The following is a 57,671-nucleotide window of genomic DNA, read 5'->3' on the forward strand; positions in this document are numbered from 1 at the left end:
ATAAAAGTATATTTTTACATAGATTTATTTTTATTTATAACATAGAGTTTAAAATTAAACATTAATGAAAACTATTCAAGAAGCAGTTGAGATTACAATTCGTAAAACTCCCTTTATAGAGGAGGCGTTGCATGAGAAATTGATTAATGTATCTTCATTGGCGAGATTAATATTGCCAGAGGTTTCACAACTTTTAAAGAAAGAAGTAAAAGTAGGAGCTGTAATGATGGCAATTAATCGTCTATCTCCTGTAAATGAATTAAGAGTGCGTAAGAATATAAAACGTTTAGCTCTTAATTTAGGAGATGTAATTGTTCGGTCGGATTTATGTGATTATACATTTAGAAATACCCCATCTTTATTAAAAGAAATCGCAAAACTTCTAAGTAAATCAGCCGATAGTAATGATTATTTTTTAACCGTTTCTCAAGGTATTTTTGAAACTAATATTGTAATTAGTAAAAATTTACAACCCTTTATTGAAGATATATTTAAGAAGGAAACTTTAATAAATAATGTAAATGATTTAGCTTCTATTACCATAAAACTTCCTAAAGAAAACTTAGAACAATCAGGGGTTTATTACTTTATTTTAAAACAATTTGCTTGGGCAAATATTGCCGTTCAAGAAGTTATTTCTACAACACATGAAATGACCATTGTTGTAAAAGAAAGAGATGTAAATGAAACCTTTGCCATATTAATGGATTTAAAACTGAACTAACTTATTAAACTATTTACATGGAAAAAAAAGATCCGTATGCTTCTTTACGAATAAAGGAGTTTAATATTTTTCTTTTGGTTCGTTTTTTATTGGTTTTTGCTTGGTCTATGCAGTTTGTGATTATAGAGTGGGAGATATATGCAATGACAAATAGCAAATTAAGTTTAGGTATTATTGGCGCCTGTGAATTTGTTCCAGCCTTTTCAATGGCCTTGTTTGCAGGACATATTGTTGATCAAAAAGAAAAAAGAAATCTTTTGGCTTTGTGTATTGCTTTATTCTCGTTGATTAGTTTTGGATTGTACTTTTTAACAACTCCAGAATTTGTTGAAGGTTGGAGTTCTAATACCGTACTGTACTCTATCTATGCATTAGTATTTTTTGGAGGTTTTTTACGCTCGTTTTTTGGTCCAACTATATTTTCATTAATAGCGCTTATCGTTCCTAAAAAACTATATCCAAATGCAGCTACTTGGAGTAGTAGCACTTGGCAAGTAGCTACTGTTTTAGGTCCGGCTTTTGCTGGATTTACAATTGCTTTTTACGGAGTGCCATTTTCTTTGAATATTGTTTTTTCACTAGTCGTAACTTCTCTATTATTTGTTTTCTTGATAAAGAAAAAGCCAATAATGAATCATAAAAAAGGAGAACCAATAGGAAAAAGTTTAAAAGAAGGAATTTCCTTTGTATTCAAAACCAAAGCAATTTTGGGAGCTCTTACTCTTGATATGATTTCGGTACTGTTTGGAGGAGCAATTGCCTTATTACCCGTTTTTGCTCAAGATATATTGGAAGTAGGAGCGGAAGGTTTTGGTGTATTAAGAGCAGCACCAGCTGTAGGAGCCTTTTTAACTATGTTAATAACAGCTTATATACCTATCAGTAAAAATGCAGGAATAAAGCTTTTAGCGGCCATTTTTGGATTTGGAATATGTATTATAGTCTTTGGTTTATCTACTATATTTTGGGTATCTCTGGTTGCTTTATTCTTTAGCGGAGTAACGGATGGTGTTTCTATGGTAATACGACAAACAATTTTACAGTTAAAAACGCCTGATCATATGAGAGGTAGAGTTGCTTCAGTGAATTCTATGTTTGTAGGATCTTCTAATGAATTAGGAGCTCTAGAAAGTGGAGTTACGGCCAAATTGATGGGAACTGTTACTGCAGTAGTTTTTGGAGGAACGATGACTTTAATTACGGTTGCGTCTACTGCGATATTAAATCCAACGCTACGAAAACTTGATCTAACTAAGGATATGGAAGAGCACGAAAAGCTTGAATAAAATTTAAATTATATAAAAAAGGAAGCTCATGAGCCTCCTTTTTTTTGTTTAATAATAATGAATACAATATAGTTGTTTAAACAAATTAGATTTTTTGAGAAAAAAGACTAAAAAGGGTATTTTTGTTATAATGAAGAAAGTCCCTCTATTAATTTTATTGATTTATGTAAATGTTTTTGCTCAAACAGGTCCTGGAGGAGTTGGAACGAATGATGGTAGCTCAGACTTAATTATGTGGTACCGAACAGACAATGGAGTTAATAACTCTGGAACAAACGTTACAGGTTGGACCAATTCTGCAGGATATACAGCGCATGACATGTCTCAAAATGGAAATGCTCCTCAATTAATTACTGGTTCATTAAATGGTTATGATGAAATTCAGTTTAATAGGACAGGGATATTACGAACAGGCTTAAACCTAACCACCAGTAACTTTGTTACAAATCAAGCATCTTCATTTATATATGCAAAAGCAAATTCGATAACTTCTTCATGGCCATATTCTACATTACCACATCAACGTCAACGATTTTCATGTCATATTCCATGGTCTGATAGTACAGTTTATTTTGATATAGGACAATGCTGTACTACCAATGCAAGAATTCAAGTAGGAGGGTTATCTAATTTAACCAATTATTCTTTATGGTCTTATGACGCGAACCCTTCTACAGGGAAGCAACTCTATAGAAATGGAACTCTATTGCAGAATAGAGCAAATACCAGAGTATATACTAGTCATGCCTCACACAGATTTGGGTTAGGAGATAATTTCAATGGCAATATGACAGAGGTAATTATTTTTAGATCGAAAGTGAATACTGCTCAAAGAATTATAATTGATAATTATTTAACCGCAAAGTATAATCAGTCTTTAGCATCTATTGATTTTTATGACGAAGATACTTCAGGAGGAAATTTTGATCATAAAGTTGCAGGAATAGGTCAGGCATCCGATGGATCTAACCACACCAATTCTCAAGGAACAGGAATAATTAGTATTAACTCTCCTTCAAATTTAAGTAATAATGAATATCTTTTTTGGGGTGAAGATTTGATAAATGCGAACTATGATTTTTCTGCAGTAGGTGCGCCAAGTAAAAGATATCGTTTAGATACGAAGTGGAGAGTTAGTGAAACGGGTGATGTAGGTACTGTTAATTTTTCAGTAAATGCATCAGATATAGATTTAACAGGTGCACCAACAGGAATTCTTAAGTTGGTAAGAAGTACAGTTTCTAACTTCAGTACAGTTTCAGAAGAGTATGACTTAACACTTGCTGGAGGTGTATATTCTGCAACAATTTCTTTTAATGATAATGATTATTTCACACTTGAAGTTGTGCCAACATCTGACTTACATCTGACTAAAACGGTAAATTCAGCAATTCCGAAAGTAGGAGAAGGAATAGTTTTTACATTAACAATTATGAATGATGGTCCACAAGAAGCAACAAATGTTGTGGTAAGAGACCTATTGCCTTCAGCATTAACTTATGATATCGGAAACTCAGTAATTAGTACAGGAACTTACGATTCAGTAAGTGGAGATTGGAGCATACCAAGTATTCCGAATGGAGCATCAAGAAGTATTCAAATAGCAGCAACAATTAATAGTGCAGGAATTATTACAAATACTGCTGAAGTAATAAGTTTAGATCAAGAGGACCCTGATGCTACATCGAATAATCAAAACTAAAAAAGACATAAAAAAAAGGAAGCTGAAAAGCTTCCTTTTTTATTTGATATTATTTTTAAAACTACGACATATCGTAATAAGTAATTTTTGTTATAGTATTTGAAGCGTCAAAATCGATATTAATAAATAAATCGCAGTCTTCACAAGGAGAGTATAAGATACTCTTAGCACCATTTCTAGCTGTACTAACCTTAACCTCACCTAATTTACTGATATTATCTCCAACAGCAACAGTAACACCTTTTATGGCAAAAGTATTTTTATTGGTACTTATTTCAAAAGACTCTATATATGCCTTTTTCTTGTTTAATGTTGAAAAATCAAGTTTAAAACCGTCATATCTAAATTGATAATAACTATTATTAACCGTTACATTGTAAGATGCAGGAGCTCCAAAAAAAGCTTCAACTTTATCTTTTTTTCCGTAGGTCTTTTTTAAATCAGAAAGTGTGGTACTATTTATTTTAATATTGTCAATATCTGATGCAGATACAACGTTTACTGTTTGACCTTTTGCAACCAAACACACAAATGTGAATACCAGTACTAATAATTTTTGTTTCATAATTGGGGAAAACATTTAATGGTTAACGAACTATTATTAGGGATAGTTTTTGGAAGTGCAAATATATAATTCTTTTTTTAGCTGAAAATCATAATTTATTGTTAAGCAAAATTAATAGCAATAGCTATTTTATCATTTAATTTTTGCAATTGGTTTTGAGTAGTGGTATCATCCCAATTAAAATAGTTTTTAAACTCCGTTAAAGTAAAGTTTTTAAATAGATCAACACTTGGTTTATCAAAGAATAAGCGACCAGTTCTACGCATAAAAAAGTCGGTAGGGGTGCAGGTCATTTCGTGCTGGATTGTAAACCAAATTTCAGCTTTTAACAAACGTTGATCAATATTTTCAATTGTAGTAAACTCATCAAATTTATCAAGAATTACGTCCGTTTGTTTTCCATAGTTATGCACAAGATAATTGGCATCTTGTTTAGTCAAACCATCAACTTTAATTCGTTTAGCAACTTGTTTTGTATACAGTTTTACTGATTTGTAATTTTGAAAAGGACCACCAGTTAATATTATATCTTCTGTTTGTATTGGTTCAAATTCGGTTTCAAAACGCCTTTTCATTTTTTTAGCTATAATATCAACAATTCGTTCAGCCATTTTTCTATAGCCAGTTAACTTACCACCGGCAATAGAAATCAGTTTGGTGTCAGAAACAAAAATTTCATCTTTACGAGACAACTCAGAGGCAGATTTACCTTCTTCATGAATTAAAGGTCTTAAACCTGCCCAAGAAGACTCAATATCTTCGAGAGTAAGGTGAATCTCAGGAAACATATTGTTTACCGCTTCTATTAAATACAAAGCATCTACAATACTGGTCTCAACCTTATCTTTGTTTTCTTGATAATTAGTATCGGTAGTACCAAAATAAGTAACTTTTCCTCTCGGAATAGCAAACATCATTCTACCATCTGGAATATCAAAATATACAGATTGTTTTACTGGTAATTTTTCATGAGGAACAACTAAATGTACTCCTTTAGTTAAGTGTAAACGTTTGCCTATTTTAGAATTATTTATTTGACGTAATTCATCTACCCATGGTCCTGCAGCATTTACAACGTATTTAGCCTTTATGTCAAACTGCTTACCGTTAAATGTATCTGTAACAGAAGCTCCTACTACACGTTTATCTTCATAAATAAATTCAGTAGCTTCTGTATAGTTAATAATTTGTGCATCATATTGACTAGCCGTTTTTAAAATTTCAATGGTTAAACGTGCATCATCAGTACGATATTCGGCATAAAACCCTGCTCCATTTAATATACTTTCTGGTAATAGCGGTTCTTTTTCTAAAGCCTCTTGTTTATCTAGCATTTTGCGTTTGTCATCACCTTCTACAGATGCTAATACATCGTATACTTTTAAACCAATTGAAGTTAACCAAGAACCATAAGTTCCTCCTTCAATAAGTGGTAAAATCATTTTTTCAGGGATCACTAAATGAGGAGCTAGTTTATGAACAATAGCTCTTTCTGTACCTACTTCTTTTACTAACCAAAAATCAAACTGTTTCAAGTATCGTAAACCTCCATGAATAAGTTTTGTAGATTTACTAGAAGTACCAGATGCGAAGTCATTTTTTTCAATTAGAGCTACTTTCATACCTCTTGAGGCAGCATCAAGGGCAATACCAGCACCTGTAATTCCTCCTCCAATGATTAAAACATCAAATTCAGTATTTTGTAATTCTTGTTGAATATTTGTTCGATTAAAAAATGAAAAGTTGTTCATAGAAGTCTTTTTACCAAACAAAAATAACAATAAAAAAGAGTTGATTTTAAAGAAAAAAGAGCCGAAAAATTAATTCGACTCTTTTTCCCCGCAATAAAACAAATCGTTTATTGATTTATTTTAGGCCAGTTTATATCTGCTTGTTTTTGTAAATCTTCGGCACCTTCTTTTAACCAAAGGTCTAATGTGTTGGTTCCCCATGCATTATAAAACAAATACAACTTATTGTCTCTTATTTCGAAAGTCTTAGGATTTATAGCAACTTTTTCACCAGTTTTACCAATTGCATATGCACAGTACCCACCATATTGTGGAATATAACTTGTTGGGCTTTTTTTGAATTTTTCTAAATTTTTCCTTGAAGAAAACCTAAACTTAACGCCATCATAGATTGTAGAAAAATCTTTCTTTCCTTTTTTGGCTTCATTATCAAAATAAGACACAACGTCGTAACCATTAGCAATGGCTCCTTTTTTAACATTGTATTGTTGTGAAAATGCTATTGTAGAGAACAACAACATTAAAAAAGTAACAATTTTCTTCATATACTTTCGAGTTATTTTTTAAGCTTTAAAGTTTCCCAGTTTTTATCACCTTTATGTTGTCTTTTTTTAACATCTCCTTCTTGCCAATCACTTAATTTACTACCAATCCAAGAGCTATAAAAAAGATATAATTTTCCATCTCTTATTTCAAAAACTTCTGGATCTATGTACATTTTCTTATTCTTTTCAGCAATTGCATAAGCACAATACCCACCATATTGTGGAATGTATTTAGCAGGGTCTTCATTAAAAGCGTTTAAATTCTCTTCTGAAGAAAATTTAAATTTAGCCCCATCATAGGTAGTTTGGAACTTCTTTTTCCCTTCTAAAGGAGCGTCATTATTAAAATAGGATACCAAATCATAACCTTCAGCAACATAACCTTTTTTGGTATTATAATCTGTGTGTTGAGCAAAGATTAGCGATGAGGTAAAAAACAATAAAAAAGTGAAAATGTTCTTCATAAGTAAATAGTTTCCAATGTTGTCGCTTCTTAAAAGGCAAACTTACAAATACTAAAAAAATGTTCAATTTTATAGAAATGAAAACTTTAGTACTGTTGCAATAAAGACCAGGGTTTTTGGATTTTACCATTTCTCACAGGAAGAATCTCTCCAAACTGTAAAAAAACAGCTTCGCTTTGATGTGGTCTTAAAAAAATAAAATCATCCACTCCTAATACTGAGTTTTTATGAAGATTAACTAAGGTTTGATTGGTGGAAGCACCAAATAGATTATTTTGTTTAATTCCTTTGGGATAGTAATAATCAGCTTTCCAAAAACCGCCATATATAAAGGCTGATTTTTTGTTTAATAGAAACTTCACTTTTTCTAAACCTGGAATACGTGTATTTATATAAGATTTTAAAATAGGGGTTGCAATAAAGCTAGCAGGGAAATAGTCTTTTAATGTTGGAATATCAAAGTTAGATGGTTTTACAAAACAAGAACCAATAGCAATATCATTAATTGGAGATGATTGAACCTTGTGTAAGTCGAAAGTTGGACTACCAGCACCGTTAAAAGTTAGTTCTTTCTCCCATAAAATTGGAAACTCATTTGATAATAAATTTTTACAGTCTTTATAAAAACTGTTTGCTAATTGAAATGCTTTTTTTTGCGATCTTATTATTCTTGGTAGTTTAACTACATGTGGATCATATCCCATAAAACCTGAAAAACTTATATAATCCAAGTTTTTTTCAATTAAGAGGAATGCTTTTTTTAATTCTTTTAGTGAAGAAAAACCTCCTCGATGCAATCCAACATTTAGTTCAATATTTAAACGAAGTTTTTTACCAAGCTTTTTAGCTAATGAAATGTATTCATTAATACGTTTTTCAGTATCTACTAGCCATTGAATTTGAATGTATGGATTAAAACCGTTTGTTAACTTAGGTAAGTTTTGATAAAAATAATCAGCTGTTTTAATAGGCATTGGTTTTCCTAATAAAACATCATTTTTAGAAGATAAATGAGTCGCTAAATTGGTTAAGAAAGGTTGATGAAAAACCATCAAATTGGTAGTCTTTGTGTTTTTTAGAAGATAGTTTACGAGTTCCAAAGAAGGAAGAGATTTGACAACAATTCGAAGACTTGATGATTCTTTTAAGTTGTTTATTGTATGCGCAATATTCTTATCTAAAATATCTAAATCTACCAATAAACAAGGAATAGCTCTCTGATAGTTCTTTAACTCTTTATTTAAGCTGTTAAAATAAGTTTTCATTTTAAAAATATTAAAGACCCAATAAAGTTTTAAGGTACGTATTTACAAAGATATTTTCCGGATCATGCTCTTTTCTAAGTAACATAAAAGTATCAAACTTAGGATACATGACATGAATATCATCAGCAGAAACAGTGTTCATTTTTCCCCAATGTGGTCTACCATTATAAGCCCTAAAAACCTCTTCAAGAGCCTTAAAATAAGCTGTACTATCTTTTTTATTATAGACATGACAAGCAATATATGCCGAATCTCTGCCATAGGCTGGACTCATGTAAATATCATCTCCTTTCACCCATCTGTTTTCTATTGGAAAGTGAATGTTGAATTTTTTAGAGTTGACTATTTTTTTGACATCTTTAAAAACATCTTTATATGTTTCGGCAGGAATATTGTATTCCATTTCATGAAATTTAACCAAACGTTGCGTAGCGTAAACTTTATGACTATGATATACTTTTTTTACATTGGTAATGCTTGCAGCAGTAATATTGGCAACAGTTTTGTTTTGAGAAGGGAATAATTTAGCGTACTCACAAAAAACCTTAAAAACATAATTTTCTAAAACATATTCTGTCCAGTAATTAAAAAAATTCACTTTATCAGGTTCAGAGTCTTCTACAATATTTGAGGTCTTTGTCCAAGCAGTGTTTGTATAAGGAATCCAATAGAATTCAAAGTTCCTGTTTTCTGCATTTCTTTGATCTAAAGTAGCTAATACTTGATCTAAGTTTTCTTTTTTGTTTTGAAGCTTTAATTTATACGTAGGAACGCATTGAAGTGTAACTTCTGTAATTATACCAAAAGCTCCTAAAGAAACTTGAGCTGCTTTAAATAACGCTACATTTTTTGTTGGAGAACAAGTGATAACTTCACCTTTACCATTAATAAGTTTTAAACCTATAACCTGATTACTTATTGATTTTAATTGAACGCCGGTACCATGTGTTCCTGTACTAATTGCACCTGCTATAGATTGTACATTAATGTCTCCTAAATTTTCCATAGCCAGACCTTCCTCGAACAACAATTCTCCCAATAACGATAGTTTTGTCCCTGCTTTTACAGTAGCAATATTTTTTTCTTTATCAATATGAATTTTACCTTGATACTTATCTAAACTGATCAAAACATGCTCTGTACTACAAAGAGCGGTAAAAGAATGTCCGGAACCAATAACTCTGATTTTTTTATGATTGTTTACAGCTTGTAAAACGAGTTGTTGAATTTCTTTTTCCGTTGAAGGCATTGCTACTTTTGAAGGATTCCACAAGATATTTTCGGCCCAGTTTTTCATGATAAGTTAATTTTGTTTTGTTAGTAAATGCAAATAAGGTAGCACTACCTCATCATATTTTTGAAGTAAAAACTGCTTACCGTTGTTTTCCAAGGTAGAATGATGAATGGCTATTCCTTCAATAATGGCAAGTAGTTGTTGAGAAATTACAGATATAGAAAGATGATTTGTAATTTCGTTTTGCTCAATTGCTTTTTCTATAATGTCATAAATTTCTTGATTAAGCTTTAAAAGAGTATGACTAACATGTTCTCTAATTTTAGGATCTTCTTCACTTTCCAATTGAAATTGAAAATATCTTCTAATGGGAAAAGTATTCTGTTCATCTGAAGACTCAATAAAGTCAATAAGATCAACAAAAAACAAGAACCTATTTTTAACACGATCGAATAAGTTTAAGTGTTTATCCTCAACAATAAAATTGTCATATAACTTGAAAAAGAATTCATCTAATGTTGCTAGATAAATTTCATATTTACTCTTAAAGTGATGGTAAATAGCTCCTTTAGAGAGTGTTGAAGCATTTATAATATCAGCTAAACTTGTCTTTTTATATCCCTTGTGCAAGAATAGTTTAAAAGCAGCGTATACAATTTTTTCTCTACCGTTTTTTGCCATTATAAAGAGATGGTTTTCTCAAATATAATAAAAAAAACAAAAACAGACCATTTGGTTTGTTTTACAAAACCATTAAGTTACAACCTCTTATATCTGAATTATCAAACCTACCAATAATTTCAAAACTACTATTTGAATGCACTTTACCGAGATCTTGAGTAGCAATAAAAGAACAGGAGTTGTAGTTGGCTAAATCAATAACGTTTATACCTCCAGATGTTCCATTAGATTTTATGGTTAAAGGGTCTTCTGTATCTCGAGTTAATATGCGCATCCAAGGAGGGCAGTTAAATATACCATTTCCTTTAGAGTATCCCTGACTTAATAACTCTGTCATACCATATTCTGAATGAATTTGCTGTACACCAAACCCTTGACATAATAACGAATGAAGCTCTTCACGAATTAATTCTTTCCTTCTTCCTTTCATTCCTCCAGTTTCCATAACAATGGTATTCTGCAAATTGAACTTATATTTTTCAATTAAGTCCAACAAGGCAAAAGAAACTCCTATGAGCAATACTTTTTGATGTTGAGTATCTAAAACCTTTAATTTATTTGCTAATTCATCAATGTTACTTAGGTAGAAACCACTTTCTTCATGTTTCGATTTTTTAATTAAATCATCTACCATATAAACTAAAGAAGAACCTTTTCTTTCAAGGTAATTAGGAAGTAATGCTAAAACTACATAGTCTTCAATATTTCCATAAAAATGTTCAAAGCCTTTTAAATAACTTTGCTCATACCAATGTAAATCGGTTACATAATGTTTACTGGTAATACTGCCAGTGGTTCCTGAGCTAGAAAAAACCTCCTGAATATCATCTTTAGAGGCAATAACTTCTTTTGTTTTAAAAAACTGAATAGGTAAAAAAGGGATTTCTTGTATCGACTTCACATCCGAAGGATGAATGTATAGTAAGTCGCAAAATGACCTGTACACTCTATTATACTTGAATTGATGATTAAAAATTTCAAGTGAAATACGCGTAAAATCGTTTGTATCTTTTATGTTAAAAACTTGTTCTCTCATTTTTTTTGCAAAAATAATAGTATTTGACGCAACCTTTTCAATTTTTATGTATCTATAGTATAGATAAAGGTTTTAAACTAGCATAAAAGTAATATGAATAAAGCTACTTACATACTGAAAGCCGTATTAGTTTTAACTATTTGCTTTATATCTTGTGAGAAAAATAATGAAGTGGATATAGATCAAACTAATTTATTAATTGGAAGTTGGTCTGATGCAGTATATGATAATGAAACTATTGTTTTTAAAAGAGTAAAGGAATTACCACAGGAGGACTACGGAGTCTCTTTTAAAAATACGGGTTTGTTTATTGAAAGAAGTTCTGGCTTTTGTGGTACACCACCACTAGTGTTTTTTAATTCTGAGGGAAAATGGACATCTGCTAATGAAACGATATATGTCGAAGTAGAAAGTTTTGTTGGAAAATTTAATTGGAAAATTTTGAAATTAACTCAGAAAGAATTAATTGTTCAAAGAGAGCTAACAGAACAAGAAAAAGATCATAGAGATTTAATGAATCTTTTTGATGAAATTTTAAGTATTGCCAATAGTAAGGATTGTATAAATTCAGAAGATTGGAAAATAGTAGCCTATGGAGCGAAGCCTTGTGGTGGACCTCGAGGTTATTTAGCCTATCATATAGAAATTAAAGAAGGTGAGTTTTTACAAAAAATAGAGACTTATACAAATGAAGAAGAAAAGTATAATTTGAAGTGGGGTATAGTGTCTACTTGTGATGTAATCCCCCAACCAACATCAGTAGAATGTCAAAACAAAAAACCAGTGTTAAAATATTGAGAAGATAAAGTAAACCAAACATACAATAGCATTAGAGGAACTAATAAAAAGGTGTTGCCAACAAGAATTAAAGGCGCAAGCGGAGATGTATGAACTCTTTGCAAGGAAACTTTTTGCTCTGTGCTTAAAATATTCTAGAAATTATCAAGATGCAGAAGATACGCTTCAAGATAGTTTTTTAACGATCTTTAAAAAGATAGAACAGTATAATAACAAAGGATCTTTTGAAGGCTGGGTTAAAAGGATAACTATTAACACAGCTTTACAGAAATATAAAGAAAAGTCTCCTCTTCAACTTATAAAAGAAGAAGGGTTAGTAGAAGAGGAAGTTGATTTAAATGAAAGTTTGAATTTAGATGTTTTGTTGGAGTTAATACAAAAACTTCCAGACAGGTATAGATTGGTGTTCAATTTGTATGTTTTAGATAATTTTTCGCACAAAGAAATTGCGAAAATGCTAGACATTTCAGAAGGAACATCAAAATCTAACCTGTCTAGAGCAAAATTAATTCTAAAAGAACAGATAAAGATGTTTAAAAGTATAGAGATAGAGGCTTAAATGGATAAGAATCAAAACATAGAAAGATTCTTTCAAGAAAAGTTCAAAGACTTTGAGGCAAACCCTAACCCCGAGGTTTGGAAGGCTATTGAAGCTAAATTGAAGAAAAAAAAACGTAAAGTGATACCTATTTGGTGGTTTTCAGGAGGTATTGCTGCTACCATTGTTTTAGGGTTATTATTGTACCCTTTTTTAAACAATCAAGAGGATAAAAATGAGGCAGAATTTCCTGTTATAGTAGATACAAAAAAAGAAAAAGACACGAACAATTTTGATAAAGTTTTACCTAATAATGAGGAGAAAGAGCATCAAAAGATTGTTAATAGTGAATACATAAAAAAGAAATTGAAAGAAAAGCCTTTAGAAAAATCTGATAAGGAAAGTAAGAAGGTTTTAACCGCTAATCATGTTGTAAAAATTAGCAAAAAAAATGAGCATGGAAAAAACAACGATGTAACAAGTAAAGTTGTTGAAGGGTCTTTACAAGTTAATCATCATGTTGTGAAAGAAAAGAAAGAAACTGGCAAGCCTGAAAACAGCTTGCCAGTTAAAAAAAACACAGAAGAAAATGCTCTTGAAAAAATTGAGAAAAAAGAAATTCTCAAAAAGAAAAAAGATTTGATTGCTGAGGTAAACTCACAAGAAAAGGAAGAGAAGAAAGAGAAAAAAGATAAGTGGTCTGTAGCACCAGTTTTCGCAGTAATTAGTAATAATTCTTTTTCAAAGGTTTCCCCGCTAGATGAAAAATTAATTACATCGCCTACAAATGGAAGTAACAGCATTGCTTATGGAGTAAGATTAGCTTATCAATTAAGTAGTAAATGGGAAATTCAATCAGGTGTTCATATTCAAAAGTATAATTATACAAATACAGATGTTCCTATAACCACTAGTTTTGTTGGTCAATCCTTATCTACAGTTGATTATGCTAATAATGGTCTAAGTAGTTTTAGTTTTGGTACTGCTGGGGCTAGTTTTGGGATTAGTTCTACCGGTTTAGGGCCAATAAATGAAGATGCAACTCTAACCCATGAAGTAGGATATATTGAAATACCTTTAGAAATTAAATACACCTTTTTAAATACAGGAACATTTAGTTCAAAAATAGTTACAGGATTTAGTTCTTTGTTTTTAAATAGAAATGAAGTTTCCGTTTCTTCAGAGAGAATATCAGAAACATTTGGAAGTGTTAATAACTTAAACACTGTTGATTTTAGTGGTAATTTTGGTGTAGAGTTTGATTATAATATTACGAAAGAATTAAAGCTTAATTTAAATCCAATGTTTAAAGTACAATTAAATACTTTTTCATCTAACAATAGTGGATTTAGACCTTATAGCTTAGGATTGTATTCAGGGATTAAATACCAATTTTAAAATTTAGTCCCCCCGTGTATATAGCAGTGCCTTTTAATGAAGTTTTAAAGCTTTTTTAAAAGGCACATTTTTTTTTGCTATTTATAAATTTGAACATCTAAAGTTCCTTTATCATTCATAGAGGCCCTATACATACCGGCAGTATTAAATTCATAAACAATATTACCGTATTTGTCAATAGCAATAATACCTCCTGTACCACCTAATTTGGTAAGTTTATTATGAATAACATTATGAGTTGCTTCTTTAAGAGAAACTTGTTTATATTCCATCTGTGCAGAAATATCATGTGCTACTTGAGCTCTTATAAAATATTCTCCCCAACCAGTAGAAGAAACTCCACAAGTTTTATTATTTGCATAGGTACCAGAACCAATAATTGGAGAATCTCCTATTCTATTCCAACGTTTATTAGTCATACCTCCAGTAGACGTACCAGCCGTAATATTACCACTTTTATCTAATGCAACACATCCAACAGTTCCAAATTTACTATCCTTAATATCTACATCAAAAAATGCAGTTTTTTCATCATGGTCAAGCTTTGTTTCCTTTTTGCTTTTAATTTTTTGTAAAGATTGAAATCTTTTTTCTGTATAAAAATAACTAGGGTCAACAATTTCTAATCCTTGTTCGGTTGCAAAAGTTGAAGCACCATCACCAGAAAGAAGAACATGAGGAGAGTTTTCCATTACTTTTCGAGCCAAAGAAATAGGGTTTTTTACATTTTTTACTCCAGCCACTGCACCTGCATTTAAATCAATTCCCGTCATAATAGAGGCATCCAACTCATTGGTTTCATGATGCGTAAAAACTGCCCCTTTACCTGCATTAAATAAAGGAGAATTTTCTAAAACATGAATTGTTTTTTCAACAGCATCTAAACTAGATCCTCCTTCTTTTAAAATGTTGTATCCGATAGTAATTGCTTCTTTTAATTTAATTTTATAAGCTTCTTCTTTTTCGGGAGTCATATTTTTCTTTAAAATAGTTCCAGCTCCTCCATGAATTACAATAGCAAATTCATGAACCTGTTTTGGAGTTGATACCTCTTTTTTACTGCTGTTACAACTAAAAAGTAAGGGTAATATTAACACAAGGTATAATGTTTTTCTCATGACTGTTTTGTTTATTTTTAAACAATAAGCTTTACAATTGTTTAATTTATTAATTATAAATTTATTCGTAGTTTTGGACTTTAAATTTAAACAACTAAAATTACAATATAAAATGGCAGATTTTGGTATTAAAGAAGCTTTAGCTCAATTAGGCTTAAAAGAAATTAATAACGGAACTTCAACGGGTTCAGTAAACTTCTCTAATGGAGAAATTATTGAAAGTTACTCTCCAGTTGATGGTAAGTTAATAGGAAAGGTAGTAGCTAGTACTAGAGAAGATTATGATAAAGTGATGGAAGCAGCTACTTCTGCTTTTAAAACTTTTAGAGCTATGCCTGCTCCACAAAGAGGAGAAATCGTTCGTCAATTTGGAAACAAATTAAGAGAATTAAAAGAACCATTAGGTAAATTAGTTTCTTACGAAATGGGTAAATCTTACCAAGAAGGATTAGGTGAGGTTCAAGAAATGATTGATATCTGTGATTTTGCTGTTGGATTATCACGTCAGTTAAACGGACAAGTAATTCCATCAGAAAGACCAGGGCATGTAATGAGAGAGCAATGGCACCCGTTAGGTGTTGTTGGAATTATTTCAGCATTTAACTTCCCTGTTGCTGTATGGTCTTGGAATACAGCTTTAGCTTGGATTTGTGGTAATGTATGTGTTTGGAAAGGTTCAGAAAAAGCTCCTTTATGTTCAGTAGCATGTCAAAACATTATTGCTGAGGTATTAAAAGATAACAACTTACCAGAAGGTATTTCTTGTATTGTTAATGGAGATTATAAAGTAGGAGAGTACATTACAGAAGATACTCGTATTCCTTTAGTATCTGCTACAGGATCTACAAGAATGGGACGTATCGTTGGTGCTAAAGTGGCAGAGCGTTTTGGTAAATCATTATTAGAATTAGGAGGAAACAACGCAATCATTATTACACCCACTGCAGATTTAAAAGTAGTTGTTCCGGGTGCTGTATTTGGAGCAGTAGGAACTGCCGGACAACGTTGTACGTCTACACGTCGTTTAATTATTCATGAATCTGTTTATGATAAAGTAAGAGATGCTATTGTTGGTGCATACGGACAAATCAGAATCGGAAACCCATTAGATGAAAACAATCACGTTGGACCATTAATTGATAAAGATGCAGTAAATACTTACTTAGCAGCAATTGAAAAAGCAAAAGCTGAAGGAGGTAAAGTATTAGTTGAAGGAGGAGTTTTAGAAGGTGAAGGATATGAAAGCGGATGCTACGTTAAACCAGCAATTATAGAAGCAGAAAACCATTTTGAAATTGTTCAACATGAAACGTTTGCTCCAATTTTATATTTAATGAAATATTCAGGTGATGTAGAGAATGCAATTGAATTGCAAAATGGCGTTGCTCAAGGATTATCTTCTTCAATTATGACAAGCGAAATGAAAGAAGCAGAAAGATTCTTGTCGTTTGCCGGTTCAGATTGTGGTATTGCCAATGTAAATATTGGTACTTCAGGAGCTGAGATTGGTGGTGCTTTTGGTGGAGAGAAAGAAACTGGAGGTGGACGTGAGTCTGGTTCAGATTCTTGGAAAGTTTATATGAGAAGACAAACGAATACTGTAAACTATTCTGATGAGCTTCCTTTAGCTCAAGGAATTAAGTTTGACTTATAAAAAAGTATAAGTTTATAAAAGCAAAAGGGTTTCGAAATTTCGAAACCCTTTTTTAATTCAAATAAATATAAAAGAAGTTTATTTTTTGTTTAAAGCCTCCTTTATAATTGTATAAGCTTCATGTGCCTTTGACATTTTAGCATAATCTAAAGCAGTATATCCATTGTCTGATTTAACTTTTAATTTAGCTCCTTTTTCTATTAAAAGTTTTAAGATATCTACTCTATTATATCTTGCAGCAAACATTAAAGGTGTTAACCCTGTTGATTTGCGATTAATATTGGTTCCGTTTTCTATCATAGCTTTTACCGCCTCGAAATTTCCAGATCGAATAAGTTTACAAAATGTGCTTGGTTCTAGGAATTCGTACGAAGTCTTGTGGTTAGTTTCTGAAGATGTTGTTGCTGTCATGGTGCCAGTTGCTAAAACGATAGCAAACATGGCTAAAAATATTTTTTTCATATGGTAGAGTTTTAAAGTTTGTTCACCTATATAGACTTTACCTTTTAGCTAATGTTTCAAATTTTAACACACTTAACAAATATTTAATACTTGTTGTTAATACCCTCTTAAAAACAAAACTGATTTGTTAATTTTTATTTTTGATTATATTTTAATACTTTAACAATCAACTATTTAAATAACTAACAAATGAGTAAGAAATCAACTTATTTATTAGGTATTCTATTAACCATCCTTATCGGAAGCTTGTTGTATTGGTTTTTTTGTTGTAGCATTTGTTGTGAGAAACAAACATGCTCTTCAGATACGAATTCACAAGAAGTCGTAACAGATGATTTAGGAAAATCTAATACAAAAGAACCAACTTTTATTCCATTTCAAATTAAAGATGCAAATGGAGACTTTACTTTTTCATTAAATGAAAATTTTAATTTTGATAAATCGAATTTTCGTATTAAAGATTCAATATCCGAAGCCTTAAAAAAAGGAGTCTTAAAGATTAAAGAATACTTAGATATCAACGGAAATAAACGATTTAATATTACGGGATATTTTACCAGTAATGAAAAAAACAACTCTGCATTTCCTAATTTAGGATTGGCCCGTGCAAATTCTGTAAAGAATTATATGATTTCTCAAGGTGTTTCATCAAAACTTATCAATACTTATGGAGAACTTAAAGAGGATATGAATTCGAATGAAAATGGAGTTTTGTTAGGACCATTAAGCTACGAGATTTTTACAAGGACTGAAGCCTCGGTAGCAAATGACGAAGCTTTGAAAGAAGCTTGTGAAGCTATTAAAGAAAACCCATTAATGTTTTATTTTAAAACAGGAGAGTTTCACATTAACCTTACTCCAGAACAAAAACAAAAATTTGCAGAGATCTCTCGTTGTGTAGATAAATTTGGATTAAAAATTAGTGTAGTAGGACACACTGATAGTACAGGAAATGCTAATACAAATATGATATTAGGGCAAAACCGTGCAAATGAAGCAAAAAAAGATTTAATCAATTTTGGAATCTTAGAGGAAAATATAATAACCTCTTCTAAAGGACAAACAGCTCCTATTGCTGATAATACAACAGAAGAAGGGAGATCAAAAAACAGAAGAATTGTAGTAACTATTAACTAAAAAAACAAAGAATATAATTATGAACTTATTAGCAATGCACATACCATGTTGGTTAATTCCATTATTAGTAGGAGCTATTTGTGCTTTATTAGGGTATTTATTAGGAAGACTTTTAAGCAAAGGAAATGATAATAATGAGGTAGATGTATGGAAAAACAAAGTAGCACAACTAGAAGCTGATTTAGAGGCTTGTAATAAAAGTAAAGTAACCTTAGAAACGGATTTAAAAGCAGCGCAATCATCCAATGTAGCAATGGCCTCTTCTTTAGCAGGAGCAACGACTACTTTAATTCCTTTTGATGGAACTGCAGCAAAAGCTGTGTTTGGTAAAAAAATAAAAGAAAATGATTTGAAGATTGTAGAGGGAATCGGCCCTAAAATTGAAGGCTTGTTCCATAATTTTGATATTAAAACATGGAAAGCTTTAGGTGAAGCTACTGTAGAAAAATGTCAGGAAGTATTAAAAAGTGGAGGAGATCGTTATCGTATGCACAAACCAACTACTTGGCCTCAACAAGCCAAATTAGCCTATGAAGGTAAATGGAAAGAACTAAAAGATTGGCAAGATAAATTAGATGGTGGAAAGTAAAATCTGATATCTATAGTATTTTAAAACCTCGCAATAAGCGAGGTTTTGTTTTTAAACCTTTAAGCACTTTTATTGTCTAATAGATATGAAAGCAAAGCATTTACAACATTTATACAACAGAATTGGGTTTGGAATTACACCTTTAGAAATGAATAAGTATGTACACTTAAATAGGGAGGAAGTTGTAGCTGTTTTGTTTAAAGAATCAGAAAAAGTGAGCCCGTTGACTATTGATACGTCTTTTGTTACAAATCTTACAAGAGAAGATTTTAAAAACAAAAAGAAACGAAGAGAATTAATGAAGATCAGTAGGAAAAAAATCATGGAACTAAACAAAGCTTGGTTAGACAGATTATACAATCCAAGAGAGTTGTTAAGAGAAAAAATGACCCTTTTTTGGGCAAATCACTTTGTTTGTGAAGATAAAAATATATTGTTTGCTCAGCAGTATAACAATACACTAAGAGAATATGCATTGGGTGATTTTAGAAGCTTTGTAAAGGCTATTTCTAAAGAGCCAGCTATGATAAAATATTTAAACAATAAACAGAATAAAAAAAGAAGTCCGAATGAGAATTTCGCAAGAGAATTGATGGAACTCTTTACGCTAGGACAAGGAAATTACTCAGAAACAGATATTAAGGAAAGCGCAAGAGCTTTTACAGGGTATAACCATAGTTTTTTGGGTGAATTTAGAATGCGTAGAAGACAACATGATGAAGGAGAAAAAACGTTTTTAGGTCAAACAGGAAATTTTGATGGAGACGATGTTATTGATATAATTCTAGAACAAAAACAATGTGCTAGATTTATCTGTGAAAAAATCTATCGCTATTTTATAAATGAAAAATTAAATGCAGATTTTATTGATCAAATGGTTTCAGAGTTTTATCCTAAGTATAATATTAAAACTTTGATGCGATTTGTGTTAACATCTCCCTGGTTTTATAAAGAAGAACATATTGGAACCAAAATAAAATCACCAATAGAATTTTTAGTAGGAATGCACACTGTGGTTCCATTCACTATAGAAAATAACAAGCATAGTTTATTGATTCAAAAATTATTAGGACAAATCTTATTACGTCCACCGAATGTAGCAGGGTGGAAAGGAGGAAGAACATGGATTGATAGCAACACTATTGTGACTAGATTAAGACTCCCTTCGGTGCTTTTAAACAATGCTGAAATCACCTATTCTGATAAAGGAGGTTTAGAAGATACTATTAGAGACTTTAGTGAGAAAAAATTAAGAAGAAAAACATTTATAAAAGCTATACCTAATTGGCAATTGTTTGAGAATAATTATCCAACAAACTCTAATAAAGGTTTAATAGAAAAAGTTCTTGTTAGTTCTGTAAATAAGGGAACAAAAGAATTATTAGAAAACAGTGAATTTGTGTCTAAAGAAGACTTTTGCGTACAGTTAATGTCATTACCAGAGTATCAATTATGTTAAAAAAGAGTAGAAATGGATAGAAGAATTTTTATAAAAAGAACATCATTGGCAAGCGGAGGATTATTTTTTGTTCCGCAGTTTGTAAAGGCATTTGAACAAAAAGCTCAGCAGTTATTCAGTCATAAAAAAATAGTCATAGTTCAGTTAAAAGGAGGAAATGATGGTTTAAATACGGTAATACCTTTTAGAAATGATATTTATTACCAAAAAAGAAATGGATTAGCAATTCCTAAAAACAACCTTCTGAAGTTAAACGATGAAGTTGGTTTACACAAAAGTTTAGCACCACTTCAAAAATTATATGACAAAGGATATGTTAGCATTATTAATAATGTAGGCTATCCAAACCCAAATCGTTCTCATTTTCGTTCTACTGATATTTGGCAAACTGCTAGTGATAGTAACGAATATTTACAAAGTGGTTGGATTGGTCGTTTTTTAGATGTAACAAAATCAAAACCTTATAAAGCTATTGAAGTTGATGAAAGTTTGTCTTTAATGTTGAAAGGAAAGGAACAAAACGGATTAGCGGTAACCAACCCTAAGTTGTTGTACCAATCTATAAGGCAACCTTTTTTTAAAGATGTTTTAAACCATTATAACGATACTCATTTAAATGAACATAATTTGGGGTATTTGTATAATACTATGATTGATGCAAGTTCTTCAGCTAAGTACATTTATGAAAAGAGTAATACCTCAACATCAAGGGCAGATTACCCTAAAAATGTATTTGGAAAACAATTAAAAACTATTGCTGAATTTATCAATTCAGGATTAGAAACTCAAGTGTACTATGCTGCCTTAAGTGGTTTTGATACACATGCGAATCAAAGTAATCGACAAGCACGTTTATTAAAGTTATATGCAGATAGTATGGAGGTATTTGTAAATGATTTAGAGAAAAACCAAAATTTAGAAGATGTATTAATTATTACTTTTTCTGAGTTCGGTCGTAGAGTACAACAAAATGCAGCAAATGGTACAGATCATGGTACCGCAAATAATGTGTTTATTATAGGAAAAAACCTAAAAAAACGAGGGATGTACAACGGACAAGCAGATCTACAAAATTTAGATGCTAATGGGGATTTGCGTTATGAAATAGACTTTAGAGAAATTTATGCAACCATTTTAGATAAGTGGTTACAAGTAGATGATACCCAAATATTAAACAAACAATTTTCTAAGCTGAGGTTTATTTAAGATATAATAGTTTTATCAAGAGTTTTGATTTAATTTAGCTCTTAAAGAAAACTATTTATTAAAAAATGAAAAATGTAAAAACAATAGTTTTTGATTTATATAATACTCTTATTAAGATAAAAGAACCTAAGCATTTTTTTGTAAAACTATATAGAAAATCAAAAAATGGATTTAACCTAGACATTTCGAGTTATATGAAGCTTGTTATGACCAAGAGTTTGGTGGAATTAGAAGAAATGTTGCCTAGTGAATTTAAAAAATTATTTAAAGAAAATAAAAATGATTTAGAAAAGGAATTAAACTCTGTTGTGGTCTTTAAGGAGGTTTATAATATTTTAAGTAGGTTAGAAAAATGTTATAATCTTTTTTTAATTTCCAATTTAGCAGAACCATATAAAGAGCCTTTTTTTGATAAAAAGTTAGATCAATATTTTGAGAAGGTGATTTTTTCATGTGATTATGGTTCAATAAAGCCAGAAGAAAAGATCTTTAAAGAGATAGAAGAAATAACAGGTAACCAACCAAATGAGATAATGATGATTGGAGACTCTTTAAAATCTGATATTGAAATTCCTAAAAGATTGGGATGGCATTTTTTTAGAATAGAAAGAAAAGAGATAGGTAAGGATGGAGATGATGTTTTAGACTTGAAAGAAATTTTAAATAGTTAAAATGAGACGGTATTTTAACTATATTTTACCTTACGTAATACACGCATCGCTTCTTTATACTTAATATAGGTGGTTTTATCTTCAAGGTTTTTAATATAGTTTTTAGCCTTTTTTAGTTGTTCAGGAGCATCTAAAAAACCATTTAAATAACAAATTAAATAGGAAGTAGGTAATTTATATACATCTTCATGTTCTGTAACAGAAAGAGGAAGGTTGTTTTCTATTTTAGCAACAATAGCATTGTTATTATCGTATACATATTTTAGAATAACAGAATCATACACAGGAGGTTTAAATAAAAATTCGGTTACAATATCATGTTTACCATTATCTTTAAAATGAATGATAGTTTTTTCTAAAGGATAGCGTTTTTCACTAGTATCAATACCTAACATAATATATTCAGTAATAATAAAAGATTGTTCATTGTAACTAATTTGAACATCATCTAAAGCAGAAAAAAACAATCGAACCTGTTCGTTTACCAATTCAATATCAACCCTTGTTAAGAACTCTTCATCTTTAATTACTTTTTTCTTTCCTGCCCAACACAAAACAAATTGCTCCTTAAAAACTTTGTACTGCGGATTATACTCCTCTTTATGACTATTCATAAAATCAAAAACCCCATCAAGAGTCAACTGAATATTGTTACTTGCATTTTTTTCTATCGCTTGAACAATAGTTTTGTTAGAGTTTTTCAATTCGAACGAACCATATATGGGCATAGAGTTGCTTCCTCTACGATAAAAAACAGTTCCTTTTTTATATTTCCAAACTCCTTTTAAAAGAGAGGTAATGTTTGGAGTGGGTGTAATAGTTACCAAACCAATTACTTTATGTCGAGGAAGTCTTGGAAAGGGTACATTTTCATACTGTACTTTTGGAGGGTTTACCAAATAGGCATTAATAAGATTTTGAATTTTACTGTCGTCATAAAAATCAACACCTATAATGGTATTATCTTCATCCTCAACCCCAATTACAATATAAGAGTTGTTTTCTGGATTTGAATTTGATAATGCGCAAACGTGTTTTAAAAACTTAGCTTTCCCTTCTTTAGAATTTAGATAAAGCTTTTGTTTTTTATCATAAAAACTGTTCTCATCATTATGAGAAAGTAAGTTTTTTATAAGTAAACGCTTGTTTATCATTTTAAGGTACTTTATGGCCTTGACTAGCTACTAATAAAGCAAACCAATCTTCAGTTTCTAAAACAATTTTTTGAGATGCTACTGCTTCTGCAATTCTTTTTGGGTTAGTAGTACCAATTACAGGAATTATTTGTGCAGGATGTTGATATAACCATGCTAATAAAAGTTGACTTTCAGTAGCGTTATATTTTTCAGATAAGTGATGCAATTCTTTTTTTATACGTTGATTTTTTTCAGAATCTTCTTTAAAGTAAGAGCCTAATGGACTCCATGCCATGGGTTGTATTTTATGAAGTTGCATATAATTTAAATCACCATTCAATAAAGAAGAATATTGTGTTAAAGAAACTTCAATTTGATTTACAGAAATGCGGGTTTTTTTATCAATTAACTCGGTTTGTAGAGGAGTAAAATTAGATACTCCAAAATCGTTGATTTTACCTTGTGATTTTAAAATTGAAATCGCTTCTGATATTTCATCCGGATGCATTAACGGGCTTGGCCTATGCAGTAAAAGTAGGTCTAAATAATCTGTTTGAAGGTTTTTTAACGACTCTTCAACGCTCCAAATTATATAGTCTTTTGAGTAATCGTAGTGCTTAACACGATTGTTCCTAGAACTACCAATGTATTGAATACCACACTTAGAAATTAGTTGTATTTCTTCACGTTTAACACTACTAGTATTAAAAGCTTTTCCAAATGCTGCTTCGGTGGTGTAATCGCCATAAATATCGGCATGATCAAATGTAGTAATTTGGTTTTGAAGGCAAGTTTGCATTAAATCAATCATTTCATTAGTGTTGAGGTTTTTACCCCAAACACCCCATGTCATACAACCTGCTATTGTTTTAGAAAAATTATTCATTTTTATGTATTATAGTTGCACTTGCTTGTGCAGTTGGATATACAATTAAGTCCTCAATATTCACATGGTATGGTCGCGTAACTACAAAATGAATTATATCGGCAATGTCTTCAGGTTGTAACGCCTTATACCCTTGGTATACGGTTTTTGCTCTTTCGGTGTCTCCTTTAAAACGAACATCTGAAAATTCTGTTTCGACTAATCCTGGATGTATGGCGGAAACTCTAATATTGTGTTGGTTTAAATCTATTCGCATTCCTTTGTTTAAGGCGTTTACAGCAAACTTAGAGGCGCAATAAACATTTCCGTTAGGGTACACATCTTTTCCTGCTATAGAGCCGATATTTACGATAAACCCATTGTTTTTTTCTATCATCTGAGGAATAACAGCTTTAGTAACATATAATAACCCTTTTACGTTACCATCAATCATAGCATCCCAATCATCAATATTCCCATTTTGTATACTATCTAATCCATGAGCATTGCCTGCATTATTTATAAGAATATCAATATTTTTAAACTCTTCAGGTAAACTATTAAAAGCTTGTTGAACTTCTTCTTTATACCTTACATCGAACTGTAGGGTAGTTACTTTAGTAATTTTAGATAATTCAATTTCGAGTTGCTGAAGTTTTTCTGCTCTTCTTCCACAAAGAATTAAATGAATATTATTTTTTGCAAATAATTGAGCTGTAGCTTTTCCTATACCCGAGGTAGCTCCAGTAATAAGTGCTGTTTTTTGCATATAAACGTTTTTATAAAGGTAGTTTATTCAAACAAAAAATAAAACCTAGATACATAACTTAACAAAAACTTATAAAAAAGAAAACCGCCCCTAGCGGAGCGGTTTATTTCAATTGGTTATAAATAACCAATCAAAAATCAACTAACCAAACTTTATCTTTAAACTCTTTTGAGTATTGTTTCTCTTTGAATCTTAGTACGTTTTCTGTTGTTATTCCTTACAGCTGGTAACGTACTTTGCTTTGTTTTTCCTTTTAAGTATTGAATAAATCCTTTACCTAAGAAAGTATATGTAGTTTTAGAACTTACATGATACAATTGAATTGTTTCATCATTAATAACGGTTAAATCGAACTCTTCAGTATCTCCGTTGTCATAATTAAGTGTTAAATATTTTAAGTCATTAACACCTTGAACGTTGCGAATTATGTAGCTTCCTACGTAATCCCATCTTATTACATCAATATCCGTGCCAAATGGATCGTGAGATGAATAAAAAGTAGTGTTGTTCTCTGGAGTAAACTGTAAAAAGTGCTCTTCATCAAACGGATTTGCTGTTCCTCCGTTACTTTCTATACGTTCCCAAGCAATAAATTCTTGTAAAAAATATTCAATATTGTCATAAAATAATTTGTCATAATCAAACTCATTTCTTTGATAACCAATTAAATAGTAACTAAGGTTACTTCTAGTATCATCTAATCTAATTTCACTTTCTGACAATTGAACAACTCGAAAATCGTATGCTCCGTCTAATTTATGATTTATTTCTAATATATTATCAATTCCTCGATAATTTCCAGTGATAATACCCAAACCATTGCCAGTTTTACCGATATCTACAATATTATTGTTGGCATACATGGTTCCGTTTAAAAAAGAAACAGTAAATGCCTTTTGTAAAAATGGAATGTCTCCGTTTCCCGTAGTTCTATGAACATCAATGTACCATAAATCGTAACTTGAAACTAACTGATTTAATGAAATTCCATCATCAATAATTTCATTTTGTACAACACAAGATGTAAATAATAAACTAGAAAGTATAACAGTAAATAGTAATTTTAAACGTTTCATAAGCTTTGTTTTTATGGTTATGCTTAGAAAGATTCAAATTACGTGCCAAAAACAAAAAAGCACCTTTTTGAAGGTGCTATTGATTCGATCTTGGATTTGCAGAGGGCATAAAAACAGATTCCTCTTTTGCGATGTTTTTTAATTTATAAAAGTGTGATTTACCATTAATTTTGTAACTAATAATAGCTTCATTTTCTTTTAAATTAAAAGTAGGTTCCTCTTCTTTAGAAGTAGGTTTATTTCCATATTCTTTTTTTGAGTCTGAATGTAAAACAAGGTCATGTTTACCTTTTTCAGGTGAGGTATTGTAGCGAGCAGCAAGATATTGCTTGTTAACTTTTTGTTCTACTACAGGTTTTATAGATCTTCCCTGAAAATAAACAGTTTCAAATTCGATTGCTTTTTCCGATGTAAACTCAATCATTAAGTTTAAGCTTTGACTTCCTGGTACTCCTCCAGTAACATGAACATAAGTTGCTGAATGAACAATAAAAGGTGGATTTTGCTCAAACTTATGACTTTTACAATTTGTAAAGCTTAAGGTTAAAAGTAAGATTCCTAAAAGTTTCATTCTAATCATATTTTATTGTTTAATTTTAGATATTCAAGGAATATGCCAAGTTACAAATATAAATAAATGAATTACAGTTATTGGGAAATAAAAGAGTGGTTTACAAATATAGATTTTACCATTGTTGGTAGTGGAATTGTAGGTCTAAGTTGTGCGTTAAGATTAAAAGAAAAGTATCCTAGGTCTAAAATTTTAGTTCTTGAAAAAGGATTATTACCACAGGGAGCAAGTAGTAAAAATGCCGGTTTTGCCTGTTTTGGAAGTATCTCTGAACTTATAGATGATTTAAAATCCCATACAGAGGAAGAAGTAGTAGGTTTGGTAAAAAAACGTTGGGAAGGATTGCAATTATTGAGGCAAAATCTAGGAGATGATAAAATAGATTATCAAGAAAATAAAGGATATGAATTGTTTTTAGATAAAGGTTTTTATGAAGAGTGTTTAGTTCAGAAAGAAAAGATAAACAACTTGTTAGAGCCAATATTTAAAACACAAGTGTTTAGAGAAGATTTGAATTTATTCAAATTTGAAAATATACATGAGAAATACATTACCAATATCTTTGAAGGGCAGATAGATACAGGTAAAATGATTGCTGAATTGTTATTGAAAGCTCAAAAAGAAGGAGTAAAAGTTTTAAATAATATTGAGGTTCAAGGCTTTGCAGAAAACGCTGATTCAGTAGTAATAAAAACGAATAAATTAGAATTTACGAGCGGTAAATTATGTATTGCTACTAATGGTTTTGCAAAACAACTTCTTAACGAAAATGTGCAGCCTGCAAGAGCGCAAGTTTTAATAACAAAGCCAATTCATAATTTACATATTAAAGGGACTTTTCATTTAGATAAAGGTTATTATTACTTCAGGAATATTAATAATAGAATATTGTTTGGAGGAGGTAGAAATTTGGATTTTAAAACCGAAGAAACGGCAAAATTTGGACAAACTGAATTAGTTCAAAATAAACTGGAAGAATTGTTAAAAACAACAATTTTACCAAAAATAAATATTGAGATTGATCATAGATGGAGTGGAATAATGGGAGTTGGAAATCAGAAAAAGGCAATTGTAAAAGGACTTTCAGATAATGTTTTTTGTGGCGTTCGATTAGGAGGAATGGGAGTTGCTATTGGAAGTGTTGTAGGTAAAGAATTAGCAGATTTGTTATGAATATAAAAGAAGAGCTTCATGCTAAAAGTATTGTTTTTGTGAATACAAAATTAGCAACAATAGAAAAGGTAATTTCTTCTAACCAAAAAGCTTTAGAAAGTGAAACAAAGAGTTCTGCTGGAGATAAACATGAAACAGGAAGAGCCATGTTGCAGTTAGAAATGGAAAAAGTAAGTCAGCAGTTTTTGGTAGTAAATCAAATGAAAGATACACTACATAAAATTGATGTGGAAAAAACTGTTGAAGTTGTTTGTTTAGGAGCAGTAGTTGAAACTAATATAGCAAATTACTTTATAAGTGTTAGTGTTGGTGAACTTAAAATAGGAAGTAAAAAATATTATGCGGTTTCAACGTCTTCACCAATTGGTAAATTATTGCTAGGTAAACGTATTGATAATGAAGTGGTTTTTAACAATCGGACCATTAAAATTAAAAATATTTTGTAAAAAGGTAGGGTATTAAAGTAGTTGCTTGTTTTATTACTGTAAAAAGAGTTTTAAATTTTGTTAAGATTAACAAATTAGTTGAGTAATAATTTTAGCAATTATTATTGGTTTTTAAGACGGTTTTCTATTTCTAGGAAGACCGTCTTTTCTTTTTCTAATGCTTTGTTATGATTAAAAAAAAGAAGATCATTCTTGTGTAGAACTTCAATTAACCAGTAATACCCTTTGTAATAACTATTAGTTACAACTCCTTTAATAGTAGAAGTATCTACCAATTTTATTTGGTGTGGATACACAAGTATTTGGTTATTATCTATTCGTACTTCGTTAACATCGTCAAACAAAGCAGCAACATACTTTTCTTCTGTGTAGTTGTATAACTGCATTGGAGTATCATAAGCAATAATTTGTTGATTTCGAATAACAATCATCTTATCAGCAAAAGATAAAGCATCATTACCATCATGTGTGGCAACAATACAAGCTATGTTTTTGTCTTTTAAGTACTTAAAAAGTTTTCTACGTAATGAATTCTTTTTAAAATTATCAATTTGGCTAAAAGGTTCATCGAGTAATAATAACTCTGGTTCCTTGGCTAAAGCCCTCGCAATAGCAACACGCTGTTGTTGTCCCCCACTCAAATTTTTGACTTTTGTGTTGGCTAATTCTGTCATCTCAATAACATCGAGGAGTTCTTGGGTTCTTTCTTCTGCCTCTTTAGGAAAAAAACGAGACAGAAATTTTTTAATGTTTTCGCTTACCGTTATGTAAGGCATTAAATCAAAGTCTTGAGCAACATACTTAAAAAAGTCCATTCCTGGAACTAAATGATGTGCAGGGCCTAAAATTTCATTGTTATCCCAAAATATAGTACCATCATCTATATCTAATAACCCATATATAACTTTTAACAATGTAGATTTACCGCATCCACTTTCCCCCATAATACATAGGTGTTCTCCTTTAAGAATATTAAAGGAAACATTTTTCAGTGTATTTTTTTCTTTAGAATAAGAAAAAGAAACATTGTTTACTTGTAGCATAGGTGCAAAAATAAGGAATGAAATGAAGCGATCATTCAATTTATTTATTAACCTATGTTAATAGGTTGAACTTAAGTTTCTTAATATATTTGCAGCCGTATTTTAGTAAGTATATAATTTCCCTATTATATTTTCCCCTTAAGAACAACCCCTTATTATGACTCGTAACCCCTTGTGTTGCGAGTTTTTTTTGATTTGATAAAAGACTAAAAAGAAAAAGCCAACACATTTGTGCTGGCTTTTATATTTTTAATTTAGTGTATTACCAAATTTTAACTCTGTCTTCAGGTTTTAAGTACATTTTATCACCTTCTTTCACATCAAAAGCTTCGTAGAAAGCATCAACATTTTTAAGAGGCATATATGCACGGAACATTCCTGGAGCATGAGGATCAGTTTTAATTAAGTTCTTTAAAGCATCTGGTCTAGCCTTGGTACGCCATACAGTTGCCCATGATAAGAAGAAACGTTGCTCTGGAGTAAATCCATCAATATCTGCTGGACGGCCATTTTTACCTAAGAAAATTTGTAACCCTTCGTAAGCAGCATTTACACCACCTAAGTCTCCAATATTTTCTCCTAAAGTAAACTTACCATTAATATGTACGCTATCTATTGCAACCACATCGTCGAATTGCTTAACTAAAGCTTCTCCTTCTTTAGTAAACTTCTTTAAATCTTCGTCAGTCCACCAGTTATTTAAGTTTCCATCACCGTCAAAACGAGCTCCAGAATCATCAAAGCTATGTGAAATTTCATGTCCAATTACAGCTCCAATACCACCATAGTTTACAGCTTCGTCTGCTTTATAGTTGTAGAAAGGAGGTTGTAAAATAGCTGCTGGGAATACGATTTCATTGTTTACAGGATTAAAGTAAGCGTTTACAGTTTGAGGAGACATTCCCCACTCTGATCTATCTACAGGCTTACCTAATTTCTCCATATTCTTTTCGTAGTTCCATTTTGTAACATTGATAGCATTTTCAAAATAAGACCCTCCATTTTTAATACCTTTAACTTGTAATGCAGAGTAATCTTTCCATTTGTCTGGATATGCAATTTTTACTGTTAACTTATGTAATTTATCTAAAGCTTTTTGCTTTGTAGAATCACCCATCCAAGTTACACCATTAATACGCTTTTCGAAACCTAACATTACATTGTCAATCATTTCTTTAGCTTTTTTCTTTGCTTCTGGTGGGAACTTAGCATCAACATATAATTTACCAAGTGCTTCTCCTATAGATCCGTTAACTGAAGCTAAAGCTCTTTCTCTACGAGGACGTTGCTTCTTAGCACCTCTTAAATCTTTACTATAAAATTCCCAGTTAGCAGTTTCTAAATCTGTAGATAATAAACCAGCAGCATTGTTAATAGCATTCCAACGTAACAATAATTTGATATCGTCAACAGAACGGTTAGAGAAGATATCGTTCATTGCTTTAAAGTAGTTTGGATCTGTTACAATAACCTTATCGATATTTTCTACTCCAATACCTTTTAAATGAGCATCCCAATCAATTGCTGGCGCTAAAGTTTGTAATTCAGCAACCGTCATAGGGTTGTATAATTTACGAGTATCTCTACGATCTTCTTTAGTCATCATAGGTTTTGCTAAACTAGCTTCAAAAGCAACAACATTCGCAGCATTTTCTTTTGAAGTAGCTTCATCATCACCAAATTTTTGTAACATAGTAGCTACAAAACCTTCATATTTTTTAAGTTTTTCTTTAGTATCAGCATCTTCATCTACATAGTAATCTCTAGATAAACCTAAACCTGCTGATCCCATATAACCAGCATTCATGTTACTATTTTTTAAGTCATTGAAAACACCAAACCCGAAGAAACCACCACCACCATATGGAGCCACATTAATTAAATATGTTTCAACATCTTTTTTAGTTTTGATTTCATCAATTTTAGCTAAGTAAGGTTTTAAAGGATCAATTCCCTGCTGATTACGAGCAACAGTGTCCATGATACTTTCAAAGTAGTTTACGGCTTTTTGTTGATCGCTATCAATTTCATTTCCTTGAGCATCTTTTACTTTTGGAAAATTTCCTTGCTTGATAGCTTCATCTAAAATAGCTAAAACATCTGCGTCGGTCTTTTTTCTTAATTCAGAAAAACTTCCCCAACGTGTTCTATCATCTGGAATTTCAGTATTCTTATCCCAAGTACCGTTAACGTAGTTATAAAAATCTTCTGTAGGCTTTACAGAAGTATCCATATTTTCAAGAACAATTCCTTGAACCTTCTCTTCTGGTTTTTGATCTGTTTTACAAGAAACAATAGCTAAAGAAGCTACGGCTGAAGTAAACAGAACTTTGTGAATGGTTTTCATGTATGTATAAATTTGATTGATATTAACACTCTTATTTTTAATAAGAGTGTTTTTGTTGAAAATTGTTACACTTTAACTCTTAATTTTTGTTTTTGGAGGGTTTGGCAATGCGTCGAATCCCATATTATACAATGTAAATCCAAAAATGTCAGAGTACTGTTCAATAGTTTTAGAAACAGGTGTTCCTGCACCATGTCCTGCGTTTGTTTCAATACGAATTAATACAGGATTAGTTCCTTTATGTTTTTCTTGTAATTCAGCAGCAAATTTAAAACTATGAGCAGGTACTACACGATCATCATGATCACCTGTAGTTACCATAGTAGCAGGATATTCAACCCCTTCTTTAACATTATGTACTGGAGAATATCCTTTTAAATAATCAAACATTTCTTTGCTTTGTTCAGCAGTACCATAGTCGTAAGCCCAACCAGCACCTGCTGTAAATGTATGATAACGTAACATGTCTAATACTCCAACAGCTGGTAATGCTACACGCATTAAATCAGGACGTTGTGTCATAGTAGCTCCTACTAATAAACCTCCATTTGATCCACCTCTTATTGCTAAATAATCAGATGAAGTATATTTATTAGAAATCAAGAATTCTGCTGCTGCAATAAAATCATCAAATACATTTTGTTTTTGTAATTGTGTACCTGCAACGTGCCACTTTTTACCATATTCACCACCACCACGTAAATTAGGAACAGCATAAACACCACCTTGTTCCATCCAAACAGCATTGGCAATACTAAAACTTGGAGTTAAACTGATATTAAACCCACCATAACCATATAAAATAGTAGGGTTTTTTCCATTTAGCTCAATTCCTTTTTTATAGGTAATAATCATAGGAACTTTAGTGCTATCTTTTGAAGTGTAAAAAACTTGTTTACTTTCATAATCATCAGAGTTGAAAGATATAGCAGGCTTCCAGTATGTTTCGTAAGTTCCAGTTTCTGGATTAAATTTATATGATGAGCTAGGTGTGTTGTAGTTTGTAAAAGAGAAATACAACTCTTTTGCATTTGTTTTTCCACCAAACCCTCCAGCAGAACCAACTCCTGGTAATTTAACTTCACGAACTAACTTTCCATCAAAATCATATTGTAATACTTTAGATACAGCATCTACCATATATTCAGCAAAAAAATATCCAGCACCTGTAGAAGGTGATAATACATTTTCTGTTTCTGCAATAAAGTCCTTCCAGTTTTCTGGAGTAGGATTGTTAGCATCAGTAGTAACTACTTTTTTATTCGGTGCATTTAAGTTAGTTACCAAATATAATTGATCACCTCTATTATCTATAACATAGGTGTCACTGTCATAATTATCTAAAACAACCGTTAACTTACTGTCTGATTTAGTTAAATCTTTTAAAAATAATTTATTACCAGAAGTAGAAGTAGAAGCAGAAATAACTAAGAATTTATCATCCTCTGTTAAATAACCTCCTACATATCTATTTTTTTCTTCAGGAGTTGCACCAAAAATTACCTCATCTGTATTTTGAGGAGTATTTAATTTATGATAGTATAATTTGTGTTGATCAGTTTTAGCAGATAATTCGCTTCCTTTAGGTTTGTCATAACTAGAGTAGTAAAAACCTTCATCTCCTTTCCAAGCAATACCTGAGAATTTTACATCAACTAAAGTGTCACCAATAATTTCTTTATTCTTGGCATCCATTACAATAATCTTTCTCCAATCACTTCCTCCTTCAGAAATAGAGTAAGCAACAATGTTTCCACTTTTTGAAAAATTAACACCTCCTAAAGAAGTAGTTCCGTCTTCAGAAAAAGTATTTGGATCAAGGAAAACCTCTTCCTTTCCATCAGCATCTTTTCTGTAAAGTACGTATTGGTTTTGAAGTCCATCGTTTTTATAGAAATAAGTAAAATCTCCTTCTTTAAATGGAGTGCCTACTTTTTCATAATTCCATAATTCAGATAAACGATCTTTTAATTGTTCACGATATGGAATCTTACTTAAATAATCAAAGGTAACTTCATTTTCAGCTTTCACCCATGCTTCCGTTTCTGGGCTACGATCATCTTCTAACCAACGATAATTATCGGTAACTTTAGTACCAAAATATTCATCTACAACAGGTTTTTTAGTTGTTTCAGGGTAATTCACTGTAATATCTCTTTTTGTTTGTTTGTTTTCTTTACACGCCACAAGCATAGTTCCAGCAGCAAGAAAGGGAAGGATTATTTTTCTCATCGTATTTATTAATGATTAGTTAATTCTTTCAAAATTAGAAGAAAAAACTAACCAAGCGTTACATTTTAAGATGAATTTAACAATTAAAATTCCAATTGTAATTTTTAGAAAGAAAAACGACTACCTTTACACTAATTAGATTATGTGATATGACAGAAAATTTAACAAAAGAAAGCTTTTTTGAGAAAGTTTTTAATTATGAAGAGAATAAAGAATGGAAGTTTGAAGGAGAAATACCTGCAATCATTGATTTTTATGCAGATTGGTGTGGGCCATGTAAAATGCTTGCGCCTGTATTAGAACAATTGAGTGAAGAATATGAAGGGAAAATCCACATTTATAAAATAGACACCGAAGCAGAACAAGAACTTTCTGCAGCATTTGGAATTAGAAGTATTCCTTCTATGTTATTTTGCCCAATTGGAGAAGATCCACAAATGGCTAATGGAGCACTACCTAAAAATCAAATTGAACAAATTATTGCAGATGTTTTAAAAGTTAAGAAATAAGCAATAATTATAAGAGTAAAAAGTGGAGCGGTTAGGTTCCACTTTTTTTATGTTTATACCCAAAATAAGAATCCCAGTGAATATCACTACTTAAGCTGATTTTTTGTTTTTAAAATATTGTTTTTCAGGTATTTGTGATTTTTGTGATTTTTGGTGTTTTTACTCAAGAATTACCATTTTGTTAAAAACTTCAAGGGATTTGTGAATAAGTATGACTTTTAAATTTTAGCAAAAATTGCAATCTTTGTTTTATCCCCTTTTTGAAAAAAATAACTCTAAAATTTAGCTCTTAAAAGGATGTCATCTATTGAACCTATTTTACAAGAAAACAAAGATCGATTTGTAATATTTCCAATCCAACATAATGATTTGTGGGAATGGTATAAAAAGCAACAAGCATGTTTTTGGACTGCCGAAGAAATCGATTTACATTCTGATTTGAATGATTGGAATACCAAATTAACGGACGATGAACGTTATTTTATTAAACACATTTTAGCATTTTTTGCAGCATCGGATGGTATTGTAAATGAAAATTTAGCAGAAAACTTTGTAAATGAAGTTCAGTATTCTGAAGCAAAATTTTTCTATGGTTTCCAAATCATGATGGAAAATATACATTCAGAAACATATTCATTATTAATAGATACATATATTAAAAATGAAGAAGAGAAGGATCGTCTTTTTAAAGCAATAGAGGTATTTCCAGCAATTAAGAAGAAAGCTGATTGGGCCTTAAAATGGATAGATTCTGATTCTTTTGCAGAGCGATTAATAGCGTTTGCAGCAGTAGAAGGAATTTTCTTTTCAGGTTCTTTCTGTTCTATCTTCTGGTTAAAGAAACGTGGTTTATTACCAGGATTAACTTTCTCGAACGAATTAATTTCTCGTGATGAAGGGATGCACTGTGATTTTGCAGTTCATTTACACAATAATCACTTAGTAAATAAAGTTTCAAAAGAAAGAATATCTGAAATCATTGTTTCAGCTTTAGATATAGAACGTGAGTTTATCACAGAATCATTGCCTGTTAGTTTAATAGGAATGAATGCAAAATTAATGACACAATATTTAGAGTTTGTAACTGACAGATTATTAGTAGAATTTGGTTGTGAAAAAGTTTACAACGCTACAAATCCGTTTGACTTTATGGAAATGATTTCTTTAGAGGGGAAAACTAATTTCTTCGAAAAAAGAGTATCAGAATACCAAAAAGCAGGAGTAAAATCTGGAGGAACAGGAAGCATTAGTTTTGATGCTGATTTCTAAATAAAAACTGCAATCCCCTACACGCGGTATAGCTCGGTTAAAATAGTTATTTAACCTAAACAAAAATTTAAATTAATATCCCCTAAACTAAGGTTTTTAAAGCTTTGGTCTAGGAATTTATTAACTAACTCAAAAGAAAACAAAGGAATATGTATGTAGTAAAAAGAGATGGCAGAAAAGAGCCAGTAATGTTCGATAAGATTACAGCTCGAGTAAGAAAAATGTGTTATGGGTTAAACAAAATTGTTGACCCAGTGAAAGTAGCAATGCGAGTTATTGAAGGATTATATGATGGGGTAACTACTTCTGAATTAGATAATTTAGCAGCTGAAGTAGCAGCTACAATGACTACAGCACATCCTGACTATGCAAAATTAGCAGCTAGAATTGCCGTATCTAACTTACATAAAAACACCAAAAAGTCATTCTCTGAAACAATGACTGATTTGTATGAATATATCAACCCTCGCACAGGAAATAAGGCTCCATTATTAGCTGATGACGTGTATAAAATTATTATGGATAATGCAGAGAAATTAGACTCTACAATTATCTACAGTCGCGACTTCAACTACGATTACTTTGGGTTTAAAACATTAGAGCGTTCTTATTTACTAAAATTAAACGGACAAATTTCTGAAAGACCTCAGCAAATGTTAATGCGTGTGTCTATAGGAATTCATAAGGAGGATATTGATGAAGCTATCGCTACATACGAGTTAATGAGTAAAAAGTACTTTACACATGCTACACCAACATTATTTAATGCAGGTACTCCAAAACCACAAATGTCATCTTGTTTCTTATTACAAATGCAAGACGATAGTATTGATGGTATTTATGATACATTAAAACAAACGGCTAAAATATCACAATCTGCTGGTGGTATTGGTTTATCTATACATAATATTCGTGCTACAGGTAGCTATATTGCTGGAACAAATGGTACATCAAATGGAATTGTACCAATGTTACGTGTATTTAATGATACTGCTCGTTATGTAGACCAAGGAGGAGGAAAACGTAAGGGGTCTTTTGCAATGTATTTAGAACCTTGGCATGCTGATATTTATGAGTTTTTAGATTTAAAGAAGAACCACGGTAAAGAAGAAATGCGTGCTCGTGATTTATTCTATGCAATGTGGATTTCTGATTTATTCATGAAACGTGTTCAAGAAGATGGAAACTGGACATTAATGTGTCCACACGAATGTCCGCATCTATATGATACTTATGGAGAAGAGTTCGAACGTTTGTATACAAGTTACGAGCAAGCAGGAAAGGGAAGAAAAACAATCAAGGCACGTGATTTATGGGAGAAAATCTTAGAATCTCAAATTGAAACAGGTACACCGTACATGTTATACAAAGATGCTGCGAACCGTAAATCAAACCAAAAGAATTTAGGAACAATTCGTTCTTCAAATCTATGTACTGAGATTATGGAATATACTGCAGAAGATGAGGTAGCAGTATGTAACTTAGCATCGATTGCAATACCAATGTTTGTTGCAGAAGATGAAAATGGAAATAAATTCTTTGATCATAATAAATTATTTGAAGTAACTAAAAAAGTAATTAGAAACTTAGATACAGTTATTGATCGTAACTATTATCCAGTAGTAGAAGCAGAGAATTCTAATATGCGTCATCGTCCTGTAGGATTAGGAATTCAAGGATTAGCAGACGCGTTTATCATGTTACGTATGCCTTTTACAGGAGATGAAGCTAAGAAATTAAATCAGGAGATTTTTGAAACCTTATATTTTGCAGCGGTAACCTCTTCTATGGAAGTAGCAAAAGCAAAAGGAGCATACTCTACATATGAAGGATCACCAATGTCACAAGGAGAATTCCAACACAATATGTGGGGAGTTAACGATGATGAATTGAGTGGTCGTTGGGATTGGAAGAAATTACGCAAAGATGTTAAGAAACATGGAGTTCGTAACTCTTTATTAGTAGCTCCTATGCCTACAGCATCAACATCTCAAATCTTAGGAAACAATGAAGCTTTTGAACCATACACTTCTAATATTTATACGCGTAGAGTGTTGTCAGGAGAGTTTATCGTTGTAAACAAACACCTATTAGAAGATTTAGTAGAGCTTGGTTTATGGGATAACAATATGAAAGAAGATATTATGCGTGCAAACGGATCTATTCAACATATTGAAGCTATTCCACAAGACTTAAAAGATTTATACAAAACGGTTTGGGAGATGAGTATGAAAGATATTATTGATATGGCTCGCCATAGAGGATATTTTATCGACCAATCTCAATCGTTGAATTTATTTATGAAAGATCCTGATTATGGTAAGTTAACATCAATGCATTTCTATGCGTGGAAATCTGGATTAAAAACCGGGATGTATTACTTACGTACGAAATCTGCCGTAAATGCGAAACAGTTTACGTTAGACGTAGAAAAGAAAGATGAAGACAAGCCAATGAGTGAAGAAGAATTTAAAGCAATGGTAGAGGCTTCTAAAAACGCTGGTCCAGATGATTGTTTAATGTGTGGATCTTAAAATTGAATTAATATTTCTAACTAAAGGAGAAATTTAATTATAATAGCAGTTAAATGTATAAAGAGAAGTCGAAAGGCTTCTCTTTTCATTTATAATATTTGTAGTTTTGATACTATAAAAAAACAAAGCTATGTTCAAAGGAATTTTAATTTTTATACTTATTGTGTCCTTTCTTGTAACCATATTGAATCAAAAAAACGAACAAGAAAGAAAGGAAACAAAAAAGAAGATGAAAGAAGGTTTTATATTGTCAAATAAGATAGCGTCTTTAGAACAATCTTCTTATACGAAACACTCTATTACTAAACACTCTATTACTAAACCATTAATCTTGTTGTTAGAAGACTCTTATTTACATAGTAACATTGGTGAACAGCTAACAGATATTAACATAAAAGTTATTGAAAAAGAGTTAGGGTTATCATTGCCCGTTTCCTATAAAATTTTCTTGCAATATTTCGGAGATGGTGCAGATTGGTTATATCACCAAAGTATTGATAGTGCAAAAAACATTGGTAAACTCAAAGAATACAGAAGAGGGTTAGGAGCACAAATAAATTGGATCGGAGAAAAAGAGCTAGAAGTAGACACTATATTATGTTTAATGACAGAAGACTCAAATGGAGGAGCTTGGTGTTGGATAACATCTGAAGTTGATGAAAATGGTGAATGGCCTTTAGCGTATTTTAATAGGGAAGATGGAAGTCTTTACTTTAAAATAGAAAACTTCACTGAGTGGTTAAAAACACTGGTAGCAAGTAAATCAGAAGTTATTCGCGCATTAGATACAGAAGACAAGTTAGGTTTAGGTTAACTTTTAAAATCTTTAAAAGACTCTTTTTCGTATTTTCGACAAAATTTTATTTGAGATGATGAACTGGGAACAACTATTGTCGTTAAAAAGACATGGAGATACTCAAAAGAGAGAACGAATTCACCAAGATGAAACTCGTTTAGGTTTTGAAGTAGATTTTGATAGAATAATTTTCTCTTCTGCTTTTAGAAGTTTACAAGATAAAACACAAGTAATTCCCCTATCAAAAACAGATTTTGTACATACGCGACTTACCCATAGTTTAGAAGTGTCTGTAGTAGGAAGGACATTGGGTAGACGTGTAGGGAAAGTTCTACTTGAACGTCATCCATATTTACAAGAACTAGGATATACTTTTAACGACTTCGGTGCAATTGTAGCAGCTGCTTCAGTAATGCATGATATAGGAAATCCTCCTTTTGGTCATTCAGGAGAAAAAGCAATAGGAGAGTATTTTAAAACAGGAAAGGGACTCCAATACAAGGAATACTTAAGCGATTTAGAATATCAAGATTTGATAGATTTTGAAGGAAATGCTAATGGGTTTAAGATCTTAACAGAAAATAGAGATGGAGTTGAGGGAGGATTACGTTTGAGTTATGCGACTCTAGGAGCATTTATTAAGTATCCTAAAGAATCATTGCCAAAGAAACCAACCAAGCATATTTCAGATAAAAAATATGGTTTTTTTCAAAGTGAAAAAGAAGCTTTTTTGGATATAACAAATGATTTAGGGTTGATCAATAAAGATAGAGAAGGAATTTCTTTCTATCGTCATCCTTTAGCATATTTAGTAGAGGCGGCTGATGATATTTGTTATACTATTATTGATTTTGAAGACGGAATTAATCTTGGGTTAATAGATGAAGATTATGCGTTGGAATACATGATTAAATTGGTGAAAGATGTTATAGACAGCAAAAAATATCACTCACTTCAACACAAAAAAGATAGAGTTAGTTATTTAAGAGCGTTGGCTATTGGAGTCTTGATAAATGAAGCCGTAGATATCTTTTTAGCAAATGAAGAAACAATTTTAAAAGGAACTTTTGACAAAGGTTTGTTAGATAAGTGTAAGTATGAGGCACAAATTAACGACATAATCAAGATAAGTGTAAATAAAATTTACAAAAGCAAAGAAGTTATTGAGAAGGAAGTGGCTGGATATAAGATCATTGCTGACTTGTTAGATGTTTTTGTAACAGCACTCAATAATAAGTTTCAAGGAAGAGCATCTAATTATGACACTTTGGTGTTAAACTTACTTCCTGAAGAGTATCAGCAAGAAAAAGAAAGTTTATACCATAGAATAATGCAAATATGTAGTTATGTAGCAGGGTTATCTGATGGATATGCAATACGCCTATTTAATAAGATAAAAGGCGATGTTATATAACTAAGAATTAATTTGTTAGATTTGTGTTCTTTCAAAAAAGTAGGGTAAAAAACTTTTTACCTGTTATATAAGTTATAAATAAAATGAAGATGAATAAAAAACTACTACCCTTTTTCGGTTTACTGATGATTGCAGGAGTGGGTTTAATTTTAAAAGACTCATTCAAAAAAGAATCAGAAGTAGAAAAACTTAGAAAGCAACATGCTGAGTTTTTACAAAACCACCCTTATCAGAAAATAGCGGAACTTCCAAAGAAGCAAAGAAAAGCGATGGGATTACCTCCTAATGCTTACTTTGAACAGAAGTCTTTGAGTGAAATTGACCCTTCAACAGGACAAACACATAGAGAAAAAATATACGATCTTCAAGAAAAGTTAAACAAAAGAAGAGCAGGTTTAAAAGCTCCAGGAGAAGCAGATAATGCATGGGTTGAAAGAGGTCCAGATAATGTAGGAGGAAGAACAAGAGCTTTAATTTTTGATCCAAATGATGCTACCAACGAAACAGTATTTGCTGGAGGTGTAAGTGGAGGATTATGGAAAAACACGAATATTTCAAATTCAAATTCTAAATGGGAACGTGTTGGGATTCCTGAAAATTTAGCGGTTTCTTCTATCGCAGTTGATCCTAACAATTCTCAAATATTCTATGTAGGAACAGGTGAAACATTTGTAAATGGAGAAATTAATGGAGACGGATTATGGAAATCTACAGATGGAGGAACAACATGGAATAGAATTATTGGTAGAGAAATCGGTAGTCCAGTAATTAAGTATAACGTTCAATTAACGGTGAACTCACCTGCTAGTGTAGCAAATGATTACATAGCAATTTTATCTAAAGCGTTTGGTAGTGCAATAACTACTCCAATTACTAGTGATATTGTTTTAGCAGAAGATGATAATGGAGACGCTTCGGTTTCTTCTACTGATGCGAATGATGCTTGTGACAATATAACAAACGCAGCAGCCTTAAATGGAAAGATAGCTATTGTAAGAAGAGGAGCATGTAACTTTTCTTTAAAAGCACTAAAAGTACAACAAGCAGGAGCAAAAGCAATAATTATTGTTAATAACCAAGATACTGCTCCGTTTAACATGGCAGCAGGAACCGATGGGCCGAGTGTAACCATTCCTTCTATTATGGTTGGTAAAAATGATGGAGAATCTTTAATAACAGCTTTAGGTTCAGGAGCTGTAAATGTAACATTAACAGGAGGAGATTATGATGCGGTGAATGGTTTTGCTACTGTAGAAGGTATACACCACATTAATGATATCGTTGTAAGAAATAACGGAGGAACTTCTGAGGTTTTTATAGCTGTGGGAGATGTTTTTTATAGATATGGAGCTACAAATTTAGGTGGTGATACTATTGGAATATATAAATCTACTGATGGAGAAAACTTTACAAAATTAGATGTAAGAACAGCAACAGGTAATAGTTATCATCCTGTAAGAATTAAAATTGCAGCAGATAACTCTATTTATGTAAGTACAAAAAGAAGTTCTGCTTTCCGAGATGGACAAGGAGCAATTTTGAAATCTACGGACGGAACTAATTTTGACCTAGTATATACGGTGGCGGATGCAAATAGAACTGAAATTGTGGTATCACCAACAAATGCAAATACAGTATACGTATTAGCGGAAGGTACTTCAGCTGCAGCTCCAGTTAAGATGTTAAAAACAACTGATAATTTTGCAACGGTAACAGATTTAGCGTTACCAAATGATGCAGACAATGGAATTCCAGCAAATGACTTTACCAGAGGACAAGCATGGTATGATTTATTACTAGCAATTGATCCTAATAACGAAAACGTATTATATGCAGGAGGAATTGATTTATTTAAATCAACAGATGGAGGAACATCTTGGACACAAATTTCGAAATGGTCAAACAACAATAATTTAGCAGCTTTAGGTGTTCCTATTGTACATGCAGATCAACATGGTATGGCCTTTGCTTCTTCTTCAAGAATGTTATTTGGTACTGATGGAGGTGTGTATTTTTCAAATAATGGAGGTACTACAATAGGAGCAAGAAACAAGAATTATAACACACTTCAATTTTATACTTTAGGAGTTGCACCAACTACTGCTTTTGGTGGAAATGAATTTTTTATAGCTGGAGCACAAGATAATGGTACGCAGCTTGTAGAAAATGCTACAGCAGGAATCAACAGTTCTGAAAGAGCAGCTGGAGGTGATGGAGCAGCAAGTTTCTTTGATCAAGATGGAACTGATAGATACTTTATTACAAACTATGTATATAACAACTCTATCAATTTATATAACTACGCTACAAGTCAATGGACAACCATTAATAGCGAAAATGCTAGTAGAGGAGACTTTATAAATCAAGAGGATTTAGATTCTCAATTAAATATTTTATATTCAAACTATACGGAAGGTGATAGCGATTTTGTAATCAGAAGATATTCAAATATCTTAGGTAGTAGTGGAGCTGTAGTAAAAGATGAATTAAGAAATGATTTAATGAATGTAGAGCCTTCATTAATTAAGGTGTCTCCACATACAACTACTTCAACTACGCTATTTGTTGGATTAAGAAATGGAAAAGTTTTAAAAGTTGAAAAAGCAAATGAAGACACAAATACTTGGACAGAAATTACTGGATCAGGTTTTGTTGGAACTGTTTCTGATATTGAATTTGGAGCGAATGAAAATCAAATTTTTGTTACATTCCATAACTATGGAGTAACAAGCGTTTGGTATACTAGTGATGGAGGAACAACTTGGAAAAGTAAAGAAGGAGATTTACCAGATATTCCTGTAAAAACAATTTTACAAAACCCTTTAAATCCAAAAGAAGTTATTATTGGTACTGACTTAGGGGTTTGGCAAACAGATAATTTTGATGCAGATTCTCCTAGTTGGACACAATCATACAACGGAATGAGTAATGTTCCGGTTTTAGATTTAGACTTGCGTGATGATAATGTAGTATTTGCTGCTACTTATGGTAGAGGAGTTTTCTCTGGTGAGTTTAAGATAGATCCTGATGGAGATATAGATGGAGATGGTGTTTTAAATGGAGTTGATAACTGTGTTTCTACAGCAAATGCAGATCAAAAAGATACTGATGGAAACGGAGTAGGAGATGCATGTCAAGATACAGATGGAGATGGTATTATGGACGATGTTGATAACTGTATTTCTACAGCAAACCCAGATCAAGCAGATGCTGATGGAAATGGAGTAGGAGATGCATGTCAAGATTCAGATGGAGATGGTGTTATGGACAACGTAGATAACTGTATTAATAAAGCAAATCCAGATCAAAAAGACTTCAATAATGATGGAGTAGGAGATGCATGTCAAGATTCAGATGGAGATGGTATTATGGATGATGTTGATAACTGTCCAGGAACTGCAAATGCAGATCAAAAAGATACTGATGGAAATGGAGTAGGAGATGTATGTCAAGATACTGATGGAGATGGAGTTTTAGATGATACAGATAACTGTCCTAATAATGCAAATGCAGATCAAGCGGATGCTGATGGAAATGGAGTAGGAGATGCATGTCAAGATTCAGATGGAGATGGTATTATGGACGACGTTGATAACTGTATTAATACTGCAAATGCTGACCAAGCAGACGGAAACAACGACGGAGTAGGAGATGTTTGTGATACTAGCTACGAAGCACAAAATAATATTACTGCATCAATTACATCAGAAACATGTGTTGATCAAAATGACGGAAAAATAACAATTAGTGTTGCGCAAACATTTGTGAATTATACAGTTACACTTAATGGAGCAGGAAAGAGCGAAACTAAGAACATTATTGGAACAACAAGTACTACTGTATTTGAAAGCTTAGCACCAGGAAGCTATGAGGTATGTGTTTCTGTTGATGGTAGATCTTATACGCAATGTTTCGAATTTAATATTGATGAAGCTGCACCAGTTTCTTTAAGAGTTGCTAAAAAACAAGCTGCAAAAGAATATACTGTAGAAGTAAATTCAGGAACTGCTCCTTATAATGTATATTTAAACGGTGATTTAGTTGGTACTTTCAACAGTAAAACATTTAACGTTCAAGTTGAAGAAAAAGGAGTTTTAGAAGTAAAAACAGCAAAAGCTTGTGAAGGATCATTTAGAATGGTGATTGACGGTATTTTCTTAAAACAAAACCCAATTTCTACAAAGATTGAGGTGTTAATGCCAAATAACTTAAATAGAGATCAAGTAGAAACAATGGTTTATGATTTAACAGGAAAAGTAATCTTTAACCAAAAAGTTAGAGTAAGTGGAAACACATTAACAGTTCCTTTCGAAAATTATAATTCTGGAATTTATATCTTAAAATTAGGAGTTGAGAATTCTGAACCAATTAAAATATTAAAACGATGAAAAAAAATATAATATATTCAATATTAACAGTTGCTACCTTTGCCTTAACTTCTTGTGGAGGAGGAGGAGGTAGTAGCACTCCACAAAATGATCCACCTAGTGGAGTTGAACTTCAACAACCTACTAACAATCAATTATGTATTAGTAATACGGTTAATTTTGATTGGACAGATGCAACAGATCCTAATAACAATGATAATGTATCTTATAAAGTAACTTTTGCAAGTGATAGAGGTATGACAAGTAATGTAACTACTAGAACGGCAACAGCTTCTAATATTACAGTTACATTAGATAAATCTAAGGCATATTATTGGACGGTTACTGCAATAGATAGTAAACAAGCTGAAGGACCAGTATCATCTGTATTTGCATTTTTCACGAAAGGAGATGGAGTTACAAATGCTGCACCGTTTAGTGCAAAATTGGAAGCTCCTGAAAACGGAAAAGATGATGTAGCGGCAGGAACAGTTAATTTAAGATGGAAAGGAGCTGACTCTGACTCAGATGTTAGTACTTTAAAATATGATGTTTATTTTGGTGAAACAACAACTCCAGATGAAAAAGAAACTGGTTTAACAGTTCAAAATTTGGATGTTACTGTAGAAGCAGGAAAAACATATTATTGGAAAATTAATACGATAGATGCTGCTGGAGCAAAATCTATAGGACAAGTTTGGAGCTTTACAGTGAAGTAAAGTTTAAAAAGAAAGAGTATTAAAAAAGAGAAGTAAATTTTACTTCTCTTTTTTGTTTTTAGTTGGTTTATTTTTTGTTCTTTTTTTCAGAAATTGATGTTAACTCATCATACCAATGTTGACCAAATTTTCTAATTAAGGCCTCTTTTACAAATTTAAACACAGGAACTTGTAATTCTTTACCTAAAGAGCATGCATCATCGCAAATATCCCATTTATGGTAGTTTACTGCTGCAAACTCACTATAGTTTTGAACACGAACAGGATATAAGTGACATGAAATAGGTTTTTTCCAGTTAACCAGCTTTTTATTGTAAGCCTCTTCAATAGCACATAAAGCAGTTCCTTTATCGTCAAAAATTACATAAGCACATTCTGCATTATTTACTAAAGGAGTTTCTAATTCTCCAAAATCACTAGTAATCCAAGTACCTTGCTCTTCGATAGCTTTTATTCCTTCTTCTCTTAAAAAAGGTTTTACCACAGGATATATTTCCTCTAAAATTTGGGTTTCTTCTTTTTCTAAAGGAGCTCCCGCTTCACCTGCAACACAACAAATACCCTTGCATGCAGATAAGTTGCACACAAAATCCTTTTCAATAATATCTTCGGAAACAATCGTTTTACCTAGTTGAAACATACTTATAAAAAAATGATAGTTATAAACTTTACAAAAAGTTCATGTATATTTAAGTCGCAAAAATAGTAGTTTGTTAGATTACTTATCTAATTTTACAATTGAAAAATAATTAAAACATGAATTTTGATTTAAAAGAAATAGTAACTGCGTTTATGGTATTATTTGCGGTTATAGATATTATTGGAAATATTCCTATTATTATTGATTTAAGAAAAAAAGTAGGACACATTCAATCAGAAAAAGCATCATTGATAGCAGGAGTTATTATGGTGGTATTTTTGTTTTTAGGGCAACGACTCTTAAGTTTTATTGGAATAGATGTAAACTCATTCGCAGTAGCAGGTGCATTTATTTTATTTTTCATAGCCTTAGAAATGATTTTAGGAATAACTTTATATAAAGAAGACGAAGACAACGCCTTGAATGCATCAGTTTTTCCGATTGCCTTTCCTTTAATTGCAGGTCCAGGTAGCTTAACAACATTACTTTCTTTAAGGGCAGAATATGCTTTTGAAAATATATTAGTAGCTATTTTTTTAAACGTGGTTTTAATATACGTTGTATTAAAAACATCTTCAAAAATAGAACGTATTATTGGAGCTAACGGAATTAAAATAATTCAAAAGATATTTGGAGTTATTTTATTAGCAATTGCGGTAAAATTATTTGCTGCAAACATTAAAATTTTATTTGCTTAATATGACATTTGATTGTTTAATTATAGGAGGAGGTGTTTCTGGTATGCAATGTGCTTTGGTTTTAGGATCTGCACATAATAAAGCTTATGCTCAAGGAAAGAAAATAGGAATAATAATGCATCAGAAAACGTCACATTTACAAAACGCTTTATTTAACAATGTGCTAGGTGTACCAAAAGGAACTAAAGGAGAAGATATTTTGTTGCAAGGAAAACAACAATTAACCGACCTATACCCACATATAGCACAAATTGAAAAAGAAAAAGTAGAAGCCGTTTTAGAAGATGATAAAGGGTACAAGGTAATAACAAATAAGAGTGAATACTTAACAAAAGTAGTAGTTGTAGCCTTGAATTATTCGAAGCCTTTTGAGATTGCAGGATTAGAAAAATACGTAGAACGACATAGTAGAGCTAATGTTATGAAAGATAGAATACAATTGCGTAACTTTGGCCATTTAATTAGAGAGGGATTATACGTATGTGGAACCTTAGCGGGTTGGAGAAGCCAATTTGCTATTGCAGCTGGAAGTGGAGCAAGTGTAGCTACAGATATTTTAACTATTTGGAACGACCATGTGCCTACGAAAGTGCACGACAAAGTATAATCTTAGAAACACAAAGATTTAATAATGAAGAAAGTTTATCTATTAGGTTTATTAACCTTATTTTTTGTAGGATGTGGAGGAAATGACAGTGATGTTGTAAAACCTGATCCAGAAGATAAAGTGGTAGCGGTGAATGATGCGTTTGAAGCTACTGAGAACACACCTACAGCTTTGTCTGGTTTTTTGTCAAATGACACGTACAAAGAAGGAAGTATAAAATTAACATTTGATACGACTTCTAGCAAAGGAGCTACAATTGCTAAAGAAGGAAACAATTTTAGGTATACTCCAGCTACAGACTTTGTTGGAGCGGATACATTTACCTATACTATTTGTAGTACAATTACAACTTCTAGTTGTTCTACGGCAACCATAACTGTAAACGTAAAAGATGATGGAACTAGTACTGGTGGAAACGCTGGGAGCTTTAATATACCTTCAGCTTTAGCTAGCTATTACAGTAGTGTAGATTTTACAAAAACAGGATCAGATTTAAGAGAAGCATTGGCAACAGTAGTCATTAATTCTCACTCATCTTTTTTATCATATACACCAGGAGTTTGGAATGCATTGAAGGAATCTGATTTAGACCCAACAAATAGCAATAAAGTACTTTTAGTGTATGGATATAACGATTCAGATGGAAATGCAGTAACAGATAGGACTAGAGGGAAAGATAATAATGGAGGATCAGCTGGTTCAGATTGGAATAGAGAACACGTATACCCGAGATCTTTAGGAACCCCTAACTTAGGAAGTTCTGGTCCAGGTTCCGATGCACACCATTTAAGACCTGCAGATGTAACAATGAATTCTAACAGAGGAAACAAGAAGTTTGTTGCTGGTTCTGGAAATGCTGGAGATGCAACAGGAGGATGGTACCCAGGTGAAGAATGGAAAGGAGATGTAGCACGTATGATGATGTACATGTACCTACGCTACGGTAGCCAGTGTTTACCAAAGAATGTAGCTACAGGTACTGCTAATTCTTCAGATAGTAATATGATTAACTTATTATTAGAATGGAATGCTGCTGACCCTATTTCAGATTTTGAAAAAAATAGAAATAATGTACTTGCAACAAAACAAGGTAACAGAAATCCATTTATTGACAATCCTTATTTAGCAACAGTTATTTGGGGGCAAGACAGTGCAGAAAATACTTGGAAATAAAAACAAAATTAATGGCTAACTAAAAATTAGCCATTAATTTTTTCTTATAAGTTCGTCCTACAGGAATCTTCTTCTCATTTATTTGAACCAAGTTACCTGCAATATTATTAATCTTTTTAAGGTTAACTAAAAACGATTTATGAACTTGTATAAAATGATAAGGTTCCAATTTCTCTTTCCAATTTTTTAGAGAATCGATAATTAGATATTTTTTTGCAGTAGTAACAAAAGTCAAATAATTTCGATCAGATTCAATGTACAAAATACTACTAGTGTCTACTTTATGTAGTGTTTTATCAATATTTAAATAAACAAACGATTCACTCGGTTTTGAGTTAACTACTTGATGAAGTTTTTCAGCTTTACCAATAGCTTTTAAAAAGCGGTTTAAAGAAAAAGGCTTTACCAAATAATCTACAATAGTATCTAATTCAAAACTATCAACTGCAAAATTAGGATATGCAGTGGTCATAATAATTTTAGGAGGGTTTTTAACAGATTTAACAAATTCTAGCCCCGATATATCTGGTAAATTGATATCTAGAAAAAGAAGATCTACTGAATGCTCTTTTAAATATGAATTAGCTTCAATAGCTGTTTGAAAAGTTGCAACCAATTCTAATTGATTAAACTTTGCGATATAATTTTTTAAAACTAATTGCGCTGGCAATTCATCTTCAAGAATAACACATTTCATTGTAAACTATTTTAAGTTTAGATTTAGAAAAACAGAAAATGAATTATCTTTTTCGTTCAATTTCAAATCATGTTTATCTGGATAAATTAATGAAAGCCTTTTTTGTAGGTTAGGTAATCCTATAGTATTCGTTTCTTTGGTTTTTTGAACATCAAATAAGTTATGACATTTTAATAACAATTCTCCATCAATAACTTCAATAGATATAACTATTTCACTATGTGTAGAACTATGCTTAAAAGCATTTTCAATAATGGTAATTAAAAGTAAAGGAGCTATAGCATAGTTGTCATTGTCAATACTAGAAGTATAATGTACTTTTTTTATCCCTTGTGTTCTTATTTTTTGAAACTCTATATAGTTTTCAATAAAATTAAGTTCTTTTTCAAGTAAAACCTTATGAGAATTTGTTTCATATAGAACGTGTTTTAGGTTTTCAGACAGTTTTAAGATTAAATCAGGAGTTTCACTAGGTTTGTCTATAGAATAAGCGTAAATCGTGTTTAAATTATTTAACAAGACATGTGGATTTATTTGAGATTTTAAAAACTTCAATTCAATTTCAGTTCTTTCCTGATTTGCTTTCTCAACTTTTTCTTGTTCACCAATAAATTTAAATAACATCCATAAAAAAGAAAAGAAAAGTAGGGGTACTAAGGTTTGCCACAAATAATCACTCAAGCACTTCATTACAGAACAGCCACAACGAGCAAAAACATTGCAATACAATTGAGTAGCAAAAAAAGATATTGAAATAAATAAAACGCTATAAATGAAATACCACTTTTTTCGAACAAAAAAAGGAAGCAGGATAAAATAATTAAAGTATACAATAAATAGCAGTAAAAATAAATACTGTAAAAATGGATTGGCTGCCCAATAAAAATTAGTAAAAACAAATAGAGAAACGAAAATGAACAATCCCCAAAACAACACATGAATGAGGAGTTGCGTAATATTCTTTCTATATAAAATAGTTTTCATACACTGAAAGTAAATAATAAATATTAAAAGCTCAAACCTTAAGTACAAAATGCAAGTTTCTCTATACAAAATGCATTTGATACGCTTTAAAATGTAGTTGGTACAGACTTTTTTTGAGCTTGTAAAGATTGTTTTATAAAAACACACTTTAGCTATAGTTTCGTATTAAAACAACCCAATGAACATAAAATTAATATTGAGTTTATTTCTTATAGCTAACACTTTGTTTGCACAAGAAATAAACCAAACAATTAAAGATAGTAAAGGAAAACTAATGCTTTTAGGAAAAGCCAATATAGAAGCTTTTAATCATAGTGATTTTGATTGGTACTCTAAAAACTATGAAAGTTATATTACAAACGACAATGTTATAAAAGAAATAAAAGCTCCCTTAAAAAACTACAAAATAAAAGTGTTTTTTGGAAGCTGGTGTGGAGATAGTAAACGTGAATTACCAAGGTTTTATAAAGTACTGGATAAAGCAAAAATAAACCATAAAAACGTTGAGCTTATTGCTGTTGATAGAAAACCAGAAGCTTACAAAACTTCACCAGGAGGAGAAGAAAAAGGCCTTAACATTCATAGAGTACCCACATTCGTTTTTTATAAAGAAAATAAAGAAGTAGCAAGAATTGTTGAGTATCCAAAGCAAGATTTTGAAAGAGATATACTTACTATTGTTAAAGAAGAAAAATATACCCCCAATTATGGAGTAGTGTTTTTTCTAGATAAATTAATCAAAGAAAAAGGAATTGATGAACTAAAAAAGAACCTAACTGCTTACCTATCTTATTTATCAGAATATACCAAAGGAAGTAGAGAATTGAATACTTATGGATACAAATTACTGCGCTCTGGTGAACTAGAAAAGGCTTTATTAGTTTTTGAATTAAACACCAAAATGTACCCTTATAAGACCAATGTTTTTGATAGCTATGCAGAAGGTTTACATAAAGCAAAACGTTATGAAGAAGCCATAAAAAACTATGCGCAAGTATTGGCTTTAGACTCAAACAATGTTAATGCTTTGGAAGCAATAGCATCAATTAAAAAAGAAACAGAATTAAATAAATAATAATATTATGAAAACAATGATTACCTTTTTAGTATTTGTTTTTACCATAGGAATGGTAAATGCACAAGAATTTAAGTTTAAAAAAGAAACAATTGATTACGGAAAAATAACTCAAGGTTCAGAAGGAAAACGAGTATTTGAGTTTACGAATGTTGGAAAAGAGCCATTAATAATTAAACAGGTAATATCAACTTGTGGTTGTGCAGTATCTAAAAAACCAACGCAACCTATTATGCCTGGGAAAAAGGGGAAAATAGAAGTCTCTTATGATACAAAAAGAATAGGTGGATTTTCAAAAATGTTTACAGTTATGTCAAATGCTAAAACAAAAAGAAAAGCACTGAAAATAAAAGGGTTTATAGAGAAGTCATTAGTCGCTGCTAAATAGATTAATGAAAAACCCCCGAGTTTAACTCGGGGGTTTGTTTTTATTATTGTTGGGAAACAATCGCGATAATACCAATAAGCAAGAGCCCTAAAATCACAGCGAAGAAAATTTTCCAAAAAGAATAAGGTCTATTACCAGAAATAACTCCAGTTTGACCATTTACATAAAAATGATACTTCTTATTGTTAAATATGTAAGATGAGATATAAACAGGAAGAAGTATATGTTTAAAAGTCTCTTCAGAAAGTTTCATATCTAAACTACTTACATATTGGGTATCTCCTCCAATATCTCTGCAAGCCCAATTATTTGCTATTTTTTCAGCCTGCCTTTTAGATTTTAAATGTCCATCTTTTAAAGGTAACGTATATTTTTCAGTAACAAATCCAGCTAAATACTTTGAATTAAAGGTTTGTAAAGCACCTAAATTCCATTGTGCTATCTTATTAGGTAAGGAGTTGTTTCGTTGTTTAGAAGCGCTAATAAGTGTATCATCAATAAAACCACTTATAGATCCAGAAGCTGGGGTCCATCGAGTTTTTCTTACCTGTCGAGTTCGTCTAACGGTTTTTCCATTTTCTACCGTACTGTAACTCTCTGTTACATAATAATAATCACCTCTCTGGCCAGTATAATCAGCAAATAATTCAGCATCAAAAGTCCAGTATGGAACATAAAGTCCTTTCGTTTTTTGAGGGTCTAATGCCGCTTTTTGAAGTTTATTCGGAGCAAACCATAAACCTTTCACCCATTTTCTGAAAATTTGATGAGACTCTTTATGAGTTAATTGAAAAGGAAGTACAGCCCCAGGTAAAATCCAATCTTCTTGATAGGCATCTTCAACAACTAAAGGTTGACTGCAATACACACAATGTAAAGACTTGTAATTCTCCTCAACATGTTGATTCGCTCCACAAGATTTACAATGAAGCATGCTTATTTTTTCTGTATGAGATTGTGCCCCCATTTTTTCTAAATAGGGGTAAAGTTCAAGCTCTTCAAATGCCGAAGCTGCTTTTTCTATGGTTTCTTCATAGCCACAATAATCACACTTAATTTCGGTAGACCCTGGTTTATATAATAGTTCAGCACCGCAATTAACGCATGGTTTTTTTTGCTCAGAATGTTGTATGGTTTCTTGATTCATTTATATGAGAAACACGTAAAACCACCTGTTATTCTCTTCATAACAGGTAGAATTGAGTTGTCGTTTTATTTTAGTTGTTTGGTAATGGTGGAGGAACTGAACCTAACAAGTTTTGTAATTCAGGTACACTTTGTAAACTTGCCCAGTTTGGCATTCCTTGTTTCCATACTAAAGTTTCTGCATTGATACTACCTCCAGCAAATAATCCTTTTAAGGCTTCGTAGTTAACAGGTCCGGCTTGCTGACCATTAACCGCATAAAAATATTGAGGTTGATTTGGTAATGGGGGAGGTGTAGCTCCTGTTGAGGCAGTTGGGTTTGTGGTTGTAGATTGCGTTTGTTGATTAAACAAAGTTCCCATTTGTTGCGCCATAGCAAATCCCATTCCCATTCCCATTCCAGCTCCAGCAGCTCCAGATTCATTTGCTGCTGCAACTTCCATTGCTTTGGCAGCTTTAAACTTAGCTAGTTTATCAAGATCTAGTTTGTTAAGTCTACTATACTCAAAAATCTCTTTTTTAAGATCTTCAGGCATAGAAACATTTTCAATGTAAAATTTTTCTAGAGATATACCTACTGAGTTAAACTCAGGATTCATAACTTCTAAACAAGTATCTGATAATTCATTGGTATTGGCAGCATACAATTCAATAGGTAAATTAGCCTCTCCAATAGTATCTGTAAACCTTGTGGAAATAAGACTTTTTAAATGTTCATTAATCTCATAATTAGTAAAGTTACTATCGGTACCAACAACATCCTTAATAAATTTACCTGGATCATTAATTTTAAAAGCATACGTACCAAAAGCTCTAATCTCAACAAAACCAAAACGCTCATCGTTTAATGTGATAGGGTTTTTAGTTCCCCATTTTTCATCGGTAAATAAACGAGTACTTACAAAATAAACCTCAGCTTTAAATGGACTATTAAAACCATATTTCCAACCTTTAAGTGTTGCTAATATAGGTAGGTTTTGCGTGTTTAGTGTATAGGTTCCAGGACTAAAAACATCTGCCAATTGACCTTCGTTAATAAAGACCGCCATTTGACCTTCCCTTACAATTAATTGAGCACCATTTTTAATTTCATTTTGATAACGCTCAAAGCGATGCACCAAGGTATCGTTAGTGTTATCTAACCACTCAATTATATCAATAAACTCGTTGCTTAGTTTCTTTTTAATTTCATCGAAAATTCCCATTTGATTTTTTTTAAATAGATTACTCCTACAATATAAGTAAACTTGAGGGGATTTTTGTTACATACCAAAAAGAAAAAAGCGCAAACATATAGTATGAATGCGCTCTACATAAGTTAATAGTAGTTAACTTTTTAGTTTTTATAGATTCGTCCCCCCAGACGATATTTAATCTTAAAAAACCAACGGGGGCAAAAGTAGAAAGAAGAAATATCTTTTTATTACGGAGAACCATAAGCGTATGAATATTAGTTATAAAAAATGAAAAAGGCTAAGTAATTTTACTTAGCCTTTTTATTATATATAGAAATATATGCTATTATCCTTTTAAGTTTGCCTTTAAGAACTCTGAATTCATACGAGCAATATTTTCTAAAGAAATTCCTTTCGGACATTCAATTTCACATGCTCCAGTATTTGTACAGTTACCAAAACCTTCTAAGTCCATTTGAGCTACCATATTTTGAACACGATCTGTAGCCTCTACTTGTCCCTGCGGTAATAAAGCATATTGAGAAACTTTTGCTCCAACAAATAACATAGCAGATGAGTTTTTACAAGTAGCCACACATGCACCACAACCGATGCAAGTTGCTGCATCAAAAGCTTTGTCTGCATTTTCTTTATTAATAGGAATTGCATTCGCGTCTTGTGTATTACCAGAAGTGTTTATAGATACATATCCACCCGCTTGTTGAATTCTATCAAAAGCAGAACGATCTACAACTAAATCTTTTACAACAGGGAAAGCTTTTGCTCTAAATGGCTCAATATAAATAGTATCGCCGTTGTTAAACATACGCATGTGTAACTGACATGTTGTTACTCCTCTATCAGGCCCATGAGCTTCACCATTAATATATAATGAACACATTCCACAAATACCTTCACGACAGTCGTGGTCGAATGCTACAGGCTCTTCACCTTTTGCTATCAATTGTTCATTTAATACGTCCAACATTTCTAAGAAGGACATATGTTCAGAAATATCGGTCACTTTATATTCGACCATTTTTCCTTTATCACTTGCGTCTTTTTGACGCCAAATTTTAAGTGTTAAATTCATATTCATAATCCTCTTCTTATTTGTATGAACGTTGTTTTAATTCAATATCGTTAAACTCTAAATCTTCTTTGTGTAAAACAGCATCAGCAGGTTCTCCTTTATATTCCCATGCAGAAACATAAGTAAAGTTTACATCATCACGCTTTGCTTCTCCTTTTTGAGGACCATCTAATTCAACAGATTCCTCTCTAAAGTGACCTCCACAAGATTCTGTTCTGTCTAGTGCATCACGTGCAAATAACTCTCCTAATTCTAAGAAATCAGCTACACGACCTGCTTTTTCTAATTCTGGGTTCATTTCATTTGCACCTCCTGGTACAGTTACATTTTTCCAGAAATCTTCACGTAAAGCTTTAATTTCAGCCATAGCTTCTTTTAAACCTTTTTCGTTACGAGCCATTCCACATTTCTCCCACATAATTTTTCCTAGTTTCTTGTGGTAGTAATCTACAGAATGAGTTCCTTGATTATTTACAAAGAAATCAATACGGTCTTTAACCGCTTTTTCAGCCTCATCAAATTCTTTTGTTTCAGTAGAAATAGCTCCCGTACGAATATCGTCAGCTAAATAATCTCCAATGGTATATGGTAATACAAAGTATCCATCTGCTAAACCTTGCATTAAAGCAGAAGCCCCTAAACGGTTCGCACCGTGATCAGAGAAGTTAGCTTCACCAATAGCATAACAACCAGGAATCGTTGTCATTAAGTTATAATCTACCCAAATTCCTCCCATTGTATAGTGAGTTGCAGGATAAATCATCATTGGAGTTTTGTACGGGTTTTGATCTACGATCTTCTCGTACATTTGGAATAAGTTTCCGTATTTGTTTTCAACAACTTGCTCTCCTTCCGCTAAAATCTCAGCATGCGTTGGGTTGTCGTTTCCTTTTAATTTACACTGTTCTTTTCCGTAACGCTCGATAGCTGATTTAAAATCTAAATAAACCGCTTCACCAGTAGCGTTTACACCAAATCCAGCATCACAACGCTCTTTGGCAGCACGAGAAGCAACATCACGAGGTACTAAGTTACCAAAAGCAGGGTAACGACGCTCTAAATAGTAATCTCTATCTTCTTCAGCAATTTCAGTAGGCTTTAATTTACCTTCTCTAATTGCTAAAACATCTTCCATTTTTTTAGGAACCCAAATACGTCCATCGTTACGTAATGATTCAGACATTAACGTTAACTTAGATTGGTAATCTCCAGAACGAGGAATACAAGTTGGGTGGATCTGTGTAAAACAAGGGTTTGCAAAGAAAGCTCCTTTTTTGTGAATCTTCCATGCTGCAGTAGCATTAGAACCCATTGCATTTGTTGATAAGAAATATACATTTCCGTATCCTCCAGAAGCAATTACAACGGCATGAGCAGAATGACGCTCAATCTCACCAGTAACCATGTTACGAGCTATAATACCACGAGCTTTACCATCAACAATAACAACATCTAACATTTCATGACGATTGAACATCTCAATCTTACCACGAGCAATTTGACGGTTCATTGCAGAATATGCTCCTAATAATAATTGCTGACCAGTTTGTCCTTTAGCATAGAAAGTACGAGATACTAATACCCCTCCAAAAGAACGGTTATCTAATAATCCACCATAGTCACGAGCAAAAGGTACACCTTGTGCCACACATTGATCTATAATATTTGCAGATACCTCAGCTAAACGATAAACGTTTGCTTCACGAGAACGGTAGTCTCCTCCTTTTACCGTATCATAAAATAAACGGTAAGTAGAATCTCCATCTCCTTGGTAATTTTTTGCTGCATTGATACCCCCCTGCGCAGCAATTGAGTGTGCACGACGAGGAGAATCTTGATAAGCAAATGCTTTTACGTTATATCCTAACTCAGCTAAAGTAGCAGCAGCAGAACCTCCTGCTAAACCTGTTCCTACAACAATAACATCAATTAAACGTTTATTTGCAGGATTAACTAAGTTGATTTTATCTTTATAAGTTGTCCACTTATCTTTTAATGGACCCTTTGGTACTTTTGAATCTAAAATTGCCATATTATTTAAGTGGTTTTATTAGTGGTTAAAATGGTGAAATAATGCAATAATGATAAAACCTACAGGAATACCAATTGCGTAAACTTTACCAAAAGTTTTTAAACCGTTTGTATATTTGTTATTTGCTCCAACTGATTGGAAAGCAGAATTAAATCCGTGTAAAAGGTGTAATGCTAAGAATACAAAAGCAATTACATAAGCCCCAACTCTAATCGGACTTACAAACTTATGTTGTAATTCGTGGAAATACCTAAACTCTCCATCGTGCATACCACTCCAATCTCCTTGAATAAACTTGGTGTTAATTTCTGGAAACCAAAAATCGATAAAGTGTAATACAATAAAAGCTAAGATAGCTGCTCCACTAAAAATCATGTTTCTACTCATCCAAGATGAATTAGCACCACCATTGTT

The 57,671-nt window shown here is 31.8% G+C and carries 52 protein-coding genes (1 of these 52 cut by a window edge); 26 read left to right on the forward strand and 26 right to left on the reverse strand.

Features of this window, described 5'->3' with window-relative positions:
• Positions 1-64: 64 nt before the first annotated feature.
• From ABNT22_RS00510 to ABNT22_RS00520, 3 genes are all read left to right on the forward strand, one after another.
• Complete coding sequence (locus tag ABNT22_RS00510) at positions 65-724, forward strand: hypothetical protein (RefSeq protein WP_348715402.1); 660 nt, start codon at positions 65-67, stop codon at positions 722-724.
• Positions 725-741: 17 nt separating this feature from the next.
• Positions 742-2,010, forward strand: a complete 1,269-nt coding sequence (locus ABNT22_RS00515; RefSeq protein WP_348715403.1) for an MFS transporter — start codon at positions 742-744, stop codon at positions 2,008-2,010.
• 94 nt (positions 2,011-2,104) lie between these two features.
• Complete coding sequence (locus tag ABNT22_RS00520) at positions 2,105-3,712, forward strand: DUF11 domain-containing protein (protein ID WP_348715404.1); 1,608 nt, start codon at positions 2,105-2,107, stop codon at positions 3,710-3,712.
• A 61-nt stretch (positions 3,713-3,773) separates the two neighbouring features.
• On the opposite strand, the gene ABNT22_RS00525 is transcribed toward ABNT22_RS00520, so the two are convergent.
• The 8 genes from ABNT22_RS00525 to ABNT22_RS00560 form a co-directional block, all read right to left on the reverse strand.
• On the reverse strand, positions 3,774-4,277 hold the full coding sequence (locus tag ABNT22_RS00525; protein WP_348715405.1) for a hypothetical protein: 504 nt from the start codon (positions 4,275-4,277) through the stop codon (positions 3,774-3,776).
• Between the two features lie 101 nt (positions 4,278-4,378).
• Positions 4,379-6,028 carry a glycerol-3-phosphate dehydrogenase/oxidase gene (locus tag ABNT22_RS00530; RefSeq protein WP_348715406.1) on the reverse strand — a complete coding sequence of 550 codons (1,650 nt, stop codon included), beginning with the start codon at positions 6,026-6,028 and terminating at the stop codon, positions 4,379-4,381.
• Positions 6,029-6,135: 107 nt separating this feature from the next.
• The gene (locus tag ABNT22_RS00535) at positions 6,136-6,573 is read right to left on the reverse strand and encodes a YHS domain-containing (seleno)protein (protein WP_348715407.1); all 438 of its coding nucleotides are present in this window, start codon (positions 6,571-6,573) and stop codon (positions 6,136-6,138) included.
• 11 nt (positions 6,574-6,584) lie between these two features.
• Positions 6,585-7,037 carry a YHS domain-containing (seleno)protein gene (locus tag ABNT22_RS00540; protein WP_348715408.1) on the reverse strand — a complete coding sequence of 151 codons (453 nt, stop codon included), beginning with the start codon at positions 7,035-7,037 and terminating at the stop codon, positions 6,585-6,587.
• An 86-nt stretch (positions 7,038-7,123) separates the two neighbouring features.
• Entirely contained in the window at positions 7,124-8,302 is a 1,179-nt protein-coding gene (locus ABNT22_RS00545; RefSeq protein WP_348715409.1) for an alanine racemase, read from the reverse strand.
• Positions 8,303-8,312: 10 nt separating this feature from the next.
• The gene (locus ABNT22_RS00550) at positions 8,313-9,599 is read right to left on the reverse strand and encodes a D-arabinono-1,4-lactone oxidase (protein WP_348715410.1); all 1,287 of its coding nucleotides are present in this window, start codon (positions 9,597-9,599) and stop codon (positions 8,313-8,315) included.
• A gap of 6 nt (positions 9,600-9,605) precedes the next feature.
• Positions 9,606-10,217, reverse strand: coding sequence for a TetR/AcrR family transcriptional regulator (locus ABNT22_RS00555; protein ID WP_348715411.1), 612 nt, complete (start codon positions 10,215-10,217; stop codon positions 9,606-9,608).
• 61 nt (positions 10,218-10,278) lie between these two features.
• Positions 10,279-11,253: an acyl transferase gene (locus ABNT22_RS00560; protein WP_348715412.1), complete on the reverse strand. Its 975-nt coding sequence runs from the start codon at positions 11,251-11,253 to the stop codon at positions 10,279-10,281.
• Positions 11,254-11,346: 93 nt separating this feature from the next.
• Here ABNT22_RS00560 and ABNT22_RS00565 point away from each other — a divergent pair, with 93 nt between their 5' ends.
• The 3 genes from ABNT22_RS00565 to ABNT22_RS00575 are packed head-to-tail and all read left to right on the forward strand — an operon-like array spanning position 11,347 to position 13,987.
• Positions 11,347-12,051, forward strand: coding sequence for a hypothetical protein (locus ABNT22_RS00565; protein ID WP_348715413.1), 705 nt, complete (start codon positions 11,347-11,349; stop codon positions 12,049-12,051).
• A 25-nt stretch (positions 12,052-12,076) separates the two neighbouring features.
• Positions 12,077-12,610, forward strand: a complete 534-nt coding sequence (locus ABNT22_RS00570) for an RNA polymerase sigma factor (RefSeq protein WP_412766889.1) — start codon at positions 12,077-12,079, stop codon at positions 12,608-12,610.
• Positions 12,611-13,987: a hypothetical protein gene (locus ABNT22_RS00575; RefSeq protein ID WP_348715415.1), complete on the forward strand. Its 1,377-nt coding sequence runs from the start codon at positions 12,611-12,613 to the stop codon at positions 13,985-13,987. It abuts the gene before it with no gap.
• A 77-nt stretch (positions 13,988-14,064) separates the two neighbouring features.
• Here the strand turns inward: ABNT22_RS00575 and ABNT22_RS00580 are convergent, their stop codons facing one another.
• Complete coding sequence (locus tag ABNT22_RS00580) at positions 14,065-15,105, reverse strand: isoaspartyl peptidase/L-asparaginase (protein ID WP_348715416.1); 1,041 nt, start codon at positions 15,103-15,105, stop codon at positions 14,065-14,067.
• A 112-nt stretch (positions 15,106-15,217) separates the two neighbouring features.
• Here ABNT22_RS00580 and ABNT22_RS00585 point away from each other — a divergent pair, with 112 nt between their 5' ends.
• Complete coding sequence (locus ABNT22_RS00585) at positions 15,218-16,759, forward strand: aldehyde dehydrogenase family protein (RefSeq protein ID WP_348715417.1); 1,542 nt, start codon at positions 15,218-15,220, stop codon at positions 16,757-16,759.
• A gap of 78 nt (positions 16,760-16,837) precedes the next feature.
• On the opposite strand, the gene ABNT22_RS00590 is transcribed toward ABNT22_RS00585, so the two are convergent.
• Positions 16,838-17,221 carry an ankyrin repeat domain-containing protein gene (locus tag ABNT22_RS00590; RefSeq protein ID WP_348715418.1) on the reverse strand — a complete coding sequence of 128 codons (384 nt, stop codon included), beginning with the start codon at positions 17,219-17,221 and terminating at the stop codon, positions 16,838-16,840.
• Positions 17,222-17,410: 189 nt separating this feature from the next.
• On the opposite strand from ABNT22_RS00590, the gene ABNT22_RS00595 reads away from it, so the two are divergent.
• The 5 genes from ABNT22_RS00595 to ABNT22_RS00615 all read left to right on the forward strand — a co-directional run bounded on the left by ABNT22_RS00595 (position 17,411) and on the right by ABNT22_RS00615 (position 22,283).
• On the forward strand, positions 17,411-18,358 hold the full coding sequence (locus tag ABNT22_RS00595) for an OmpA family protein (RefSeq protein ID WP_348715419.1): 948 nt from the start codon (positions 17,411-17,413) through the stop codon (positions 18,356-18,358).
• 19 nt (positions 18,359-18,377) lie between these two features.
• Positions 18,378-18,947 carry a hypothetical protein gene (locus ABNT22_RS00600; protein WP_348715420.1) on the forward strand — a complete coding sequence of 190 codons (570 nt, stop codon included), beginning with the start codon at positions 18,378-18,380 and terminating at the stop codon, positions 18,945-18,947.
• A gap of 85 nt (positions 18,948-19,032) precedes the next feature.
• Positions 19,033-20,406, forward strand: coding sequence for a DUF1800 domain-containing protein (locus tag ABNT22_RS00605; RefSeq protein ID WP_348715421.1), 1,374 nt, complete (start codon positions 19,033-19,035; stop codon positions 20,404-20,406).
• A gap of 12 nt (positions 20,407-20,418) precedes the next feature.
• Positions 20,419-21,612 (forward strand): DUF1501 domain-containing protein, encoded by a 1,194-nt coding sequence (locus tag ABNT22_RS00610; RefSeq protein ID WP_348715422.1) that lies wholly within the window; start codon positions 20,419-20,421, stop codon positions 21,610-21,612.
• 65 nt (positions 21,613-21,677) lie between these two features.
• Complete coding sequence (locus ABNT22_RS00615; protein WP_348715423.1) at positions 21,678-22,283, forward strand: HAD family hydrolase; 606 nt, start codon at positions 21,678-21,680, stop codon at positions 22,281-22,283.
• 14 nt (positions 22,284-22,297) lie between these two features.
• Here the strand turns inward: ABNT22_RS00615 and ABNT22_RS00620 are convergent, their stop codons facing one another.
• The 5 genes from ABNT22_RS00620 to ABNT22_RS00640 form a co-directional block, all read right to left on the reverse strand.
• Positions 22,298-23,437: an ATP-binding protein gene (locus ABNT22_RS00620; protein WP_348715424.1), complete on the reverse strand. Its 1,140-nt coding sequence runs from the start codon at positions 23,435-23,437 to the stop codon at positions 22,298-22,300.
• Position 23,438: 1 nt separating this feature from the next.
• Positions 23,439-24,305 carry an aldo/keto reductase gene (locus ABNT22_RS00625; RefSeq protein ID WP_348715425.1) on the reverse strand — a complete coding sequence of 289 codons (867 nt, stop codon included), beginning with the start codon at positions 24,303-24,305 and terminating at the stop codon, positions 23,439-23,441.
• The gene (locus tag ABNT22_RS00630; protein WP_348715427.1) at positions 24,298-25,053 is read right to left on the reverse strand and encodes an SDR family NAD(P)-dependent oxidoreductase; all 756 of its coding nucleotides are present in this window, start codon (positions 25,051-25,053) and stop codon (positions 24,298-24,300) included. The genes ABNT22_RS00625 and ABNT22_RS00630 overlap by 8 nt, the downstream gene beginning before the upstream one ends.
• 158 nt (positions 25,054-25,211) lie before the next feature.
• On the reverse strand, positions 25,212-26,129 hold the full coding sequence (locus tag ABNT22_RS00635) for a hypothetical protein (protein ID WP_348715429.1): 918 nt from the start codon (positions 26,127-26,129) through the stop codon (positions 25,212-25,214).
• Positions 26,130-26,205: 76 nt separating this feature from the next.
• Positions 26,206-26,700: a hypothetical protein gene (locus ABNT22_RS00640; RefSeq protein ID WP_348727202.1), complete on the reverse strand. Its 495-nt coding sequence runs from the start codon at positions 26,698-26,700 to the stop codon at positions 26,206-26,208.
• 66 nt (positions 26,701-26,766) lie between these two features.
• Between ABNT22_RS00640 and ABNT22_RS00645 the strand changes: the two genes are divergently transcribed.
• The gene (locus ABNT22_RS00645) at positions 26,767-27,873 is read left to right on the forward strand and encodes an FAD-dependent oxidoreductase (protein ID WP_348715433.1); all 1,107 of its coding nucleotides are present in this window, start codon (positions 26,767-26,769) and stop codon (positions 27,871-27,873) included.
• Complete coding sequence (locus tag ABNT22_RS00650; protein ID WP_348715435.1) at positions 27,870-28,319, forward strand: 3-oxoacyl-ACP synthase; 450 nt, start codon at positions 27,870-27,872, stop codon at positions 28,317-28,319. Before ABNT22_RS00645 ends, ABNT22_RS00650 begins: the two co-directional genes overlap by 4 nt.
• A gap of 101 nt (positions 28,320-28,420) precedes the next feature.
• Here ABNT22_RS00650 and ABNT22_RS00655 read toward each other — a convergent pair whose 3' ends face one another.
• From ABNT22_RS00655 to ABNT22_RS00665, 3 genes are all read right to left on the reverse strand, one after another.
• Entirely contained in the window at positions 28,421-29,362 is a 942-nt protein-coding gene (locus ABNT22_RS00655; RefSeq protein ID WP_348715437.1) for an ABC transporter ATP-binding protein, read from the reverse strand.
• A 262-nt stretch (positions 29,363-29,624) separates the two neighbouring features.
• Positions 29,625-31,709, reverse strand: a complete 2,085-nt coding sequence (locus ABNT22_RS00660) for a M13 family metallopeptidase (RefSeq protein ID WP_348715439.1) — start codon at positions 31,707-31,709, stop codon at positions 29,625-29,627.
• A gap of 72 nt (positions 31,710-31,781) precedes the next feature.
• Positions 31,782-33,941, reverse strand: a complete 2,160-nt coding sequence (locus tag ABNT22_RS00665; RefSeq protein WP_348715441.1) for a prolyl oligopeptidase family serine peptidase — start codon at positions 33,939-33,941, stop codon at positions 31,782-31,784.
• 149 nt (positions 33,942-34,090) lie between these two features.
• Between ABNT22_RS00665 and trxA the strand changes: the two genes are divergently transcribed.
• The 7 genes from trxA to ABNT22_RS00700 all read left to right on the forward strand — a co-directional run bounded on the left by trxA (position 34,091) and on the right by ABNT22_RS00700 (position 45,549).
• Positions 34,091-34,450: a thioredoxin gene (trxA, locus tag ABNT22_RS00670; RefSeq protein ID WP_348715442.1), complete on the forward strand. Its 360-nt coding sequence runs from the start codon at positions 34,091-34,093 to the stop codon at positions 34,448-34,450.
• Positions 34,451-34,747: 297 nt separating this feature from the next.
• The gene (locus tag ABNT22_RS00675; protein ID WP_348715444.1) at positions 34,748-35,719 is read left to right on the forward strand and encodes a ribonucleotide-diphosphate reductase subunit beta; all 972 of its coding nucleotides are present in this window, start codon (positions 34,748-34,750) and stop codon (positions 35,717-35,719) included.
• Between the two features lie 149 nt (positions 35,720-35,868).
• Positions 35,869-38,253, forward strand: a complete 2,385-nt coding sequence (locus tag ABNT22_RS00680; RefSeq protein ID WP_348715446.1) for a ribonucleoside-diphosphate reductase subunit alpha — start codon at positions 35,869-35,871, stop codon at positions 38,251-38,253.
• Positions 38,254-38,383: 130 nt separating this feature from the next.
• On the forward strand, positions 38,384-39,067 hold the full coding sequence (locus ABNT22_RS00685; RefSeq protein ID WP_348715449.1) for an SMI1/KNR4 family protein: 684 nt from the start codon (positions 38,384-38,386) through the stop codon (positions 39,065-39,067).
• A gap of 58 nt (positions 39,068-39,125) precedes the next feature.
• The gene (locus ABNT22_RS00690) at positions 39,126-40,463 is read left to right on the forward strand and encodes a deoxyguanosinetriphosphate triphosphohydrolase (protein WP_348716684.1); all 1,338 of its coding nucleotides are present in this window, start codon (positions 39,126-39,128) and stop codon (positions 40,461-40,463) included.
• A gap of 89 nt (positions 40,464-40,552) precedes the next feature.
• Positions 40,553-44,851: a thrombospondin type 3 repeat-containing protein gene (locus tag ABNT22_RS00695; protein ID WP_348715451.1), complete on the forward strand. Its 4,299-nt coding sequence runs from the start codon at positions 40,553-40,555 to the stop codon at positions 44,849-44,851.
• A complete protein-coding gene (locus ABNT22_RS00700; protein ID WP_348715453.1) occupies positions 44,848-45,549 on the forward strand; it encodes a hypothetical protein in 702 nt (233 codons plus the stop codon). Before ABNT22_RS00695 ends, ABNT22_RS00700 begins: the two co-directional genes overlap by 4 nt.
• A 67-nt stretch (positions 45,550-45,616) precedes the next feature.
• Here the strand turns inward: ABNT22_RS00700 and ABNT22_RS00705 are convergent, their stop codons facing one another.
• Positions 45,617-46,189, reverse strand: a complete 573-nt coding sequence (locus ABNT22_RS00705) for a DUF3109 family protein (RefSeq protein ID WP_348715455.1) — start codon at positions 46,187-46,189, stop codon at positions 45,617-45,619.
• Between the two features lie 116 nt (positions 46,190-46,305).
• On the opposite strand from ABNT22_RS00705, the gene ABNT22_RS00710 reads away from it, so the two are divergent.
• Genes ABNT22_RS00710 through ABNT22_RS00720 form a run of 3 tightly spaced genes read left to right on the forward strand, consistent with a single transcriptional unit; the run spans position 46,306 to position 48,667 of the window.
• Positions 46,306-46,887, forward strand: coding sequence for a MarC family protein (locus tag ABNT22_RS00710; protein WP_348715457.1), 582 nt, complete (start codon positions 46,306-46,308; stop codon positions 46,885-46,887).
• Position 46,888: 1 nt separating this feature from the next.
• Positions 46,889-47,494, forward strand: coding sequence for an NAD(P)/FAD-dependent oxidoreductase (locus tag ABNT22_RS00715; protein ID WP_348715459.1), 606 nt, complete (start codon positions 46,889-46,891; stop codon positions 47,492-47,494).
• A gap of 24 nt (positions 47,495-47,518) precedes the next feature.
• Positions 47,519-48,667, forward strand: coding sequence for an endonuclease (locus ABNT22_RS00720; RefSeq protein WP_348715461.1), 1,149 nt, complete (start codon positions 47,519-47,521; stop codon positions 48,665-48,667).
• Between the two features lie 19 nt (positions 48,668-48,686).
• Here ABNT22_RS00720 and ABNT22_RS00725 read toward each other — a convergent pair whose 3' ends face one another.
• Positions 48,687-49,364, reverse strand: a complete 678-nt coding sequence (locus ABNT22_RS00725; RefSeq protein ID WP_348715463.1) for a LytTR family DNA-binding domain-containing protein — start codon at positions 49,362-49,364, stop codon at positions 48,687-48,689.
• Positions 49,365-49,370: 6 nt separating this feature from the next.
• Positions 49,371-50,348: a histidine kinase gene (locus tag ABNT22_RS00730; protein ID WP_348715465.1), complete on the reverse strand. Its 978-nt coding sequence runs from the start codon at positions 50,346-50,348 to the stop codon at positions 49,371-49,373.
• 178 nt (positions 50,349-50,526) lie between these two features.
• On the opposite strand from ABNT22_RS00730, the gene ABNT22_RS00735 reads away from it, so the two are divergent.
• Complete coding sequence (locus tag ABNT22_RS00735) at positions 50,527-51,423, forward strand: thioredoxin family protein (protein WP_348715467.1); 897 nt, start codon at positions 50,527-50,529, stop codon at positions 51,421-51,423.
• A gap of 7 nt (positions 51,424-51,430) precedes the next feature.
• A complete protein-coding gene (locus tag ABNT22_RS00740) occupies positions 51,431-51,811 on the forward strand; it encodes a DUF1573 domain-containing protein (protein ID WP_348715469.1) in 381 nt (126 codons plus the stop codon).
• A gap of 43 nt (positions 51,812-51,854) precedes the next feature.
• On the opposite strand, the gene ABNT22_RS00745 is transcribed toward ABNT22_RS00740, so the two are convergent.
• From ABNT22_RS00745 to ABNT22_RS00765, 5 genes are all read right to left on the reverse strand, one after another.
• Complete coding sequence (locus tag ABNT22_RS00745) at positions 51,855-52,958, reverse strand: DNA helicase PriA (protein WP_348715471.1); 1,104 nt, start codon at positions 52,956-52,958, stop codon at positions 51,855-51,857.
• Positions 52,959-53,028: 70 nt separating this feature from the next.
• The gene (locus ABNT22_RS00750) at positions 53,029-54,162 is read right to left on the reverse strand and encodes an SPFH domain-containing protein (protein WP_348715473.1); all 1,134 of its coding nucleotides are present in this window, start codon (positions 54,160-54,162) and stop codon (positions 53,029-53,031) included.
• 316 nt (positions 54,163-54,478) lie between these two features.
• Positions 54,479-55,225: a succinate dehydrogenase/fumarate reductase iron-sulfur subunit gene (locus ABNT22_RS00755; RefSeq protein WP_348716686.1), complete on the reverse strand. Its 747-nt coding sequence runs from the start codon at positions 55,223-55,225 to the stop codon at positions 54,479-54,481.
• Between the two features lie 16 nt (positions 55,226-55,241).
• Entirely contained in the window at positions 55,242-57,257 is a 2,016-nt protein-coding gene (locus tag ABNT22_RS00760; protein WP_348715475.1) for a fumarate reductase/succinate dehydrogenase flavoprotein subunit, read from the reverse strand.
• An 18-nt stretch (positions 57,258-57,275) separates the two neighbouring features.
• A protein-coding gene (locus tag ABNT22_RS00765; protein WP_348716688.1) for a succinate dehydrogenase cytochrome b subunit crosses the window boundary here: on the reverse strand, positions 57,276-57,671 show its 3' portion. 282 nt of this gene lie beyond the right edge of the window; 396 of the gene's 678 nt are visible here — the last part of the coding sequence; its start codon lies off the right edge, out of view; its stop codon occupies positions 57,276-57,278.

Source organism: Tenacibaculum sp. 190130A14a, assembly GCF_964048965.1.
In the GTDB taxonomy this organism is placed as follows: domain Bacteria; phylum Bacteroidota; class Bacteroidia; order Flavobacteriales; family Flavobacteriaceae; genus Polaribacter; species Polaribacter polynesiense.

Excerpts from the sequence above, each read along its gene's own strand:
- ABNT22_RS00660 (WP_348715439.1), bottom strand. The coding sequence starts at position 31,709 with ATGAAAACCATTCACAAAGTTCTGTTTACTTCAGCCGTAGCTTCTTTA.
- ABNT22_RS00580 (WP_348715416.1), bottom strand. The coding sequence starts at position 15,105 with ATGAGAAAAACATTATACCTTGTGTTAATATTACCCTTACTTTTTAGT.
- ABNT22_RS00755 (WP_348716686.1), bottom strand. The coding sequence starts at position 55,225 with ATGAATTTAACACTTAAAATTTGGCGTCAAAAAGACGCAAGTGATAAA.
- ABNT22_RS00585 (WP_348715417.1), top strand. The coding sequence starts at position 15,218 with ATGGCAGATTTTGGTATTAAAGAAGCTTTAGCTCAATTAGGCTTAAAA.
- ABNT22_RS00730 (WP_348715465.1), bottom strand. The coding sequence starts at position 50,348 with ATGAAAACTATTTTATATAGAAAGAATATTACGCAACTCCTCATTCAT.
- ABNT22_RS00575 (WP_348715415.1), top strand. The coding sequence starts at position 12,611 with ATGGATAAGAATCAAAACATAGAAAGATTCTTTCAAGAAAAGTTCAAA.
- ABNT22_RS00565 (WP_348715413.1), top strand. The coding sequence starts at position 11,347 with ATGAATAAAGCTACTTACATACTGAAAGCCGTATTAGTTTTAACTATT.
- ABNT22_RS00655 (WP_348715437.1), bottom strand. The coding sequence starts at position 29,362 with ATGCTACAAGTAAACAATGTTTCTTTTTCTTATTCTAAAGAAAAAAAT.
- ABNT22_RS00555 (WP_348715411.1), bottom strand. The coding sequence starts at position 10,217 with ATGGCAAAAAACGGTAGAGAAAAAATTGTATACGCTGCTTTTAAACTA.
- ABNT22_RS00675 (WP_348715444.1), top strand. The coding sequence starts at position 34,748 with ATGTCATCTATTGAACCTATTTTACAAGAAAACAAAGATCGATTTGTA.
- ABNT22_RS00515 (WP_348715403.1), top strand. The coding sequence starts at position 742 with ATGGAAAAAAAAGATCCGTATGCTTCTTTACGAATAAAGGAGTTTAAT.
- ABNT22_RS00540 (WP_348715408.1), bottom strand. The coding sequence starts at position 7,037 with ATGAAGAACATTTTCACTTTTTTATTGTTTTTTACCTCATCGCTAATC.
- ABNT22_RS00635 (WP_348715429.1), bottom strand. The coding sequence starts at position 26,129 with ATGAAACGTTTAAAATTACTATTTACTGTTATACTTTCTAGTTTATTA.
- ABNT22_RS00615 (WP_348715423.1), top strand. The coding sequence starts at position 21,678 with ATGAAAAATGTAAAAACAATAGTTTTTGATTTATATAATACTCTTATT.
- ABNT22_RS00715 (WP_348715459.1), top strand. The coding sequence starts at position 46,889 with ATGACATTTGATTGTTTAATTATAGGAGGAGGTGTTTCTGGTATGCAA.
- ABNT22_RS00535 (WP_348715407.1), bottom strand. The coding sequence starts at position 6,573 with ATGAAGAAAATTGTTACTTTTTTAATGTTGTTGTTCTCTACAATAGCA.
- ABNT22_RS00620 (WP_348715424.1), bottom strand. The coding sequence starts at position 23,437 with ATGATAAACAAGCGTTTACTTATAAAAAACTTACTTTCTCATAATGAT.
- ABNT22_RS00720 (WP_348715461.1), top strand. The coding sequence starts at position 47,519 with ATGAAGAAAGTTTATCTATTAGGTTTATTAACCTTATTTTTTGTAGGA.
- ABNT22_RS00630 (WP_348715427.1), bottom strand. The coding sequence starts at position 25,053 with ATGCAAAAAACAGCACTTATTACTGGAGCTACCTCGGGTATAGGAAAA.
- ABNT22_RS00600 (WP_348715420.1), top strand. The coding sequence starts at position 18,378 with ATGAACTTATTAGCAATGCACATACCATGTTGGTTAATTCCATTATTA.
- ABNT22_RS00625 (WP_348715425.1), bottom strand. The coding sequence starts at position 24,305 with ATGAATAATTTTTCTAAAACAATAGCAGGTTGTATGACATGGGGTGTT.
- ABNT22_RS00680 (WP_348715446.1), top strand. The coding sequence starts at position 35,869 with ATGTATGTAGTAAAAAGAGATGGCAGAAAAGAGCCAGTAATGTTCGAT.
- ABNT22_RS00740 (WP_348715469.1), top strand. The coding sequence starts at position 51,431 with ATGAAAACAATGATTACCTTTTTAGTATTTGTTTTTACCATAGGAATG.
- ABNT22_RS00690 (WP_348716684.1), top strand. The coding sequence starts at position 39,126 with ATGAACTGGGAACAACTATTGTCGTTAAAAAGACATGGAGATACTCAA.
- ABNT22_RS00705 (WP_348715455.1), bottom strand. The coding sequence starts at position 46,189 with ATGTTTCAACTAGGTAAAACGATTGTTTCCGAAGATATTATTGAAAAG.
- ABNT22_RS00550 (WP_348715410.1), bottom strand. The coding sequence starts at position 9,599 with ATGAAAAACTGGGCCGAAAATATCTTGTGGAATCCTTCAAAAGTAGCA.
- ABNT22_RS00510 (WP_348715402.1), top strand. The coding sequence starts at position 65 with ATGAAAACTATTCAAGAAGCAGTTGAGATTACAATTCGTAAAACTCCC.
- ABNT22_RS00750 (WP_348715473.1), bottom strand. The coding sequence starts at position 54,162 with ATGGGAATTTTCGATGAAATTAAAAAGAAACTAAGCAACGAGTTTATT.
- ABNT22_RS00685 (WP_348715449.1), top strand. The coding sequence starts at position 38,384 with ATGTTCAAAGGAATTTTAATTTTTATACTTATTGTGTCCTTTCTTGTA.
- ABNT22_RS00595 (WP_348715419.1), top strand. The coding sequence starts at position 17,411 with ATGAGTAAGAAATCAACTTATTTATTAGGTATTCTATTAACCATCCTT.
- ABNT22_RS00665 (WP_348715441.1), bottom strand. The coding sequence starts at position 33,941 with ATGAGAAAAATAATCCTTCCCTTTCTTGCTGCTGGAACTATGCTTGTG.
- ABNT22_RS00745 (WP_348715471.1), bottom strand. The coding sequence starts at position 52,958 with ATGAATCAAGAAACCATACAACATTCTGAGCAAAAAAAACCATGCGTT.
- ABNT22_RS00650 (WP_348715435.1), top strand. The coding sequence starts at position 27,870 with ATGAATATAAAAGAAGAGCTTCATGCTAAAAGTATTGTTTTTGTGAAT.
- ABNT22_RS00760 (WP_348715475.1), bottom strand. The coding sequence starts at position 57,257 with ATGGCAATTTTAGATTCAAAAGTACCAAAGGGTCCATTAAAAGATAAG.
- trxA (WP_348715442.1), top strand. The coding sequence starts at position 34,091 with ATGACAGAAAATTTAACAAAAGAAAGCTTTTTTGAGAAAGTTTTTAAT.
- ABNT22_RS00530 (WP_348715406.1), bottom strand. The coding sequence starts at position 6,028 with ATGAACAACTTTTCATTTTTTAATCGAACAAATATTCAACAAGAATTA.
- ABNT22_RS00725 (WP_348715463.1), bottom strand. The coding sequence starts at position 49,364 with ATGAAATGTGTTATTCTTGAAGATGAATTGCCAGCGCAATTAGTTTTA.
- ABNT22_RS00695 (WP_348715451.1), top strand. The coding sequence starts at position 40,553 with ATGAATAAAAAACTACTACCCTTTTTCGGTTTACTGATGATTGCAGGA.
- ABNT22_RS00645 (WP_348715433.1), top strand. The coding sequence starts at position 26,767 with ATGAATTACAGTTATTGGGAAATAAAAGAGTGGTTTACAAATATAGAT.
- ABNT22_RS00735 (WP_348715467.1), top strand. The coding sequence starts at position 50,527 with ATGAACATAAAATTAATATTGAGTTTATTTCTTATAGCTAACACTTTG.
- ABNT22_RS00560 (WP_348715412.1), bottom strand. The coding sequence starts at position 11,253 with ATGAGAGAACAAGTTTTTAACATAAAAGATACAAACGATTTTACGCGT.
- ABNT22_RS00610 (WP_348715422.1), top strand. The coding sequence starts at position 20,419 with ATGGATAGAAGAATTTTTATAAAAAGAACATCATTGGCAAGCGGAGGA.
- ABNT22_RS00640 (WP_348727202.1), bottom strand. The coding sequence starts at position 26,700 with ATGAAACTTTTAGGAATCTTACTTTTAACCTTAAGCTTTACAAATTGT.
- ABNT22_RS00525 (WP_348715405.1), bottom strand. The coding sequence starts at position 4,277 with ATGAAACAAAAATTATTAGTACTGGTATTCACATTTGTGTGTTTGGTT.
- ABNT22_RS00590 (WP_348715418.1), bottom strand. The coding sequence starts at position 17,221 with ATGAAAAAAATATTTTTAGCCATGTTTGCTATCGTTTTAGCAACTGGC.
- ABNT22_RS00710 (WP_348715457.1), top strand. The coding sequence starts at position 46,306 with ATGAATTTTGATTTAAAAGAAATAGTAACTGCGTTTATGGTATTATTT.
- ABNT22_RS00605 (WP_348715421.1), top strand. The coding sequence starts at position 19,033 with ATGAAAGCAAAGCATTTACAACATTTATACAACAGAATTGGGTTTGGA.
- ABNT22_RS00545 (WP_348715409.1), bottom strand. The coding sequence starts at position 8,302 with ATGAAAACTTATTTTAACAGCTTAAATAAAGAGTTAAAGAACTATCAG.
- ABNT22_RS00700 (WP_348715453.1), top strand. The coding sequence starts at position 44,848 with ATGAAAAAAAATATAATATATTCAATATTAACAGTTGCTACCTTTGCC.